The organism is Streptomyces sp. CB02959, from assembly GCF_002803155.1.
Lineage (GTDB): Bacteria > Actinomycetota > Actinomycetes > Streptomycetales > Streptomycetaceae > Streptomyces.
This window is the reverse complement of record NZ_NNBP01000021.1, coordinates 1-56,094: the sequence shown is the minus strand read 5'-3', so window position 1 is coordinate 56,094 and position 56,094 is coordinate 1. Positions and strand designations below refer to the sequence as shown.

Annotated in this window: 53 protein-coding genes (1 of these 53 only partly in view); 24 read left to right on the top strand and 29 right to left on the bottom strand. The window is 72.7% G+C overall.

The window, feature by feature from the left end:
* Positions 1-186, bottom strand: partial view of a carboxymuconolactone decarboxylase family protein gene (locus CG747_RS30055; RefSeq protein ID WP_100604989.1) — the beginning only. The gene continues 264 nt to the left of window position 1, outside the view; only the first 186 of its 450 coding nucleotides appear in the window; the start codon lies at positions 184-186; its stop codon lies off the left edge, out of view.
* Between the two features lie 5 nt (positions 187-191).
* A complete protein-coding gene (locus CG747_RS30050) occupies positions 192-692 on the bottom strand; it encodes a carboxymuconolactone decarboxylase family protein (RefSeq protein ID WP_100604988.1) in 501 nt (166 codons plus the stop codon).
* A gap of 47 nt (positions 693-739) precedes the next feature.
* Here CG747_RS30050 and CG747_RS30045 point away from each other — a divergent pair, with 47 nt between their 5' ends.
* Entirely contained in the window at positions 740-2,179 is a 1,440-nt protein-coding gene (locus tag CG747_RS30045; RefSeq protein ID WP_100604987.1) for a PLP-dependent aminotransferase family protein, read from the top strand.
* Positions 2,180-2,260: 81 nt separating this feature from the next.
* On the opposite strand, the gene CG747_RS30040 is transcribed toward CG747_RS30045, so the two are convergent.
* Together CG747_RS30040 and rocD are read right to left on the bottom strand one after the other, a co-directional pair.
* Positions 2,261-3,151 (bottom strand): hypothetical protein, encoded by an 891-nt coding sequence (locus CG747_RS30040; protein WP_257980845.1) that lies wholly within the window; start codon positions 3,149-3,151, stop codon positions 2,261-2,263.
* Positions 3,152-3,242: 91 nt separating this feature from the next.
* The gene (rocD, locus tag CG747_RS30035) at positions 3,243-4,448 is read right to left on the bottom strand and encodes an ornithine--oxo-acid transaminase (RefSeq protein WP_100604986.1); all 1,206 of its coding nucleotides are present in this window, start codon (positions 4,446-4,448) and stop codon (positions 3,243-3,245) included.
* A gap of 366 nt (positions 4,449-4,814) precedes the next feature.
* On the opposite strand from rocD, the gene glyA reads away from it, so the two are divergent.
* From glyA to CG747_RS30015, 4 genes are all read left to right on the top strand, one after another.
* Positions 4,815-6,092 (top strand): serine hydroxymethyltransferase, encoded by a 1,278-nt coding sequence (gene glyA / locus CG747_RS30030; RefSeq protein ID WP_100604985.1) that lies wholly within the window; start codon positions 4,815-4,817, stop codon positions 6,090-6,092.
* Positions 6,093-6,302: 210 nt separating this feature from the next.
* Positions 6,303-7,316 carry a tryptophan--tRNA ligase gene (trpS, locus tag CG747_RS30025; RefSeq protein WP_100604984.1) on the top strand — a complete coding sequence of 338 codons (1,014 nt, stop codon included), beginning with the start codon at positions 6,303-6,305 and terminating at the stop codon, positions 7,314-7,316.
* A gap of 104 nt (positions 7,317-7,420) precedes the next feature.
* Positions 7,421-8,020, top strand: a complete 600-nt coding sequence (locus CG747_RS30020; protein ID WP_100604983.1) for a 2'-5' RNA ligase family protein — start codon at positions 7,421-7,423, stop codon at positions 8,018-8,020.
* A 315-nt stretch (positions 8,021-8,335) separates the two neighbouring features.
* The gene (locus tag CG747_RS30015) at positions 8,336-9,235 is read left to right on the top strand and encodes a YihY/virulence factor BrkB family protein (RefSeq protein ID WP_100605101.1); all 900 of its coding nucleotides are present in this window, start codon (positions 8,336-8,338) and stop codon (positions 9,233-9,235) included.
* Positions 9,236-9,325: 90 nt separating this feature from the next.
* Here CG747_RS30015 and CG747_RS30010 read toward each other — a convergent pair whose 3' ends face one another.
* Complete coding sequence (locus CG747_RS30010) at positions 9,326-10,552, bottom strand: D-alanyl-D-alanine carboxypeptidase family protein (RefSeq protein WP_257980844.1); 1,227 nt, start codon at positions 10,550-10,552, stop codon at positions 9,326-9,328.
* Positions 10,553-11,275: 723 nt separating this feature from the next.
* On the opposite strand from CG747_RS30010, the gene CG747_RS30005 reads away from it, so the two are divergent.
* The 4 genes from CG747_RS30005 to CG747_RS29985 all read left to right on the top strand — a co-directional run bounded on the left by CG747_RS30005 (position 11,276) and on the right by CG747_RS29985 (position 13,577).
* Complete coding sequence (locus CG747_RS30005; RefSeq protein WP_100604981.1) at positions 11,276-11,467, top strand: hypothetical protein; 192 nt, start codon at positions 11,276-11,278, stop codon at positions 11,465-11,467.
* Entirely contained in the window at positions 11,451-11,975 is a 525-nt protein-coding gene (locus tag CG747_RS30000) for a DUF6879 family protein (protein ID WP_100604980.1), read from the top strand. Before CG747_RS30005 ends, CG747_RS30000 begins: the two co-directional genes overlap by 17 nt.
* A complete protein-coding gene (locus CG747_RS29995; RefSeq protein WP_100604979.1) occupies positions 11,972-12,805 on the top strand; it encodes a helix-turn-helix transcriptional regulator in 834 nt (277 codons plus the stop codon). Before CG747_RS30000 ends, CG747_RS29995 begins: the two co-directional genes overlap by 4 nt.
* 577 nt (positions 12,806-13,382) lie before the next feature.
* Complete coding sequence (locus CG747_RS29985) at positions 13,383-13,577, top strand: hypothetical protein (RefSeq protein WP_100604978.1); 195 nt, start codon at positions 13,383-13,385, stop codon at positions 13,575-13,577.
* Positions 13,578-13,680: 103 nt separating this feature from the next.
* Here CG747_RS29985 and CG747_RS29980 read toward each other — a convergent pair whose 3' ends face one another.
* From CG747_RS29980 to CG747_RS29965, 4 genes are all read right to left on the bottom strand, one after another.
* On the bottom strand, positions 13,681-13,944 hold the full coding sequence (locus CG747_RS29980) for an SCO4848 family membrane protein (protein WP_100604977.1): 264 nt from the start codon (positions 13,942-13,944) through the stop codon (positions 13,681-13,683).
* Positions 13,945-14,040: 96 nt separating this feature from the next.
* Positions 14,041-14,454: a hypothetical protein gene (locus tag CG747_RS29975; protein WP_100605099.1), complete on the bottom strand. Its 414-nt coding sequence runs from the start codon at positions 14,452-14,454 to the stop codon at positions 14,041-14,043.
* Positions 14,451-14,825, bottom strand: coding sequence for a hypothetical protein (locus CG747_RS29970; protein WP_100604976.1), 375 nt, complete (start codon positions 14,823-14,825; stop codon positions 14,451-14,453). Before CG747_RS29970 ends, CG747_RS29975 begins: the two co-directional genes overlap by 4 nt.
* Positions 14,822-15,277, bottom strand: coding sequence for an ATP-binding protein (locus tag CG747_RS29965; protein ID WP_100604975.1), 456 nt, complete (start codon positions 15,275-15,277; stop codon positions 14,822-14,824). The genes CG747_RS29970 and CG747_RS29965 overlap by 4 nt, the downstream gene beginning before the upstream one ends.
* 212 nt (positions 15,278-15,489) lie before the next feature.
* Between CG747_RS29965 and CG747_RS29960 the strand changes: the two genes are divergently transcribed.
* Together CG747_RS29960 and CG747_RS29955 are read left to right on the top strand one after the other, a co-directional pair.
* Positions 15,490-16,368 (top strand): helix-turn-helix transcriptional regulator, encoded by an 879-nt coding sequence (locus CG747_RS29960; RefSeq protein ID WP_100604974.1) that lies wholly within the window; start codon positions 15,490-15,492, stop codon positions 16,366-16,368.
* Positions 16,365-16,562, top strand: a complete 198-nt coding sequence (locus CG747_RS29955; protein WP_100604973.1) for a DUF397 domain-containing protein — start codon at positions 16,365-16,367, stop codon at positions 16,560-16,562. The genes CG747_RS29960 and CG747_RS29955 overlap by 4 nt, the downstream gene beginning before the upstream one ends.
* 69 nt (positions 16,563-16,631) lie before the next feature.
* Here the strand turns inward: CG747_RS29955 and CG747_RS29950 are convergent, their stop codons facing one another.
* Positions 16,632-17,843 carry a serine protease gene (locus CG747_RS29950; RefSeq protein ID WP_100604972.1) on the bottom strand — a complete coding sequence of 404 codons (1,212 nt, stop codon included), beginning with the start codon at positions 17,841-17,843 and terminating at the stop codon, positions 16,632-16,634.
* A 220-nt stretch (positions 17,844-18,063) separates the two neighbouring features.
* On the opposite strand from CG747_RS29950, the gene fabV reads away from it, so the two are divergent.
* Positions 18,064-19,290, top strand: coding sequence for an enoyl-[acyl-carrier-protein] reductase FabV (gene fabV, locus CG747_RS29945; RefSeq protein ID WP_100604971.1), 1,227 nt, complete (start codon positions 18,064-18,066; stop codon positions 19,288-19,290).
* A 42-nt stretch (positions 19,291-19,332) separates the two neighbouring features.
* On the opposite strand, the gene CG747_RS29940 is transcribed toward fabV, so the two are convergent.
* The gene (locus CG747_RS29940; RefSeq protein WP_100604970.1) at positions 19,333-19,545 is read right to left on the bottom strand and encodes a hypothetical protein; all 213 of its coding nucleotides are present in this window, start codon (positions 19,543-19,545) and stop codon (positions 19,333-19,335) included.
* A 239-nt stretch (positions 19,546-19,784) separates the two neighbouring features.
* Here CG747_RS29940 and CG747_RS29935 point away from each other — a divergent pair, with 239 nt between their 5' ends.
* Both CG747_RS29935 and CG747_RS29930 read left to right on the top strand, forming a co-directional pair.
* Entirely contained in the window at positions 19,785-24,041 is a 4,257-nt protein-coding gene (locus tag CG747_RS29935; RefSeq protein ID WP_100604969.1) for a Pls/PosA family non-ribosomal peptide synthetase, read from the top strand.
* A complete protein-coding gene (locus CG747_RS29930; RefSeq protein WP_100604968.1) occupies positions 24,038-24,787 on the top strand; it encodes a BPL-N domain-containing protein in 750 nt (249 codons plus the stop codon). Before CG747_RS29935 ends, CG747_RS29930 begins: the two co-directional genes overlap by 4 nt.
* Positions 24,788-24,887: 100 nt before the next feature.
* Here the strand turns inward: CG747_RS29930 and CG747_RS29925 are convergent, their stop codons facing one another.
* The 6 genes from CG747_RS29925 to CG747_RS29905 form a co-directional block, all read right to left on the bottom strand.
* A complete protein-coding gene (locus tag CG747_RS29925) occupies positions 24,888-25,895 on the bottom strand; it encodes an ABC transporter substrate-binding protein (RefSeq protein ID WP_100604967.1) in 1,008 nt (335 codons plus the stop codon).
* 2 nt (positions 25,896-25,897) lie between these two features.
* On the bottom strand, positions 25,898-27,892 hold the full coding sequence (locus tag CG747_RS29920; RefSeq protein ID WP_100605098.1) for an ABC transporter permease subunit: 1,995 nt from the start codon (positions 27,890-27,892) through the stop codon (positions 25,898-25,900).
* 73 nt (positions 27,893-27,965) lie between these two features.
* Positions 27,966-28,136 carry a hypothetical protein gene (locus CG747_RS48275; protein WP_180985758.1) on the bottom strand — a complete coding sequence of 57 codons (171 nt, stop codon included), beginning with the start codon at positions 28,134-28,136 and terminating at the stop codon, positions 27,966-27,968.
* Positions 28,136-29,278 (bottom strand): glycine betaine/L-proline ABC transporter ATP-binding protein, encoded by a 1,143-nt coding sequence (locus CG747_RS29915; protein ID WP_180985757.1) that lies wholly within the window; start codon positions 29,276-29,278, stop codon positions 28,136-28,138. The genes CG747_RS48275 and CG747_RS29915 overlap by 1 nt, the downstream gene beginning before the upstream one ends.
* Positions 29,278-30,828 carry a GMC family oxidoreductase gene (locus CG747_RS29910; RefSeq protein WP_100604966.1) on the bottom strand — a complete coding sequence of 517 codons (1,551 nt, stop codon included), beginning with the start codon at positions 30,826-30,828 and terminating at the stop codon, positions 29,278-29,280. The genes CG747_RS29915 and CG747_RS29910 overlap by 1 nt, the downstream gene beginning before the upstream one ends.
* A 70-nt stretch (positions 30,829-30,898) precedes the next feature.
* A complete protein-coding gene (locus CG747_RS29905; protein ID WP_100604965.1) occupies positions 30,899-32,374 on the bottom strand; it encodes an aldehyde dehydrogenase family protein in 1,476 nt (491 codons plus the stop codon).
* 333 nt (positions 32,375-32,707) lie between these two features.
* Between CG747_RS29905 and CG747_RS29900 the strand changes: the two genes are divergently transcribed.
* The 3 genes from CG747_RS29900 to CG747_RS29890 all read left to right on the top strand — a co-directional run bounded on the left by CG747_RS29900 (position 32,708) and on the right by CG747_RS29890 (position 34,444).
* Positions 32,708-33,487 (top strand): hypothetical protein, encoded by a 780-nt coding sequence (locus CG747_RS29900; RefSeq protein ID WP_100604964.1) that lies wholly within the window; start codon positions 32,708-32,710, stop codon positions 33,485-33,487.
* A 96-nt stretch (positions 33,488-33,583) separates the two neighbouring features.
* Positions 33,584-34,177, top strand: coding sequence for a Uma2 family endonuclease (locus tag CG747_RS29895; RefSeq protein WP_100604963.1), 594 nt, complete (start codon positions 33,584-33,586; stop codon positions 34,175-34,177).
* 57 nt (positions 34,178-34,234) lie between these two features.
* Complete coding sequence (locus tag CG747_RS29890; RefSeq protein WP_100604962.1) at positions 34,235-34,444, top strand: DUF5988 family protein; 210 nt, start codon at positions 34,235-34,237, stop codon at positions 34,442-34,444.
* 33 nt (positions 34,445-34,477) lie between these two features.
* On the opposite strand, the gene CG747_RS29885 is transcribed toward CG747_RS29890, so the two are convergent.
* The 7 genes from CG747_RS29885 to CG747_RS29855 all read right to left on the bottom strand — a co-directional run bounded on the left by CG747_RS29885 (position 34,478) and on the right by CG747_RS29855 (position 41,984).
* Complete coding sequence (locus CG747_RS29885) at positions 34,478-35,356, bottom strand: hypothetical protein (protein WP_257980843.1); 879 nt, start codon at positions 35,354-35,356, stop codon at positions 34,478-34,480.
* Between the two features lie 6 nt (positions 35,357-35,362).
* Positions 35,363-35,749 (bottom strand): hypothetical protein, encoded by a 387-nt coding sequence (locus tag CG747_RS29880; RefSeq protein ID WP_100604961.1) that lies wholly within the window; start codon positions 35,747-35,749, stop codon positions 35,363-35,365.
* Position 35,750: 1 nt separating this feature from the next.
* A complete protein-coding gene (locus tag CG747_RS29875; RefSeq protein ID WP_100604960.1) occupies positions 35,751-37,568 on the bottom strand; it encodes a hypothetical protein in 1,818 nt (605 codons plus the stop codon).
* A 238-nt stretch (positions 37,569-37,806) separates the two neighbouring features.
* Positions 37,807-38,796, bottom strand: coding sequence for a malate dehydrogenase (locus CG747_RS29870; protein ID WP_100604959.1), 990 nt, complete (start codon positions 38,794-38,796; stop codon positions 37,807-37,809).
* Positions 38,797-39,193: 397 nt separating this feature from the next.
* Positions 39,194-40,414 carry an NADP-dependent isocitrate dehydrogenase gene (locus tag CG747_RS29865; protein ID WP_100604958.1) on the bottom strand — a complete coding sequence of 407 codons (1,221 nt, stop codon included), beginning with the start codon at positions 40,412-40,414 and terminating at the stop codon, positions 39,194-39,196.
* Positions 40,415-40,565: 151 nt separating this feature from the next.
* On the bottom strand, positions 40,566-40,994 hold the full coding sequence (locus CG747_RS29860; protein ID WP_100604957.1) for a DUF3017 domain-containing protein: 429 nt from the start codon (positions 40,992-40,994) through the stop codon (positions 40,566-40,568).
* Positions 40,995-41,120: 126 nt separating this feature from the next.
* Complete coding sequence (locus tag CG747_RS29855) at positions 41,121-41,984, bottom strand: bifunctional methylenetetrahydrofolate dehydrogenase/methenyltetrahydrofolate cyclohydrolase (protein ID WP_100604956.1); 864 nt, start codon at positions 41,982-41,984, stop codon at positions 41,121-41,123.
* Positions 41,985-42,230: 246 nt separating this feature from the next.
* On the opposite strand from CG747_RS29855, the gene CG747_RS29850 reads away from it, so the two are divergent.
* Together CG747_RS29850 and CG747_RS29845 are read left to right on the top strand one after the other, a co-directional pair.
* Entirely contained in the window at positions 42,231-42,998 is a 768-nt protein-coding gene (locus tag CG747_RS29850) for an RDD family protein (protein ID WP_100604955.1), read from the top strand.
* Between the two features lie 119 nt (positions 42,999-43,117).
* Positions 43,118-43,696, top strand: coding sequence for a hypothetical protein (locus tag CG747_RS29845; RefSeq protein ID WP_100604954.1), 579 nt, complete (start codon positions 43,118-43,120; stop codon positions 43,694-43,696).
* Between the two features lie 90 nt (positions 43,697-43,786).
* Here the strand turns inward: CG747_RS29845 and purH are convergent, their stop codons facing one another.
* Together purH and purN are read right to left on the bottom strand one after the other, a co-directional pair.
* Positions 43,787-45,358, bottom strand: a complete 1,572-nt coding sequence (gene purH / locus CG747_RS29840) for a bifunctional phosphoribosylaminoimidazolecarboxamide formyltransferase/IMP cyclohydrolase (RefSeq protein ID WP_100604953.1) — start codon at positions 45,356-45,358, stop codon at positions 43,787-43,789.
* Positions 45,355-45,999, bottom strand: a complete 645-nt coding sequence (gene purN / locus CG747_RS29835) for a phosphoribosylglycinamide formyltransferase (RefSeq protein WP_100604952.1) — start codon at positions 45,997-45,999, stop codon at positions 45,355-45,357. Before purN ends, purH begins: the two co-directional genes overlap by 4 nt.
* 267 nt (positions 46,000-46,266) lie before the next feature.
* On the opposite strand from purN, the gene CG747_RS29830 reads away from it, so the two are divergent.
* Positions 46,267-47,175 carry a hypothetical protein gene (locus CG747_RS29830; RefSeq protein WP_180985756.1) on the top strand — a complete coding sequence of 303 codons (909 nt, stop codon included), beginning with the start codon at positions 46,267-46,269 and terminating at the stop codon, positions 47,173-47,175.
* 83 nt (positions 47,176-47,258) lie between these two features.
* Here the strand turns inward: CG747_RS29830 and CG747_RS29825 are convergent, their stop codons facing one another.
* Entirely contained in the window at positions 47,259-48,674 is a 1,416-nt protein-coding gene (locus CG747_RS29825) for a DUF6350 family protein (RefSeq protein ID WP_180985755.1), read from the bottom strand.
* Between the two features lie 98 nt (positions 48,675-48,772).
* On the opposite strand from CG747_RS29825, the gene CG747_RS29820 reads away from it, so the two are divergent.
* Complete coding sequence (locus tag CG747_RS29820) at positions 48,773-49,729, top strand: hypothetical protein (RefSeq protein ID WP_100604951.1); 957 nt, start codon at positions 48,773-48,775, stop codon at positions 49,727-49,729.
* A 123-nt stretch (positions 49,730-49,852) separates the two neighbouring features.
* Here CG747_RS29820 and sucD read toward each other — a convergent pair whose 3' ends face one another.
* Both sucD and sucC read right to left on the bottom strand, forming a co-directional pair.
* Positions 49,853-50,737: a succinate--CoA ligase subunit alpha gene (gene sucD, locus CG747_RS29815; protein WP_100604950.1), complete on the bottom strand. Its 885-nt coding sequence runs from the start codon at positions 50,735-50,737 to the stop codon at positions 49,853-49,855.
* Between the two features lie 21 nt (positions 50,738-50,758).
* Entirely contained in the window at positions 50,759-51,937 is a 1,179-nt protein-coding gene (sucC, locus tag CG747_RS29810) for an ADP-forming succinate--CoA ligase subunit beta (RefSeq protein ID WP_100604949.1), read from the bottom strand.
* 794 nt (positions 51,938-52,731) lie between these two features.
* Here sucC and CG747_RS29805 point away from each other — a divergent pair.
* From CG747_RS29805 to CG747_RS29795, 3 genes are all read left to right on the top strand, one after another.
* On the top strand, positions 52,732-54,579 hold the full coding sequence (locus tag CG747_RS29805) for a phage tail sheath C-terminal domain-containing protein (protein WP_100604948.1): 1,848 nt from the start codon (positions 52,732-52,734) through the stop codon (positions 54,577-54,579).
* Positions 54,580-54,666: 87 nt separating this feature from the next.
* A complete protein-coding gene (locus CG747_RS29800) occupies positions 54,667-55,191 on the top strand; it encodes a phage tail protein (protein ID WP_030279463.1) in 525 nt (174 codons plus the stop codon).
* Between the two features lie 21 nt (positions 55,192-55,212).
* The gene (locus tag CG747_RS29795) at positions 55,213-55,971 is read left to right on the top strand and encodes a hypothetical protein (protein ID WP_100604947.1); all 759 of its coding nucleotides are present in this window, start codon (positions 55,213-55,215) and stop codon (positions 55,969-55,971) included.
* Positions 55,972-56,094: the final 123 nt, after the last annotated feature.

Genomic DNA, 56,094 nt, shown 5'->3' with positions numbered 1-56,094 from the left:
GGCCTCGCGGAGGTTGGTGACGTGCATGTCGACGCAGAACGCGCACTTGTTGAGCTGCGAGGCGCGCAGCACGACCAGTTCGGCCAGGACGGCGTCGCCCAGGCCCTTCTTGGCGGCCGTGGTGAGCTTGAGCTGGGCCTGGAAGAACGCGGGGACCTTGCTCCAGAGCTGCATGCGGTGGGTCATCGCGCTCACACCTGCCCCGGGACGAGGCGGGTGGTCACGCCGAACCGGTTCCACGCGTTGATGGTGGTGATCTGGGCGATCAGCTGGGCCAGTTCGGCCTCCTCGAAGACGGCCTCGGCCTGCGCGTAGACGGCGTCGGGGACGAAGCCTTCGGTGAGGACGGTGATCGCCTCGGTGAGGGCCAGGGCGGCGCGCTCCCGGTCGGTGAAGAAGCCGACGGCCTCCTCCCAGGCGGCCAGGAGGGCGAGGCGCTCCTCGGTCTCGCCGGCCTTGCGGGCGTCGCCGGTGTGCATGTGGAGGCAGAAGGCGCACTTGTTGAGCTGGGAGGCGCGGATGTTGACCAGTTCGACCAGGGTCGGGTCGAGGCCCTTCTTGGCGGCCGCGTCCAGCCCGATCATGGCCTTGTAGACCTCGGGGGCGAGCTTGGCCCAGCGCATCCGGGGGCCGTGCTGGTGGCCGGCGGCCGGGGCCTGCTGTGCCGCGGTGGGTGTCGTCGCGTTCGTCATGCCCTTGACGCTACGGGGTGAATGGCGCAGCGGTATGGTCCACTTCCATGGAGAAATCGCGGGCCACTTTCGGGCGGGAACTCGGGCGGGACCTGCATCTGGACCTGGACGGTCCGGGCGGGCTGCGGGCCGCCCTGATGACCGCGCTGCGCGACGCCGTACGGTCCGGGCGGCTGACCCCCGGCACCCGGCTGCCGTCCTCCCGGTCGCTCGCCACCGACCTCGGCATCGCCCGCAACACCGTCGCCGACGCCTACGCGGAGCTGGTCGCCGAGGGCTGGCTCTGCGCCCGCCAGGGCTCCGGCACCGAGGTGGCCGAGCGCGTCCTGCCGCGCGCCGCGGCGCCCCGGCGCACCCCGGGCCCGCCGTCCCCGGCCGCCGCCGGGCCGCGCTTCGACCTGACCCCCGGCACCCCGGACGTCTCGTCCTTCCCCCGGACCGCCTGGCTGGCGGCGGCCCGCCGGGCGCTGACCGCGGCGCCCAACGAGGCGTTCGGGTACGGCACCCCGGCCGGCCGGCCCGAACTGCGCGCGGTGCTCGCCGACTACCTCGCCCGGGCGCGGGGCGTCCGGGCCGATCCGGACCGGATCGTGATCTGCGCGGGGTTCATGCAGGGGCTGGGGCTGGTGAGCCGGGCGCTGAAGGCCCGCGGCGGCGCCCCCGGCCGGATCGCCACCGAGTCCTACGGGCTGCACTTCCACCGCGACGTCATCACCCGCGCCGGGCTCGGCACCGTTCCGCTCCCGGTCGACGCGCACGGCGCGGACACCGGCGGGCTGGCGGGCCTGGACCACCTGCGGGCGGCCCTGTTCACCCCGGCGCACCAGTTCCCCACCGGCGTCCCGCTGCACCCGGACCGGCGGGCCGCGGCGGTCAACTGGGCGCGCGCCACGGGGGGTTACATCCTGGAGGACGACTACGACGGCGAGCTGCGCTACGACCGGCAGCCGGTCGGGGCCCTCCAGGGGCTGGACCCCGATCACGTCGTCTACCTCGGCACCGCGAGCAAGAGCCTGGCCCCGGCGCTGCGGCTGGCCTGGATGGTGGTGCCGGACCGGTTGATCGACCGGGTGCTGGAGGTCAAGGCGACCGGCGAGTGGCAGTCCGGGTCGCTGGACCAGCTGACCCTGGCCGAGTTCCTGTCGTCGGGCGCGTACGACCGGCATCTGCGCGGGATGCGGCTGCGCTACCGGCGGCGGCGCGACGCGTTGGTGGCCGCGCTGGCCGAGGCCGCGCCGCATGTGCACGTCTCGGGGATCGCCGCCGGGCTGCACGCGGTGCTGGAACTCCCGCCCGGCACCGAGCAGTCCATCGTCCAGGCCGCGCTGTGGCAGGGGCTGGCGGTGCACGGCCTGCGGGAGTTCACCGACCCGGCGGCGCCCGCGGTCGCCCGCGACGCCCTGGTCATCGCCTACGGCCGGCCGCCGGACCACTCCTTCGCGGCCGTCCTGGACGCCCTGCTGCGGGCGCTGCCGCCGGGGGACTGACGCGGCGGGGCCGGGGCGGCCGACGAGGACGCGCGGCGCCCCGCCGACGGCCGGGAGCCGCGGGTCGGGCGCCGCGGCGCGTCAGGGTCGTTCCGCGACCACCGCGGCGGGGCCGGGTTCGGCCACCGGCACGTCGGACTGCTCGGCCGGCGCCTCGCCGAAGCGGGCCAGGGCCAGCGCGCCCGCGACGGCCAGCGCGAAACCGGCGACGGTCAGCGGGGCCAGGCCCTCGCGGGTGCGGTCGCCGAGCCAGGCGACGCCGACCACGGCCGGGCCGAGGGTCTCGCCGATCACCATGCCGGCGGTGGCGGTGGTGACCGAGCCGCGCTGGAGGGCGGAGGTCAGCAGCAGGAAGGCGGCGGCCCCGCCGATGAGCAGCGCGTAGGTGGCGGGGTTGGTCAGCAGGTCGGCCGGCCCGAACCCGTCGATGAGCCGCACCGCGACCTCGACGACGCCGAAGCCGAAGCCCGAGCCGAGGCCGAGGGCGGCGGCGCGGGCGCGGCCCGGGAGCCGGCCCGCCAGGGCGCCGGCGGCCAGCACGGCGACCGCGAAGACCAGCACCCCGATCCGCAGTGCGGGGGTGCCGGCGCGGTGGCCCTCGGTGCCGGAGGACAGCGCCAGCAGGGCCAGCCCGCCGCAGACCACCGTGACGGCGAGCCATTCGGCGCGCTTGAGGCGGGTGCCCAGGACGGGCGCGGCGACCACCGCGGTCACCGCGAGGGTGGCCGCCAGTGCCGCGCCGACGGTGTAGATCGGCAGCCTGCGCAGCGCCACCAGCTCCAGCAGGAACCCCAGTCCGTCCAGTGCCAGCCCGAGCAGGTACCGCCACTGCGTCAGCACCCGCAGCAGCAGTCGCGCGTCGACGCCGGACCCGGTGCCGGCCGTGGTGTCCCGGGCCGCCACGGCCTGGAAGACGGAGGCGGTGCCGAAGCACACCGCGGACGCGAGGGCGCAGATCATCCCGAGCAGCATGGGCCCGACTGTACGGGGGCCGCGCGCCGCGGGGCAGGGGGCTTCCCACGGGCCGGGACGGCGCGGCGGCGGGGCGGCAGGGGCGGCGGGCCTACGCGCCCAGCACCGCGCGCAGTTGCGCCAGTCCCCAGTCCAGGTCCTCCTTGCTGATCACCAGCGGCGGGGCGATCCGGAGCGTCGGGCCGCGGGTGTCCTTGACCAGGACGCCGCGGGCCAGCAGCCGTTCCGAGACGGCCCGGCCGTCGCCGCGGGAGGGGTTGACGTCGACGCCGGCCCACAGGCCGCGGCCGCGGACCGCGTCCACCGCGCCGCCGCCCACCAGCGGCGCCAGCGTGCGGTGCAGGTGGTCGCCGAGTTCGGCGGCCCGCCGCTGGTACTCGCCGGTGCGCAGGATCGCGATGACCTCCAGGCCGACCGCGCAGGCCAGCGGGTTGCCGCCGAAGGTCGAGCCGTGTTCGCCGGGGCGGAAGACGCCCAGCACCTCGCGGGACGACACCACCGCGGACACCGGCACCACCCCGCCGCCCAGCGCCTTGCCCAGGACGTACACGTCGGGCACCACGCCCTCCTGCTCGCAGGCGAAGGTGGCGCCCGTGCGGCCCAGTCCGGACTGGATCTCGTCGGCGACGAAGAGCACGTTCCGGGCCCGGGTCAGCTCGCGGACGCCGGCCAGGTAGCCGGGCGGCGGCACCAGGACGCCGGCCTCGCCCTGGATCGGCTCCAGCAGCACCGCGACGGTGTCGGCGTCGACGGCGGCGTCCAGGGCGGCCAGGTCGCCGTAGGGGACGACGGTGAAGCCGGGGGTGTACGGGCCGAAGTCGGCGCGGGCCTCGGGGTCGGTGGAGAAGGAGACGAGGGTGGTGGTCCGGCCGTGGAAGTTGTTCTCCGCGACGACGATCCGGGCCCGGCCGTCGGGGACGCCCTTGACCCGGTAGCCCCACTTGCGGGCCGTCTTGACCGCGGTCTCCACCGCCTCCGCGCCGGTGTTCATCGGCAGGACGAGTTCCATCCCGCACAGGTCGGCGAGCTGGGTGCAGAAGTCCGCGAAGCGGTCGTGGTGGAACGCCCGGGAGGTCAGGGTGACCCGCTCCAGCTGGGCGCGGGCCGCGTCCAGCAGGCGGGGGTTGCGGTGGCCGAAGTTGAGCGCGGAGTACCCGGCGAGCAGGTCCAGGTAGCGGCGGCCGGTCACGTCCGTCATCCAGGCGCCCTCGGCGGTGGCCACGACGACGGGGAGCGGATGGTAGTTGTGCGCGCTGTGGGCCTCGGCGGCGGCGATGAACGCTTCCGTGGATGTCACGGGGGACTCCGTCCGGCGGGTCGGACCACCCGGTCCGACCGGATGGGCGACTGCCGGCCCCCTCCGTCGTACGCGCCGGCCTCTTCTCGCGGTCTGCCCTCATTCTCGCGCCGGGGCACCGGCCTCCGCAGGGCACGCGCCGCACCGTCCGCCGGAGCCCCCCGAGCGGCCTCCGCACGGCCCGCGCGGGGCCGCTCCCCGCGCCCGGTGGCGGGACAGGCCATAGACTTCCCGTGCGCAGCCGCGACTGGCGCACGGGGAACGGACCCCGAGGGAGCGGTGCGCGGCCACACGCCTACGAGGTGCCGCCCGCCTGGGTACCCCGGGACCACGACCGACCATCGATCGATCGCCCCGGAGGACGCCATGACGGCACAGCCCCCCGCCCATCCCGCCCTGCACGCCACCGACCCCGAGCTCGCCGCGCTGGTCGGCGCCGAGGAGCGGCTCCAGGCCGACACGCTGCGGCTGATCCCCAGCGAGAACTACGTCTCCGCCGCCGTGCTGGAGGCCACCGGAACGGTCCTCCAGAACAAGTACAGCGAGGGCTACCCGGGCCGCCGCTACTACGAGGGCCAGCAGAACATCGACCTCGTGGAGACCCTGGCCGTCGAGCGCGCCAAGGCCCTCTTCGGCGTCGAGCACGCCAACGTGCAGCCGTACTCCGGCTCGCCGGCCAACCTCGCCGTGTACCTCGCGTTCGCCTCCCCCGGCGACACCGTGCTGGGCATGTCGCTGCCGATGGGCGGGCACCTCACGCACGGCTGGGGCGTCTCGGCGACCGGGACGTGGTTCAACGGGGTGCAGTACGGCGTGCGGGCCGACACCGGGCGGATCGACTTCGACCAGGTGCGCGACCTGGCCCGCAAGGAGCGCCCGAAGATCATCTTCTGTGGCGGCACGGCCGTCCCGCGGACCATCGACTTCGCCGCCTTCGGCGAGATCGCCCGGGAGGTCGACGCGGTCCTCGTCGCGGACATCGCGCACATCGCCGGCCTGGTGGCGGGCGGCGCGCACCCCTCCCCCGTGCCGCACGCCGACGTCGTGGCGACCACCACCCACAAGACACTGCGCGGCCCGCGCGGCGCCATGCTGATGTCCCGCGCCACGCACGCCAAGGCGATCGACAAGGCGGTCTTCCCCGGCCTCCAGGGCGGCCCGCACAACCACACCACGGCCGCCATCGCGGTAGCGCTGCGCGAGGCGTCCGCGCCGTCCTTCGGGGAGTACGCGCACGCCGTCGTCGCCAACGCCAAGGCGCTCGCCGAGGCGCTGCTGGCGCGCGGTTTCGACCTGGTCTCCGGCGGCACCGACAACCACCTGGTGCTGATCGACCTGACCTCGAAGGACGTGCCCGGCAAGGTCGCCGCCAAGGCCCTGGACCGGGCCGGGATCGTGGTGAACTACAACACCGTGCCGTTCGACCCGCGCAAGCCGTTCGACCCGTCCGGCATCCGGATCGGCACCCCGTCGCTCACCTCGCGGGGACTGGGGACGGCGGACATGCCGAAGGTCGCGGAGTGGATCGACCGGGGCGTACGGGCCGCGGGCGGCGGCGACGAGGAGGCCCTGGCGGAGATCCGCAAGGAGGTGGCCGAACTGATGGCCGCCCACCCGGCACCGGGACTGCCCCTCGGCGACTGAGTCCGGGGGCTCCCCGATCACCCCGGGGAGCCCCCGCCGCCCCGCGGATCTCCCCCGCCCCGGAGACACCTCCGCCCGCCCGGGAACACCCCCCGCCACCCCCGCGTTGTGGACCCGCAGGGGGCCTCGCCATCCCCTACGGGATGTGTTCGGCCACCCCCTGCGGGGCTCCACGCCCGGGCTCCCCGCGGACCTGAGAGAATGCATGCCATGGCTCTCGAACGTCCTCGTGTGCTCTCCGGTATCCAGCCCACCGCCGGCTCCTTCCACCTCGGCAACTACCTCGGTGCGGTGCGCCAGTGGGTGGCGTTGCAGGAGTCCCACGACGCCTTCTACATGGTGGTCGACCTGCACGCGATCACCGTCCCGCAGGACCCCGCGGAGCTGCGCCGCAACACCCGGGTCGCCGTCGCCCAGCTGCTGGCCGCCGGCCTCGACCCGGAGCGCTGCACGCTCTTCGTGCAGAGCCACGTGCCCGAGCACGCCCAGCTCGCCTGGGTCATGAACTGCGTCACCGGCTTCGGTGAGGCGTCCCGGATGACGCAGTTCAAGGACAAGTCGGCGAAGCAGGGCACGGACCGGACGACGGTCGGCCTCTTCACGTACCCCGTCCTGATGGTCGCCGACATCCTGCTCTACCAGGCCGACCAGGTCCCCGTCGGCGAGGACCAGCGCCAGCACCTGGAGCTGACCCGCGACCTCGCGGACCGCTTCAACACCCGGTACGGCGACACCTTCACCATCCCGAACCCGTACATCGTCAAGGAGACGGCGAAGATCTTCGATCTTCAGGACCCGTCGATCAAGATGAGCAAGTCCGCGTCCTCGCCCAAGGGCATCATCGACCTCCTCGACGACCCCAAGGTCACCGCGAAGAAGATCAAGAGCGCCGTGACGGACACCGACACGGTGATCCGCTTCGACCGCGAGGCCAAGCCCGGCGTCAGCAACCTCCTCACCATCCTGTCCACCCTCACCGGCGAGGACATCCCGTCGCTGGAGCGCTCCTACGAGGGCAAGATGTACGGCGCGCTCAAGACCGACCTGGCCGGGGTGATGGTCGACTTCGTCACACCGTTCCGGAGCCGTACGCAGGAATACCTCGACGACCCGGAGACGCTGGACACGATCCTGGCCAAGGGCGCCGAGAAGGCCCGCGCGGTGGCGGCCGAGACGCTGGCCACCGCCTACGACCGGCTCGGGTTCCTGCCGGCCAAGCGCTGACCGTCCGCGGAAGGCCGGGACGTGCCCGTCAGGGTCCGTCCCGGCACACTGAGAAGGGTGCGCGCCCGCGCGGCGCGCACACACACGTCAGGAGGGAGAACGCAGTGGGGACCGTAACGCTCGGCGTTTCGCTCGCGGTCCCGGAGCCGCACGGCAGCTTCCTCCAGCGGAGGCGCGAGGGCTTCGGGGACCCGGCCGCCCGCGGCATCCCCACCCACATCACCCTCCTCCCGCCGACCGAGGTGGACGCCGCGGCGCTGCCGGACATCGAGCGCCACCTCGCCGAGGTCGCCGCGGGCAGCCGGCCCTTCGCGCTCCGCCTGGCGGGCACCGGCACCTTCCGTCCGCTCTCGCCGGTGGTCTTCGTCAAGGTCGTCGAGGGTGCCCGCGGCTGCACCGTCCTCCAGGAGCGGGTCCGCTCCGCGTCCGGGCCGTGCGCCCGCGAGCTCCAGTTCCCGTACCACCCGCACGTGACCGTCGCGCACGGCATCGACGAGGCGGCCATGGACCGTGCCCAGACGGAGCTGGCGGACTTCTCGGCCGCCTGGACGGTCGGCGGCTTCGCGCTCTACGAGAAGGGCGACGACGAGGTCTGGCGGCTGGAGCGGGAGTATCCGTTCGGGGCCGGGAGCGCGTCGGTGACGGTGCCCCGGCAGGTCGCCGAGACCGCCGAGCTGTCCCGGCCGCCGGCCGCGTCCTACTGAGGCACCGCCCCCTCGACCGCCGTCCCGCTGCTGCCCGGTGCGCCGGGTGATTGCCGACTTCCGGGGTAGCCGGAAGCTAATGTTCCGGATCAACTGGGGCAGCCGGCACGGGAGGGCGGTACGGGGATGACGGGTGGACGGGGCACTCAGAACGGCGGGGACGCCGGAGAGGCCAGGGGCGCCGGGGACGCCGAGGACGCCGGGGACCGCGCGGGCACGGCCGAGAACGAGTCCAAGAGCGAGAACGAGAACAAGGGCGAGAACAAGGCCGAGAGCAAGAACGAGGGCGAGGGCGAGGCCGTCGGCGGCGGTCCGTTGGGCTGGATCCCCGGGTTGCCGGTCGTCGGCCCCCGGCTCGCCCCCGCCGTCCGCTGGATGCTCGCCACCCACCTGTGGCGCAGCTTCGACCGGATGCTCCGGGTCCACTGGACCCGGCTGGCCGCGGCCATCACCTTCACCAGCTTCATCGCGCTCTTCCCGCTGCTGACCGTCGCCGCCACCATCGTCGCCGCCACCATCGGCGACGCCCAACTGCGCACGCTGGAGGCGAAGCTCGCCGAGCAGGTCCCCGGCATCTCCGCCCAGCTCGACCTCGCCTCGCTGGTCAACAACGCCGGCACGGTCGGCCTGATCGCCGGTGCGGTGCTGCTGTTCACCGGCATCGGCTGGGTGCAGTCCCTGCGCGACTGCCTGCGGGCCGTCTGGGAGGCGCCCGACGAGAAGACCAACTTCCTGCTGGGCAAGGTCCGCGACGGCGGGCTGCTGCTCGGCCTCGGCGGGGTCGCCCTGGTCTCGGTGGGCTGCTCGACGTTCGCCTCGGCGGCGGTCGGCCGGGCCGCGCGGGAGATCGGGCTGCCCGAGGGCGGCGCGGCCAGCATCCTGCTGACCGTCGCGGGCTTCTGCACCGCGGTGCTCGCCGACTTCGTGATGCTGGCCTACGTGCTGACCAAGCTCGTCGGCGCCCACCCGCCGCGGCGCGCCCTGGTCACCGCCGCGCTCATCGGCGCGATCGGCTTCGAACTGCTGAAACTGCTGCTCAGCGGCTATCTGCGGGGCGTCGCCGCGCGCAGCATGTACGGCGCGTTCGGCACTCCGATCGCACTGCTGCTGTGGATCAACTTCACCGCGAAGCTGCTGGTCTTCTGCGCGGCCTGGACGGCCACCTACCGGGCGGCCGAACCGCGGACCGAGCCCGCGCCCGCCGCCGGGGCGTGACGTCCGTACCTCCAGCGGAGCATGGCGGCCGCGCCGAGGGCCCCGGCTCGCCGGGAAGGCGGCGGGCCGGGACCCTCGGCGCGGCGGCGGTCACTTCTTGCGCCGGCCCCCGGCGCCGCCCCGGCGCTCCTGCACGGCCTCGGGGAGCGGCCGCCGCTTGCGGATGAACCACACCAGCGCGCCCAGCAGCACCACCGCGCCGCCGCCGATGCCCGCGGCCGTCCACGGCCCGCCCCAGCCCCCGCCGGAGTCGAGCCCGGCCTCGGCCTGATCGCCGCTCTTCGCACCACCGGCGCCGGACGCGTCGTCCGAGCCCTTGGGTCCGACCAGGTGGCCGACCGGCGTGACCTTGCCGTCCGCGGCGAAGCCCCAGTCGAGGAGCTTGGCGGCCTCCCGGTACGCCTCGTTGTGCTGCCGCTTCTCCGGGTTCATGACGGTGACGAGCAGCTTGCGGTCGCCGTGCTGGGCGACGCCGGTGAACGTGGACCCGGCGTTGGTGGTGGACCCGTTCTTCACGCCGGCGATGCCCGGGTACGGCTTGATGTCGTAGTCCCCGCTGAGCAGCCGGTTGGTGTTCTGGATGCCGAAGGTGGCCCGCTTGCCGTCCTTGCCCGTGTCGCCCGGGAACTGCGCGCTCGCCGTGGAGCAGTACTCCCGGAAGTCCGCGTTCTGGAGCCCGGCCCGCGCGAACAGGCTCAGGTCGTAGGCGCTGGACACCTGCCCCGGCGCGTCGTAGCCGTCCGGCGTGATCACGTGCGTGTCGGTGGCGTTGAGTTCCACCGCCCGCTTCTGCATCTCCTTGACGGTGGCCTCGGTGCCGCCGTTCATCGCCGAGAGCGTGTGCACCGCGTCGTTCCCGGACCGCAGGAAGACCCCCAGCCACAGGTCGTGCACGGTGTACGTGAGGTTCTCCTTTATCCCGACGAGGCTGCTGCCGGCGCCCATTCCCGCCAGGTCGGCGGGCTTGACCTTGTAGGTCCGGGTCTTGGGGAACTTCGGCATCACGGTGTCGGCGAAGAGCATCTTCAGCGTGCTGGCCGGCGCCAACTGCCAGTGCGGGTTCTTCGCCGCCAGCACCTCACCGGACTCCGCGTCCGAGATGATCCACGAACGGGCCGTCAGTTCCTTGGCGTCCGGAAGCGCGGGCGCCCCCGGGCGGGTCTGCACCTGGACTCCGGGCTGCCCCAGCCGGTCCCCGCCCACCTGCGACATCTTCGCGGGGGGTACGGGCGCCTTCGGCGGTTCCCCGCCGTCCGCGGGCGCGGCCTGCGCGGTGCCGGCCAGCAGCGGTGACACCAGCAGGGCTGAGGACGCCAACGCGGCGACGGTACGAACGGCTCGTACGGCGGACGGGGACGTGGGGGCGCGGAAGGTCGTCGGCACGTCCGTGAACGTACCCGCCCGCGACCGCCTCCAGGAACGCGCCCCACGGAAGAGTGTCCCTCCGAACGGCCGGATGGAGCCGCTGCCGCGGCCCGGACTGGGATCCTTGAAGCTCTCTCGCCCCGTGTCCCGGTTCCCGCTCGCCTTCGGGGAGAGCTGGTGCATCTGGTTCACCTTTCACGAACAACTAGCTGTCACAACGTCAGGACTGGGCGAAAGAGCAGGTCAGCACTACTGACACCGTTTCCTGTCGAGGGGCTGGGAGGACCTGGACACCGTTCGCTTCGCCGCGCACGCCCGGTAGTCCCCCGCACTCCCCGACACCGCCGAAGCGCCGCCCGAAACACCGGTCACCGCCGGTGAGGCGCCGGCCGGCGGTCGGGGTCGGCAGGTGGTCCACAAGGTCAAAGACGGCGACCGGTCCCCAGAGGATCCACAACCCGTCCGTCCGCGATGTGAATCACTTATGGACGCCGTACACACCGGCGCGACCGACCCGACGACGGCCGACGCGCCGCCCCCCGCCACCGGGCCTTCTTGACGGCGGCCGCGCGCCGGGGACAGTGTCGGTTTCCCGTTTCTGCAACTCTGCCTCCTTGCCTCGCAAGCGCCGTTGCCGGAACGATCGAACGGGAGAACCGCGGAGAAGGGGAGACCGTGAAAGTCACCGTGCTCGCGACATCGTGCGACAAGAAGGACTGCCCAACGATCTACAAGACGGACCGGGACACCCTCCTGGTGCAGGGTGAAACCCCGGCTGATCACGGACTGCAGATTCCCGCCCACGAAACCTTGGTGGAGATCCCACTCGAACTGCTCCAGAAGGCCATCCGTGACAACGTCATCTAGAACTCTGGGCAGCCTCTTCGACACTTTCGACCAGGAGGCGTTTCGGCTGGAGACCCTGAATGACTACAGCAGATCGGGCAGCGTCGACGCGTACCGCGCCTTCCTGGCCGACCGGGACCAGCCCGACGACTACAACGCCGACTGGCTGAAGGAGGTCAAGGGCTTGGTGGATTCCGGACGACGGATATACCGCGTCCACGTCCTCACCCGCCCCCTGACTCCGTACCTGCGATTCGAACTCGGATGGGGCTACGTCACGAACGCGACCGCCGGAGAAGAATTCTTCATTCTCGACGTCACGGATCGCCCCAACCCCATAGGCGACGTAGGAGACTTCTGGCTCTTCGACTCCGTCACGGCCGCGCCGATGAGCTACGACCACGAGGGGAAATTCCTCGGGGCTGACGTGCTGCCCGACGACCGTGGCCCCGAGTACGTCGCTCATCGGGACACGGCACTCGCCCATGCGGTGCCCTTCGCGGACTGGTGGGCAGAACACGGCAAGTGAACCGTTCAGAGTTGGGTGCGGCGCTGCGGGTACTGCGGCAAGCCTCCGGCCAGGAGGCAAAGGCGGTGGCCCGCAGCTCTGTCATGTCCGCCAGCAAGCTCAGCAAGATCGAAACCGGCAAGCTCGCCCCGAGCGCCGACGACGTGGACCGCATCCTGACCGCCATCGGCGTCTCAGACGGCGTGAAGACGGAGTACATGGAGGCCGCGCGAGCAGTGGCCACGGAGGCCACCGCATGGCGGCTGATCCAGCGTGCTGGACTCCACAAGGCACAGAAGCAGCTACAGGCCATCGAGGGCCGCATGAGCCTTCTGCGGCTGTTCCAACCAGCACTTGTGCCCGGTTTGCTGCAAACCCCGGAATACATGCGAGCCATCCTGTCGCGGCACGACGACCTGAGCGAGGAAACCGTACAACGAACCATCGGTGCCCGCCTTGAACGGCAGGAAGTCCTCTACGACCCGAGCAAAACTCTTCGCTTCGTAATCACGGAACCGGTGCTGTGGTGGCTCATCACTCCACCGCTCGCCATGGCTGGCCAAGTAGACCGGCTGATCGCCTTGTCACGGCTACCTACCATCGATATTCGGGTCGTGCCGCTCACAGGCCCCAAACATGACATCCCCAACCACGCCTTCGTCATCAGGGACGACCGGGCCGTGTCCGTCGAGACAGTGCACGCCGACGTAACAGTGACCGACCCCAGAGACGTTTCCTTGTACGCGGCCAAGTTCGAAGGGTTCGCAGAGCGAGCGCTTTCCGGTAACAGCATGCGAGCCGCACTCGAAGGCATCCGAGACAGGTTATTGAGCGAACAGGAAACGGGCTAGGCGTATATGGCTCCCTACAGGATCATCGCTTGGTGAATCCAACCGGGGAGGTATGGGAGCGATGACCAGTCCAATTCGGTACAGCCAGCAGCCCGTGGAACTTCCGCTCGACGGCTGGCTGCTGGAGGGGAATCCGGCCCCGGGCTGCGCAGTGTGCGACGCCCTGGGTCTTCAGCGGGAACAAGCTCGGAAGCGGAGCGACTGGGCGACTTCGTATGCCGCTGCACGGGAGATCAGGAATCACGACGGTGGGCACGGCGAAGCGTGAACTGCCCCGGTTCCGAGTGCCCCACGCCAGCCGGTGACATTACAGAGGACGAACCAAGGCGGCCGTCAGACGGCCCTGTAGCGGGTCGAGCCGATGCAGTAGCCCTTGCCTCTGAGCCTCAGCGCCCCTTCCCCTGCTCCACCTGTCAGGTCAAGGGGCGTCAGTAGGAACGAGAACTCCCGCCCCGGTGGCAGAACCCCGGACAGCGAGCAGTCGGGGCGGGGCACCCAACCGCGGGAAACCCTGCGGGCCTTCGGGTCGTGTCTCCGACGGTACGGGCACGGCCCCTCACGAGAGTGGAGTTGATCGATGAGCGCTGCGGCGGTCGAAACGATGGACACGCGCCCGCGCGACACCGAGGGCTGGCCCGGCGTCCCGTTCCGGCACCCCCGGGACCTGGAGGTCGTCGCCGAGGACGACGGCGGGAAGCACGATGGCGGCCCCATGCCGCCCGAGGCGCCCCGCGATCCCGCTCCGCAGCCCAGCGGCGGAGAGGACGAGTGAGCCGATGACGGCCTGAGCCTTCCCTACCGGTGATCGTTCGCACCCACCGCAGCCCCCGTCCCATAACGGGGGCTGCCTGGGGCAAGGAGGTCTGCCGCGGCCCTCAGACCTCCGTCACCGCGCCCGCCGCCGTCTCGCGGCGCAGGGCGCGAAGGCCCCGGAACCCGAGCACGCCGATCGCGGTGCCCAGGAGGAAGGACACGATGGCCAGGGTGAGGTGGATCCAGAAGTACGCGGTGGGGTTGCCGTGGTCGAAGGCCAGCCCGCTGGCGTCCTTGACCAGGTTCTTCACGAAGGTGACCCAGACCACCCACGACCAGGCGCCGAAGGCGAGGAGGAACCAGGAGACCGGGCGGCTGAGCTTCATGGGGTGTGTCCTCTGCTGCGGGGAAGCCTTGCCCTGCCAGTATCCGTGATCGATTTCCAGGGCGGCCGCGCCCCTTGCCCGCCCGGCACCGAGCGATCACTGCGGTACGCCGGCGCCGAAGCCTTCCGCCCCGCCGTCCCCCCGGCAGCGCCTCGGTCCGGTCCGGCTGACGACCGGCAGGAAGAGCACCGGGTGCGCCGACCACTCCACCCAGGTGCCCGCGCAGTTCAGCGTCAGCCCGCAGGGCTCCCCGCGGTGCAGTGCGGACACCGCCCCCAGGCATCCGTCGCCGTCCACCTCGCGCAGTGCCCGCTCACGCGCCCGTCCGGACAGCCCGGCGGCCAGCCGGCGGGCATCCGCGGCGATCTCCCGCACGGCCCGCAGCGGGGTCGCGACCGCGAGGGACGTCCAGGACGCCACCTCGTCCGCGTGCACGGAGCGGTACACCGTCCGCTCGCACCAGATCCCGGGCACGGCCAGCCCCGTCTCCGTCCGGCCCGTCCGCGTCATGCCGCCAGCCATGCCGCCCCCCGGCCCTGCGGTGCGCCGTTCCCGTACGTACCGACGGCTCCGCCACCGGGGCGGGCCACGAGGGCGTACGCGCACCCCTCGGCGTCAACGACGGTCAGGGTGACGGGATTTCCGGCCATCAGCCCGTACACAGCCCGGCCGAAATCGACCTGGTCGCCGAGCCAGTCGAGTACCCCCGCCCCGGAGGGCGCCCCTAACTGCTGCGCGACCTGCTCGGCCCGCGTCCGCACCCATCGCACCGCCCGGCGCGGCGAGTACGTCACCACGCCCCCGAGGTCGATCGACGGCCCGGACGGGCGGTGGACCACCAGCTCCGCCCGGTAGACCGCCACGTCCCCCAGGGCCGTCACGGCATCTCCGGTGCAGGCAGCGGGAATTCGGCCCACACCACCTTTCCGGTGCCGTCCCGGACCACCCCCCAGCCACTTGCCAAGGCGTCCACGAGAACTAAGCCACGACCACATTCCGATTCCTCCTCGATCCCCGTCGACTCGTTGACCACTGGTTCCTCGTCGCTCACGTCGCGCACCTCCAGCCGCAGGCGGTCGTCCGACAGCACGAACCGGACCCCGATCGCGGGCGCGGGCACGGACAGCCCGGCGTGCGCCCGCACGGCGTTGGTGACGAGTTCGGAGACCAATAGCTGTGCGTGGTCGGCGAGTTCACCGCCCACGCGCCATGCGCGCAGTTGCCGCCGAAGCTCCCTGCGGGCCCATCCGACGCTGCGCGCGGCGGACGGGAGCCGGTAGGCGACGGCGAGAGCGGCGGGCGAAGTTACTACGAACCGGGCGCGTGCGGACATGGCTATCCCCTTGGTGCGCGTGACGGAGCGATATCACTACGCAGCGCTTCAATACGCATGCGCCGAGTGACGAAACCTCACGCTAGGGCGCACGTCCGCAAGTTTGCAAGCTTTGGCCATGCAAGTTTGCCATTGCTGTGCGTGAGCGCGCAGACTGGATCCGTTACGAGTCAACGGGGCACAGTGAGGCGGTCGTTGAAAGGAGGGCGCTCATGCCCGCAGGCGGGAGGCCGACGGTTCGCAGCCGCAGGCTAGGCAACGCACTGAGGCGGTATCGCGAGACCGCCGGCTTGGATCAACCCGACGCCGCCGAGGCGATTACGAAGTCCGTCTCCAAGATCAGTCGCATGGAGAGCGGACACACGTCCGCGTCGGGGCTTGAGGTCCGCACGCTCCTCGACCTGTACGGCGTGGAGAATACGGACGAGCGGGCCAGGCTGCTCGAATGGGCGCGGAAGAGCAACGAGCGCGGCTGGTGGATCGATTACCAAGCGACGGTCCGAGCCAGCTACATGGACCACATCGCCCTGGAAAACGAGGCCACACATATCCGGTCCTGGGAACCGATCCTCGTCCCAGGCTTGTTGCAGACTCCCGACTACAGCGAAGCAGTCATCGGCATAGGGCCACGGCACATCCCGCCCCAGCAGGTCGTCGAGCTTGCGAAGCTCCGCCAGGAGCGGCAACGGCGGATCGAGGAAGGAGGGGCTTGGTTCACCGCGATCATTTGGGAACCAGCCCTCACAGCCCTACTCTCCGAACCTCACGTGAGGGAAGGACAGTTGACGCGGCTATTGGATGTCGGGAAGCGGCAGAACGTCACGATCCAACTGCTCCCCGCGGAAGCAAGTCTGATTGCCGGTATGTCGAGTTCGTTCTCGGGCTTCTCGTTCGGGGCAGAGGCGAACGTGGAAGCAGTAACTCTGGACGGCCCTGCGCACACCAACGTGGTAGAAGGACCTGAGGACCTTGCGCACTATGTCAACGTCTTCGACCAGCTGCGCTCGGCAGCTCTACCACCGGACGAAAGCGCTGGGCGCATCCGGGAATTCCTTGAGAACGGACCGCAGCACAAGGAAGTGACAGCATGAAGCCGCAGAGCACGGGCGTGTTTCGGAAGTCCTCGTACTCGACCCAGGAAGGCAACTGTGTAGAGGTCGCCCCCATACCCACCGGCGGCCACGCCATACGCGACAGCAAGAACCCCGCCGGGCCCCACCTCGTCTTCCCCGACGGCGCCTGGGGCGCGTTCACCGACGCGCTGAAGGGCGGCGACCGCAGCTGACGCCAAAGGGCCCCCGGATCCGCGTGGTGACGCAGATCCGGGGGCCCTCGTGCGGCAGTCGGGCCCCGCCTACCGCCCCGCGAACTTCCGGCTCACCGTGTCGAAGACGCGTTGCGCCTCCGGGCCCAGGTACGGGCCGGCGAGCCAGGTGTGAGCGTTGGAGCTGATCGAGGTGTTGGAGATCAGCGTGAGCTTGCCGTCGCGGCCGACGAACCAGCCGCCGCCGGACGTGCCGCCGGTCATCGTGCAGCCGATCCGGTCCATGGCGGGCGTGCCCTGCTGCATGGTGAGGCGGCCGGGGCGGTCGAGGCAGGCCATCATGCGGGCGCCGTCGTAGGGCGGCGCGGCCGGGTAGCCGAACGCCTTGACCGAGTCGATGCGGTCGGCGTGCGGGGCGTTGAACCAGACCTGGGCGGCCGCGCCGACGGTCTCCTGGAGGGACTTGCCGCCGCCGTTCTCCGGCCGGACGTGCAGCACCGCGAAGTCGTACGCGGAACCGGCGTTGCCGGACTCGGTGCTGCCCATGTCGATCCACTCGCCGGACGTGCTGATCCAGTCCGCCCAGAAGCGGCCGTAGGGGGTGACCTGCTGGGTCGGGGTGGTGCCGACCTGGCTCATCGGGACGCCGGTGTCGTTGTACGACGGGACGAAGACGATGTTGCGCATCCAGCCGCCCTGCCGGCCGGAGTGGACGCAGTGCCCGGCGGTCCACACCAGGTTGGACTTCCCGGGGTGCGCCGGGTCCTCGACGATGGTGCCGGAGCAGACCATCGGGCCCTTGGGGCTGTCGAAGAAGATCTTCCCGACCGGGGCCATGTTGCGGTGGTAGGGGCGGGTGACCTCCTGTGCGGTGACCGGCCGGGGTTCGGGGTCGCTGCCGTCGAAGCCGCCGGCCGCCACGCTGCCCTGGACGCCGAGGTCGGGGGCCGCCTGGGCCTGCGCCAACCGGTCCGGCTTCCAGTGGTCCTTGATGATCGGGTTGGCGAAGTCCTGGGCTTCGTGGGCCCACTTGTCCCAGTTCTTCCAGCCGCCGTCCTTCCACTTCTTCAGGTCGTCGAGGCTGGTCGGCGCCCCGTCGGGCAGGTGCGGGCCGCCGGCCTTCTGGTTGCCGACCGCCGAACTCCCGCCCACGGTGCCGTCGGGGCCGCAGGCGGTCGCGGTGGCCGCGAGCAGCACGGCGGTGGCCGCGGCGGCGAGCACGGTCCGGCGGCGCCGGGAGCGGCCCCGGGGTTCCCGGGACGGCGTGGAAGGTATGGACGGCGTGGGCGACGTGGACGGCATGGTGTCGTTCCCCCCTGGTGCGTGTGAACGTGCCGGTGCGGCGCGGCACGGTGGTGGTGGCGCCGACACCGGTTGGTACTCCCCTGCTGGCTGTCATGCCCCTGCGGGGGCCGCGCTCTACTATGCCGTTCCGCCGCGCCGGGCGGGGCGGTGGGCCGCCACCGCCGGAAGATCGGGACAATCACTGGTGTCCTGTCCGAACCGTCCCAAGGACCCCACCGTGACCGATCGCGTCATCGACCGTCCCCGCAGCCGCGGGTTCCTCTTCCTCGACTCCCACCCCGCCGGGTGCCGGCAGCTGGTCTCCGACATGTGGGAGGCGGTGGCCGCGCCCGCCGCGACGCCGCCCGCCGACGGCCCGGTGGCCCTCGTCATCGGCTCGTCCGCCGGATACGGCCTGGCCGCCACCCTGGCCGGCCTCAAGCGCGTCGGAATCCGCGGCATCGGTGTCTGCTTCGAGAAGCCGGGCAGCGCCCGGCGCACCGCCACCGCCGGCTGGTACCGCACCGCCGCGACCGCGGAACTCGCCCGCGAGGCCGGCCGGGACATGGTCTTCGTCAACGGGGACGCGTTCTCCGACGAGGTCAAGGACCAGGTCGCCGACCTGCTGGAGCAGCGCTTCGGCGGGAAGCTCGACCACCTCGTCTACTCGGTCGCCGCGCCCCGCCGCACCGACCCGGAGACCGGCACCACCTACGCCTCGGTCCTCCAGCCGATCGGCGCGCCGTCCCGCACCCGGACCCTGGTCTTCGACGGCGACGGCGCGCCCGAGGTCAAGGAGGTGGAGACCGCACCGGCCGCCGAGGAGGACATCGCGCAGACCGTGGCGGTGATGGGCGGCGCCGACTGGGAGCGGTGGATCGACCACCTGGCCGGGCGCGGTCTGCTCGCCGACGGCTTCTCCACCGCGGCGCTCTCCTACATCGGCTCGTCGCTGACCGAGGGGATCTACCGCAAGGGCACCATCGGCGCCGCCAAGGCCCACCTGGAGGGCACCGCCCTGGTCCTCGACAAGCGCCTGTCGGAGCTGGTCGGCGGGCGTGCGGTGACCTCCGTCAACGGCGCCGCGGTCACCCAGTCCTCCACCGCCATCCCGGGGATCGCGCTCTACGTCGGCCTGCTGCGCGGCGTCCTCGGCGAGCGGATGATGGCGCCGACCGCCCAGCTGAGCGACCTGTGGGACCAGCTGACCGGGGCCCGTCCGCTCGACCTGGACGAGGAGGGCCGGGTCCGCCTGGACACCTGGGAGCTGAACCCGGAGGTGCAGGCCGCGGTCGCCGAGCGGTGGCAGGCGGCGGCGACGGAGAACATCGCGGAACTCGCCGACCTGGGCTGGTTCCACGGCGAGGTGCACCGCCTCTACGGCTTCGCGGTGCCCGGCGTCGACTACAGCGCGCCGGTGCCCACCGAGGTGCCGTGGCCGGGGGAGCAGCCCGGCCAGGTCTGACGGCCGGCGCCGCGCGGTGCGGGGCGCGTCGGCGCGGGCCCGTCAGCACAGGCGGGCCGGTACCCGGGGGTCCCGGTGGCCCGCCCCGACCCCGTGCCGGTACTGCTCGATCTGCTCACGGGTCGGGTACCACTTCTTGTCGCAGCGGTGGCACCACCAGCGCCAGTTGTCCCAGTGGACCTCGGTGGTGGTGGTGTCCTTCCACAGCCGGTCCTGGCATTCGGGGATCGGGCAGTGCGGCGGCGGCAGGTGCATGACGGGCCGGGCCTTTCGTGCGCCGGGGCGGGTCCCCGGGCGGGTCTGGGGCGCCCCCCAGCCTGGAGCGCCGCGGGGCGCGCGAGGGCCCGGCGGGGCCGCGGCCATACGATCGGGTGACCACCGGCACCACCGCTGACACGCCCGAGCCGCCCCGGACTTCCCATGAAAAGCGCAGGTCAGCCGGGATGCCCGGGACCGGACATGCGATCACGGGTGATCGGCGATCCGATGGAGTCATGGGCACGACCAGGCGGATCGCAACGCGGCTCCACCGCCTCTTCGAATCCACCTGTGCCCGCGTGCCCTCGGCCACGGCCCTGGAGTGCGGGCCGCACGTCCTGACCTACGCCGAACTCGACGCCCGCGCCAACCAACTCGCCCACCACCTCCGCGCCCTGGGCATCGGCGCGGGGTCCCGGGTCGCGATCCTGGTGCCGCGGTCGGTGGACATGTACGCGGCGCTGCTGGCCGTCGGCAAGGCGGGCGCGGCGTTCGTCCCGATCGACCCGGCGGCGCCCGCGGACCGGGTCGCGTTCATCGCGGCGGACGCCGAGGTGGAGGCCGTACTGACCGTTTCGGAGCTGGCCGCGGCGGTGACCGGCCGCCGGGCGAACGTGGTGCGGCTCGACACGCTGGCCGCCGAACTGGCCGCCGCCCCGGTCACCCCGCCCGAACCGGCCCCCGCGCCGGACCCGGACCCCGGCCGGCTGGCGGCACCACCGGGCCCGGGGGCCGACGACCCCGACGACCCGCTCGCGTACATCATGTACACCTCGGGCTCCAGCGGCCGCCCCAAGGGCGTGGCCATCGCGCACTCCAGCATCTGCAACTTCCTCGACGTCGTCCCCGACGTCTACGACGTGCGCCCGGACGACCGGGTCTACCAGGGCATGACCATCTCCTTCGACTTCTCCATCGAGGAGATCTGGCCCACCTGGACGGTCGGCGGGACCCTCGTCGCGGGGCCGATCGGCGCCGGTTCGCGGCTCGGCGCCGAACTCGCCGACGTCCTGGAGGAGTCCGGGATCACGCTCTTCTACTGCGTGCCGACGCTGCTGGCGACGATCCCCCGGGACCTGCCGGCGGTGCGCGGCATCATGGTGGGCGGCGAGGTCTGCCCGCCCCGGCTCGTCGAGCGGTGGAGCCGACCGGGGCGCCGGATCCTCAACACCTACGGGCCGACCGAGACCACCGTCACCGCCACCGTCGCGGAACTCCGGCCGGGCCGGACGGTGACGATCGGCCGCCCGCTGCCCACCTACACGGCGGTACTCCTCGACGACCTGCGCCGGCCGGTCCCGGACGGGGCGATCGGAGAGATCTGCGTGGGCGGCCCGGGTGTCGCCCGCGGCTATGTGCGGCGCCCGGAGCTGACCGCGGACCGCTTCATCGCCCACCCGCTGGCGCCCGGGGGCGGCCGGCTCTACCGCACCGGCGACCTCGGCCGGATCACCGCGGACGGGGAGATCGAGTTCCTGGGGCGGGCCGACGACGAGGTGAAGGTCCGCGGCTACCGGGTCGACCTCGGCGAGATCGACAACGTCCTGCTGGAGGACCCCGGGGTGGCCGAGGCCGCCACCGCGCTGGTGGCGCTGCCGGACCGGGACGGCGCGGACGACAACCGGGAGCTGTCCGCGTACGTGGTGCCGGCCCGGAGCGGTGCCGGGCAGACCGGTACCGCGGACGGGGACGCCCTGGTCGCCCGGCTGCACCAGCGGCTGCAACACCGGCTCCCCGCCTACATGGTGCCGCCCTTCCTCGACATCCTCCCCCGGCTGCCGGCCATGCCGAGCGGCAAGGTGGACCGCCGGCGGCTGCCCGCGCCGACCGGGCGGCGGTTGGGCGGCGGCGGCCGGGTGGCGCCGCCGCGGGACGCGCTGGAGACCCGGGTGCGGGACGTCTGGGCCGAGGTGTTCGGCATGGGCCCCGACGCACTGTCCACCGACGCGGACTTCTTCGGCGACCTCGGCGGGCACTCGTTGCTCGCCGCCCAGGTCGTGTCGCTGCTCCGCAGCCGCGGCATCGGCGGCGACACCGGCGCCACCCTGCGCGACGTCTACGCCCACCCGACGGTGCGCGGTCTGGCGGCCCGCCTGGACGCGCTGAGCGGCCCGCAGACCGGGGCCGACGGCGGCGGACCGGCCGGCGACCGGCCGGCGGGCGCCAGCGGCCCGGGGAGCGCCGACGGCCTCCGGAACGGCGGCCGTCGTACGGACGGCGGCAGAAGTACCAGCCGTGGCGGCGGCACGAGCGGCGGCAGCGCGGGGAGCTGCGGCGGCAGCGCGCTGCCGGTCCGTCCCCGCCCGCTCCGGCACGGCGGCCCCCGGATCGCCGCCGCCGGGCTGGTCCAGGGCGGGCTGATCTACCTTCTGCTGTTCGTCCTGACCCTCCCGCTGGCCGCCGCCTTCAGCTGGGAGAACGGCGAGTCCACCGGCCGGACCCTGGTACCGGTGCTGTCCGTACTGGCCGTGCTGGTCGGCTACTTCGGCGTCCGCTGGCTGCTGCCGGTGGTCCTCGCCCGCCCCCTGTCGGCCGGTATCCGGCCGGGCCGCTACCCCTTGTGGGGCACGACCTACCTCCGCCTGTGGGCGCTCGCCCTGCTGCTGAGCATCAGCCCGCTGCCCGCGCTGAGCGGCTCCCCCCTGATGGGCCGCTACCTGCGGCTGCTGGGCGCCCGGATCGGGCCGCGGACGACCATCGCCACCGGCGTCGTCCCGCTGCCGGCGCTGCTCCGGATCGGCGCGGACGCGTCGATCGGCTACGGCGTCACACTGCGCGCCTGGCGGGTGGCGGACGGCTGGGTGACCGTCGCCCCGATAGACATCGGCCCCTGCGCCTACGTAGGCGCCCATGCGGTGCTGGAACCGGGCGCCCGGATGGCGGCGGGCGCCGGACTGGGCGAGCAGTCGGTGATCGGGGAGGGCGAGGTGGTGCCGCCCAGGGCCCGGTGGGCCGGCTCCCCGCCCGCCCCGGTACCGGCGCTGGCCCCACCCATCGAGGACATGCTGCGGGCCGGCGGCACGACCGAACCCGGCCGCCCGCGGCACGTCGCCGCCGCGGTGCTGGGCGTCGCCCTGCTCGAACTCCTCACCCTGACCGTCCTGGTGCCGGGCACGGCCCTGGTGTGGTGCGTCTGGCTGACCTGGGGCAGCGGCCCCGCCGTCGCAGCCACCCTGACCCTGGCCGCCCCCCTCTACGTGCTCTCCGTGTGCACCGCGATCGTCTGCGCCAAGCGGCTGATCCTGCACCGCACCCCGGTCGGCACCCACCCGGTCCGCTCCGCCCTCGGCGTCCGCAAGTGGCTCTCCGACAAACTGCTGGAGTCCAGCCTCACCTTCACCAACTCCCTCTACGCCACCCTCTACACCGTGCCCTGGCTGCGGCTGCTGGGCGCCCGGATCGGCCCCGGCGCCGAGGTGTCCACCGCCGCCCACCTCGACCCGGACCTGCTCACCCTCGGCGAGGGCAGTTTCGTGGCGGACATGGCGGGGGTCGGCGGCGCGGCGTTCGCGGGCGGCCGGGTCGTCTGCCGCCGCACCGAGGTCGGCAGCCGCGCGTTCATCGGCAACGCGGCGTACCTGCCGGCCGGGACGCGGACCGGACCGGGCTCCCTGGTCGGCGTCGGCACCGTCCCGCCCGGGGAGGAGGTGCCCCCCGGCACCTCCTGGCTGGGCTCCCCCGCGATCAACCTCCCGCAGCGGCAGAGCAGCGGCACCTTCCCCGAGGAGCTGACGTTCCGTCCCACCCGCAAGGCGGTCCGCCGCCGCCTGGCCGTCGAGTACTTCCGCGCCACCATGCCGGCGTCCCTCCTGGGCGCCGCCGCCTTCGGCTTCCTCCTCGGCCTCTCCGACGTCGCCCGCAGCCCCTCCCCGGCCCTCCCGCTCCTCCTCGCCCCGCTGCTCCTCATGGGCTCCGGACTGACCGTCATCGCCGTCTGCGCGCTGCTCAAACTCCTGGTCGTGGGCGGCTACCGGCCGCGCGTCGAACCGCTGTGGAGCGGGTTCGTCCGCCGCACCGAGTTCGTCACCGGCCTCTACGAGGCGGCCGCCGTACCGGCCGGGCTCGGCACCCTCACCGGCACCCCGTTCCTGCCGCCGGCGCTGCGCCTGTTCGGCGCCCGGATCGGCCGCCGGACGTGGCTCGGCACCACCTTCCTCACCGAGTTCGACCTGGTCGACATCGGCGACGACGCGGCGATCGGCGCGGGCGTAAGCTTGCAGACGCACCTGTTCGAGGACCGCGTCATGAAGATGTCGAAGGTCACCGTCCGGGCCGGTGCCACCGTCGGCAACCGCGCGGTCGTGCTCTACGACGGAATCGTCGGCGAAGGCGTCTGGCTCGACGCGCTCTCCCTGGTCATGAAGGGTGAGTACCTCACCCCCGGCACCGCATGGCGCGGCATCCCCGCCCAGGGCCTGGCCTTCCGGGCCGGTGAGCACGCCTCCCCCGAGCCGACCCCGCACCCCACCAGCCCCCACGGTGAGCGCCCATGACTCCCCCCACCCGCTTCCTCGACGCCCTCCGCCGGGCCTTCGGCACCCGCGGCGAGCCGGCCGCCGTGCCGCTGCCCGCCCCGGACGGCCGCCGCCTGGCCCTCGTCTACCGCGGCCCGGCCGCCCGCCCCGCCGGCTGCTCCGAGGCGGTCGCCGCACTCCTCGCGGCCGGCCCCTGGAACCTCGACGTCCGCTACACCGGCCCGGCCGAGGGCATCCCGCTCTCCGCCACGTCGCTGGCGCACGCCCACCTCTACGCCCAGCCCGGCGGCGGCTCCCTCGACCCCGCCTACCGCCGGCTGCGCAAGCACGCCGACGAGATCCGCACCTACGTCCAGGGCGGCGGCCGCTACCTGGGCTTCTGCCTCGGCGGCTACCTGGCCGGCGACGACCCGGGCTTCGACCTGCTCCCCGGCGACACCGACCAGTACATCGTCACGCCCGGCGCGACCGTCGACCACGACGGCGACACCGTCGTCGAGACCCGGTGGCGGGGCCTGCCGCGCACCGTCTACTTCCAGGACGGCCCGCACTTCATCCTCGACCCGGGCGCCGACGCCACCGTCCTGGCCACCTACCCCAACGGCACCGTCGCCGCCGTCGTCGCCGCCTGCGGCGCCGGCAAGGTCGCCGTGGTCGGCCCCCACCCCGAGGCCACCGACGACTGGTTCCTCGACGAGGGCCTGCCGGTCCACCAGACCCACGACCTGGCGGTGGACCTGGTCGACGAACTGCTGGCGGACTGAGCGGCCCGGCGGTCGGCGCACCCGCCGCCGACCGGTCGGAGACGCACCCGGGCGGGGCCGTGGTCGACGGCCCCGCCCGGGTGCGGATGGTGGGATGCGGCTACTTCTTCGCGGGCAGCCAGCGCTTCCACACGTCGGGGTGCTCGTCCACCCACTTCTTGGCCGCCTCGTCGGCCGGGAGGCCGCTGGAGGCGATCATTTCGGAGACCTCGTTCTGGTCCTTCTTGTCCCACTGGAAGTTCTTCAGGAACTGCGCCGCGGAGTTGCCGCTCTTGGCGAAGTCGGTGTTGAAGTACTTCTGGAGCGGGGTGGTGGGGTACGCGCAGTCGATGGACTGCGGGTCCTTGGTCCCCTTCGCCGCGCAGGCGTCGGTGTACTTGGGGAGTTTGACCTCCACCATCGGCACCTGGTTGAAGAGCCACTGGGGTTCGTACCAGTAGGTGAGGAACGGCTTCTTCTGCTTGGCGAACTGCTGGATCTGGGTGATCTGGGCGGCCTCGGAACCGGCGAAGACGACCTGGTAGTTCAGGCCGAGGTTCTTCACCAGCGCCTTGTCGTTGGTCACGTAGGACGGTGACCCGTCCATCAACTGGCCCTTGTCGCCGCTCTCCGAGGTGCGGAGTTGGTCGGCGTACTTGTTGAGGTTCTTCCAGTCGGTGACCTCGGGGTGGGCGTCGGCCCAGTACTTGGGGACCCACCAGCCGATGTGGCCGGTGACGCCGTTGCCGCCGCCCGCCGTGATGGTCTTCTTGTCCTGGACGTAGCGCTTCTCCTGGTCGGGGTGGCCCCAGTCCTCCAGGATGGCGTCGACGCGGCCCTGGCTGAGCGCGTCCCAGGCGGGGATCTCGTCCACCTGGACGGTGTCGACGTGGTAGCCCAGCTCGTGTTCGAGCAGGTACTTCGCCACCGCGACGTTCGCCTGGGCGCCGACCCAGGTCTGCACGGACAGGGTCACGGACTTGGAGCCCTTGGCGGCGGCGAACGGCGACGCCTGCTTGGTCATGTCGGCCTTGCCGCAGGCGGAGAGGGACACCAGCAGGGCGCCGGTCGCGGCCGTCGCGGCCAGGGCCTTGGTGAGCGTGCGGACGCGTATCGGTGTGCGGGGCATGGTCAGGCTCCCTTCCCGGCGGTGCGCCGTTCCGTGGGCTGGGTGACCCGGTCGAGCATCAGGCCCAGGCAGACGATGGCGACACCGGCGACCAGGCCGATGGCGAGGTTGCCGGTGGCCAGGCCGGTGACCACGTCGTAGCCGAGGGCACCGCCGCCGACCAGGCCGCCGATGATGACGACGGCGAGGACGAGCACCACGCCCTGGTTGACGGCCAGCAGCAACGCGGGCCGGGCCAGCGGGAGTTGGACCTGCCGGAGGGTCTGCCAGCGGGTGGCGCCCAGCGAATGGGCGGACTCCATGGCGCCGGGGTCGACCTGGCGCAGGCCCTGGGTGGTGATCCGGATGACCGCCGGCAGGGCGTAGACCACCGCCGCGGCGGCGGCCGGCGCGCGGCCCACCGCGAACAGCGCCACGACCGGGATCAGGTAGACGAACTGCGGCATGGTCTGCATGACGTCCAGGACCGGGCGCAGGACGGCCTCGAAGCGCTTGCTGCCGGCCGCGAGGATGCCGACGCCGACGCCCAGCACCAGGGTGACGACCAGGGCGGCGAGGACCTGGGAGAGGGTGTCCATGGACGGCTTCCAGACGCCCAGCACGCCGATGGCGGCCATCGCCAGGACGGCGGTGAGCGCCGTGCGCCAGGTGCCGATGAGCCAGGCGAGGGCGGCGACGATGAGCAGGACGCCGTACCAGGGGAGGGCGGTCAGGCCGTCGCGCAGCGGGTTGAGCACCCAGTTGGTGAAGTGCGCGGCCCAGTCGGCGGTGCCGCCGACGACCGGGACGCCGGAGTAGAGGTGGTTGACCATCCACTCCTTGACGTCGTTGACGGGGCGGGCGATGGCGAACGTGGCACCGGCGGGCCAGTCGGCGGAGCCGGCCAGCCGCCCGGCGAACGCGACCACCGCGGTGACCGCGGCGATACCGGCCCAGGCGGGCCAGCCGCGCAGCAGCCGCGGACCGGCCGCCGAGGGAGCCGCGCCGAGCTTCTCGCCGGCCGCGGCGGTGGTGCGGTCCATGACGATGGCCAGCAGCACGATCGGGATGGCGGCGGCCAGCGCGCTGCCGACGTCGACCGAGGCGAGCGCCTGGTAGACGCGGTCACCGAGGCCGGCGGCGCCGATCATCGAGGCGATCACGGCCATGGACAGCGCCATCATGATCGTCTGGTTGACACCGAGCAGGAGTTCCTTGCGGGCCAGCGGGAGCCGGGCGGTGACCAGGCGCTGGCGGCCGGTGGCACCGAGCGAGGAGACCGCCTCCAGCACCCCGGCGTCCGCGCCGCGCAGGCCGAGCGCGGTGAGCCGGGCCATCGGCGGTGCCGCGTAGACCACGGTGGCCAGCAGCGCGGCGGGGACGCCGATGCCGAAGACCATGACGACCGGCAGGAGGTAGGCGAAGGCCGGGAGCACCTGCATGGTGTCCAGGACAGGCCGCAGGATCTTGAAGAGCCGGGGGGAGAGGCCGGCGGCGAGCCCGAGCAGCGCGCCGACGACGACCGAGGCGAGCACCGCCACGATCATCAGCGCCAGCGTCTGCATGGTCGGGACCCACATCCCCAGGGCCCCGCTGACCAGGAACGACACCAGGGCGAGGGCGGCGATCCGGAGGCCGGCGACGCGCCAGGCCAGCAGCGTCACGCCGGCCGTCACACCGGTCCAGCCGAGCGCGAGCAGCAGCAGGTAGACGCCGCGGACGGAGAGCACCACGGCGTTGCTGAGGTGGCCCAGGACGTAGACGAACAGCCAGTGGCTGTCGCGGTTGTCGATGATCCAGTTACTGGCGTGGTCGAGCGGGCCGGAGACGTCCACGGTCAGGCCGGTGGGCCAGGACGCCCCGGGCCAGGTGGTCGCGGCGAGCGGGACCAGCACGGCCGCGGCGACGGCGAGCAGCAGGAGCTTGGCGAGGCCGCGGCGGCGCAGCAGGCCCTGGAACAGGCCGGGCTTCCCGGCGCCGAGCACGCCGGGAGTGGTGGGGGGTGCGGCAGTGCTCATGCTGACACCTCGCTTCGCGAGGCCGTGCATTCGCACGGCACGCACCTTTTGATGATTCGCTCGCTTTGCTCGCTCATGCGCGGCCCCGCTTCACGGTGCCGACCGGCACGTTCAGCGCGGCGGCCCGCTGGGCCTGGCGCCACTGGCGGAGCAGGGCGGCGCGCAGCCGGGCCCGGGGGCTCGCGGCGGGCGCGCGGGGGACGACGGCGCGGGCGGCGCCGCGGTGCGGTGCGGCGGCGTACATCACGCGGCCACCTCCCCCGACGCGTCGTGGTGCGGCTGGGATATCCGGGCCACCACGTTCAGCAGGCAGGCGCTGTCGACGACGCCCAGGCAGCGGCCGTCGTCGACGATCCGGGCGGGGCCGCCGGAGCGGGCGACCGCCTCGATGGCGTCGCTGATCAGGGTGTCGGGGGCGAGCGCGGGGCCCGTGTCGGCCTCGCCGGCCTCGGCGGGGCGCATCGCGCGGCGGACGGTCAGCACCTGCTCGCGCGGGACGTCCCGGACGAAGTCGCGGACGTAGTCGTCGGCGGGCGAGCCGACGATCTCCTCGGGGGTGCCGAGCTGGACGATCTTCCCGTCCCGCATCAGGGCGATCCGGTCGCCGATCCGCAGCGCCTCGGCGAGGTCGTGGGTGATGAAGACCATGGTCCGCCCCTCCTCGCGGTGCAGGCGGACGACCTCTTCCTGCATATCGCGCCGGATGAGCGGGTCGAGCGCGCTGAACGGCTCGTCGAACAGCAGGACTTCGGGGTCCACGGCGAGCGCGCGGGCCAGGCCGACGCGCTGCTGCTGGCCGCCGGAGAGCTGGCCGGGCCGGCGCTTCTCCAGGCCGGCCAGGCCGACCTTGTCGACCATCTCGGCGGCCTTCTCGCGGCGTTCCGCCTTGCCCATGCCCTGGATCTCCAGGCCGTAGGCGACGTTGTCGACGACGGTGCGGTGCGGCAGCAGGCCGAAGTGCTGGAAGACCATGGCGGCCCGGCGGCGGCGCAGTTCGCGCAGCGTGGTGCGGTCCATGGCGCGGACGTCCTCGCCGTCCATCTCCAGTGCGCCGCTGGTCGGCTCGATCAGCCGGGTCAGGCAGCGGACGAGGGTGGACTTGCCGGAGCCGGAGAGCCCCATGACCACGAAGACCTCGCCCTTGCGGACGTCGAAGGAGACGTCGCGGACGGCGGCGGTGCAGCCGGTCTGCTCGCGCAGTTCCCGGGCGCTGAGCCCGGCGACCGAGGTGTCCTCGGGGATCCGTTCGGCCTTGGGTCCGAAGACCTTCCACAGGTTGCGCACGGAGAACACCACAGGCTGCTCGCCCGCGCCGTCCGACGTGGAACCCGCCTCGTCCTTGCGGGGGTTGGGGACGGCCGTGGTGTCGGCAGGAGTACCGGTCATCACACATCACCCCCCTGGGTCGAGGCCCCGCGGAGCAGTTCGGCGCACTTCTCCCCCACCATCAGGACGCCGAGCATCGGGTTCACCGCGGGCATCGTCGGGAAGACGGAGGCGTCGGCGATGCGGATGCCGTGCAGGCCGCGGATCCTCAACTCCGGGTCGACGACGGCGAGCCGGTCGTCCGCGGCGCCCATCTTGCAGGTGCCGGCCGGGTGGTAGACGGTGTGCGCGGCCTTGCGGACCAGCTCGCTGATCTGCGCGTCGTCGGTGACCTCGGGGCCGGGGAAGACCTCCCGCTTGAGCCACTTCTTGAACGGCTCGGCCTGGGCGACCTTGCGGGCCAGCTTGATGCCGTCGACGAGGGTCTGCCCGTCGTAGTCGACCCCGTTCTCGTCGTACGCGAAGTACCGGAAGTCCAGGGCGGGCTTGACCTCGGGGTCGGCGGAGGTGAGGTAGAGCCGGCCGCGGGCGCGGGACTTGGGGATGTTGGGGGTCATCGACACGCCGTGCTCGGGGCGCTCGTAGCCCAGTCGCTCCGGGTTGTCGGTGAACGGGATCTGGTAGAAGTGGAACATCAGGTCGGGGCCCTTGTGGTCCGGGTCCCGCTTGACGAACAGACCGGCGTCCGAGTCCATCGCGGAGTTGCCGGGGATCGGCCCGTTGGTCTCCCAGACGATGACCGACTCGGGGTGGTCGATCAGGTTCTCACCGACGCCCGGCAGGTCCAGCACGCAGGGGATGCCCAGCGCCTCCAGGTCCTTCCTGGGGCCGATGCCGGAGTGCATCAGCAGCCGCGGGGTGTCCACCGCGCCGGCGCACACCAGCACCTCGCGGGCGGCCTCGACGTAGACCTCCTCGCCGTCCTTGGTGCGGACGTGGACGCCCTTGGCGGTGGTGCCGTCCAGCTCCAGCCTGTGCGCCCAGGTCTCCAGCATCAGCGTGAGGTTGGGCCGGTCGCCGGCCTCCATGTGGGGGTGGAGGTAGGCGACGGAGGCGGAGGACCGCTTGTTGTTCTCCGGGTGGTAGGAGAGGTCGAAGAAGCCGACGCCCTCGTCGAAGGGCCGGTCGTTGAAGCCGACGACCTCGGGGACGCCGAGCGCCGTCTTGGTGGCCTCGATCCAGTCCGTCGCGATCTGGTTCTGGTCCTTCTTGGCCACCCGCACGATGTTGTTGCGGAGCTTGCCGAAGTACGGCTCCATGTCGTCGGCACCCCAGCCGGTGGCGCCGGCCGCCACCCACTCGTCCCAGTCGGACGGCAGCGGCTTGAAGGAGATCAGGGTGTTGTGCGACGAGCAGCCGCCGAGGACCTTGGCGCGGCTGTGCAGGATGTGCGAGTTGCCGCGGGGCTGCTCGGTGGTCGTGTACTCGTAGTCCAGGTCGCCGCCGAGGAGGCCGAGCCACTTGCGCAGGGTGAGGACGTCCTCGCGGTCGATGTCGGAGGGGCCGCCCTCGATCACGGCCACGGTGGTGTCCGGGTCCTCGGCGAGGCGGGAGGCGATGACGGATCCGGCGGTGCCACCGCCGACTACGACGTAGTCGTACACGGGCATGGGGGGTGCTCCTTACTGCGCAGTGCGCGCGGGGCCCGGGCGGTGGCCGCCGGGGCCGGGGACGGACCGGTCAGCCGGTGAACCAGCGGACGGGCTGGGGGCGCAGGTTCTCGTAGATGTGCTTGCTCTCCCGGTACTCGTCGAGTCCGGACGGGCCGAGCTCGCGCCCGATGCCGGACTTCCCGAAGCCGCCCCATTCGGCCTGCGGCAGGTAGGGGTGGTAGTCGTTGATCCACACGGTGCCGTGCCGCAGCCGGGCGGCGACCCGGCGGGCGCGGGCGGTGTCGGCGGAGAAGACCGCCCCGGCCAGCCCGTACTCGGTGTCGTTGGCCAGCGCGACGGCCTCGTCCTCGGTGGCGAAGGTCTCGACGGTGAGGATCGGCCCGAAGGTCTCCTCCCGGACGACCTTCATCCCGCGGTGGCAGCCGTCCAGCACGGTCGGGCGGTAGAAGTAGCCGCCGGCCGGCCGGACGTCGCTGGGCTCGGGCCGGGCGCCGCCGGAGCGCAGGTTGGCGCCCTCGGCCAGCGCGGAGGCGACGTACGCCTCGACCTTGTCCAGCTGCTGCTGGGAGACCAGCGGGCCGCACTCCACGCCCTCCTCGGTCCCCCGGCCCAGCTTGATCTTCTCGGCGCGGCGGGCGAGCTCGGCGACGAAGCGGTCCCGCACCGACTCCTCGATGATCAGCCGGGCACCCGCCGAGCACACCTGGCCGCTGTGGATGAACGCCGCGTTCAGCGCCTGGTCGACGGCGGTGTCGAAGCCCTCGTCGGTCGCGCAGGCGTCGGCGAAGACCACGTTGGGGTTCTTGCCGCCCAGTTCCAGGGCGATCTTCTTGGCGCCGGAGACCGCCGCGGCGCCCGCCGTCGTGCCGCTGACCAGGCCACCTGTGAAGGAGAAGAGGTCCACGTCCGGGTGCTCGGCGAGCCGCTGGCCGACGGGCAGCCCGGCACCGGTGACGATGTTGGCGACGCCGTCCGGCAGACCCGCCTCGACCAGCAGCCGGATCAGGTACACCGTCGAGAGCGGGGTGACCTCGCTCGGCTTGATCACGAAGGTGTTGCCGGTCGCGAGCGCCGGGGCGACCTTCCAACTCGCCTGGAGCAGCGGGTAGTTCCACGGGGTGATCAGCGCGCACACGCCGACCGGCTCGTGCACCACGACGCTGTGCACGTCCGCCGAGCCGGCGTCCACCACCCGGCCGCCGGTCTCGTTCACCACGAGGTCGGCGAAGTACCGGAAGGCGTTGGTGACGTCGTCGACGTCGACCCGGCCCTCCTCCAGGGTCTTGCCGGTGTCCCGGCTCTCGATCAGCGCGATCTGCTCGCGGTCGCGCTGGAGCAGGTCGGCGACCCGGCGCAGCAGCGCCGCCCGCTCGACCGCCGGCGTACGGGGCCACACCCCGGCGCCGCCGTCGAAGGCCCGCTTGGCCGCGGCGACCGCCGCGTCGGTGTCCTCGGCGCCGCCCTCGGCGACCACCTGGAGGGTCGTGGCGTCGGCGGGGTCCAGGACCTCGCGCGTGGCTCCGGATGCAGCCGCCCGCCACACCCCGCCTACGTGAATGGTCTCGCTTGTCTCGGTTGCCGACACGACGTCGCTCTGCCTTCCGCTTACCGGTGTCTTCCTTGGCGATCCCGGCCGTCCCGGTGTTCCTCATTGGTCCGACCACTGGCCCGCCAGCAACGGGGACCCCTAACCCAAAGCCGCGGTCCTATGCCCAAACATTCATCGAAAGTGACACGAGTCACCCCATCGCGCCCGACAGCTCCACATGCGCCCGAATAGACCGGAAAGTACGCTGAATAGCCGTATGCCCACCGGGAGCCTTCCGGAGGGCCCACCGCGGTCCCCGGGGAGCCCCTCCCGACCGGAGGTGTCGAGATGCCCCGCAGACGCCGCTCCCTCACCGCGCTGACCTGCGGCGCAGCCGGTGTGGTCCTGGCCGCCACCTGCGCCGCAATCCCGGCCGACGGCCCGGACGACGAGGGCGACCTCGCCGGCAAGTCGGCCCAGCAGATCTCCGACGACGCCCTGCACGCCCTCCTCGGCGCGAAATCGCTGCGGCTGCGCACCGAGACCTCCACCGACGCCACCAAGCTCGACCTCACCCTCGACCAGGCAGGCAACTGCACCGGCAACATCAGCAAGGGCAAGCTCGGCCGGGTCGACCTGATCAAACGCGGCAAGGACGTCTGGCTGAAGCCCGACGCCGCCTTCTGGAAGAGCCAGCTGCCCGGCGACGAGGGCGGCACCGCGGCCCGGAACTACCAGGACCGCTACCTCCACGGCACCACCGACGACAGCTACCTCCAGAGCCTCGCCACCGCCTGCGACCTCACCGCCTTCCAGAAGGCCGTGGCGCCGCAGTCCCCCGCCCCCCGGGACCCGTCGGCCCCCTCCGTCACCCTCACCAAGGGCCGCCCCACCACCCACGAGGGCACCCGGGTCCTGCCGATCGTCAAGAAGGCCCGGGACGCCACCCAGACCGTCTACGTCGCCATCAAGGGCACGCACTACCCGCTGAAGCTCACCACCCAGGTCGACGACCAGACCAGCACCGTCCTGCTCAGCGACTACGACCACCCGGTCCCCACGTACACCCCGCCCCCCGGCCAGACCTCCGACATCTCGGTCCTGAAAGGCGGCCTCCAGGCCGCCTGAACAAACGTCCGCACCCGCGTGACGCTCGTACATACGTATCGTTGAACCGTGCCGCTCCTCCCCGCATCCCGCGGCGGAGCGGGGAGGAGCGGCACGATGACCATCAGCCTTGAACGGACCGAATGGATCGAGATGGCCGAGCCGGGTGAGCTGACGTTGGACCAGTTGTTCGATCGACTGGAGCGGATGCCCGTCCCCGAGGGATACAAGGTCGAGATCGTCGAGGGGACCGTTTTCATGACGCCGCAACGGGACGTCCACTGGCAGACCATTCGCAGGCTTCTGTGGGCGCTCGAAGACCACTTCGGTCGCGACGCCGAGGTGGTGTCGGATGTGAGGATCGACTTCCCGGGCAAGAGCAACGGCTTCTGCCCGGACATCGCCAAGCTCTCCGACGGCGCCAAGAGGGAGAACGGCTGCTGGCGATATCAGGACGTCGAATTCGTGGCGGAGGTCATCTCCCGGGGGACTGCCATGAACGACTACGGCCCCAAAGAGACGGCCTACGCAATCGCCGAAATCCCCGTCTACCTCATCGCCGACCCCTACCTCGGCCGTTGCCGCGTCTTCACCCATCCCCAGGACGGCGAGTACAAGCGCGACCTCACCCTCGCCTACGGTGAACCGATCGACCTCACGGACACCGTCCTCGGCATGACCATTCCCACCGACGAATTCCCCCGCGACTGACGTCGTCGCCCGGCGAGCCGTCCCCGGCAGTCGGACGGCGCGCGAGACACTGCCGCCATGGCGAGCAAGGCACCCAAGGCAGTTCTCCAGGGCGGTCCCGAGGGGATCAGCGAGCGGATCGTCGAGGTGGATCCCGGAGGGGGTGACCTGAAGGTCCCGTACCGCGGCGGCTACGAGCACTTCCGGCCGACCCCGCGCGAGTGGGACACCGCCGACGGCCGGCTGCCGGTGTACGAGTGGTGGGAGCGCACCGAACTTCCCGGCTAGCGGCGGCGCGGCCCGGGGCGACCGGGCCGCACCTCAGGCGCTGGGTTCGAACGACTCCAGGGCGATGCGCTGGATCGTCTCCTGCCGGGGCCAGTCGGATGCCGGGCCCAGGACGAGGACCGCGAACTGGCGGCCGTCGGGGACGGCGAAGGCGCAGTCGACGGCCTGGACGCGGACGCCCAGCCGGTCGCTGTCGTAGGCGTAGGTGAGTTGGGCGCCGCTCGGGCCGGGCGGGCCCTGGCGCGGCGCGATGCCGATCTCCTGGTAGCCGGGGTTGCCGGAGAGCCCCTTGGAAGCCTGCTGCAGGGCCTGCTCCGGGGTGAGGTCGGGCTCGGTGATCTGGAAGATCTGGAGCAGGCTGCGGGTGTCCGGCGAGGTGTAGAAGACCCCGGTGGAGCGGAGTTCGCGCTGCCAGCCGTCGGGGACGGCGAGGGTGAAGCCCTTCTCGTCGTGGGCGAGGTGGTAGCCGCTGGGGACGGCCGGGGTGGAAGCGTCGGCGGTGGGCGGCTCGGAGGACGCGCCGGAACCGGTCGGGGTGGCGGTCGGGGTGGCGGTCGGGGCGCCGCTCACCGAGGCCGTCGGGCGGGTCGCGGACGGGGTGTCCGGGCCGCGGCCCCACAGGAGGTAGGCCCCGCCGGCACCGGCCGCGACGACCGCGGTCACCACGGCGGCGATCAGGATCCGGGTCCGGCGGCCGCCCTCCACGGCGGGCTCCGGCGCCCCCGCGGTGTCGTCGGCGCCCGGGGTGTGCGGCGGGCCGGGCGGGTACCCGGGCACGGTGGGGCCGGCCGACGGCGGGGGCGCGGCCGGGCGGGGCGGCATCGGGCCGGTGTACGGGCTGGTGGGACGCGAGGGGCCGGTCTCCCAGGACTGGGTGTCCGGGTTCCAGCGCGGTCCGGGGCCTTGGGGCACGGCCGGTCAGCCCCCCAGGAGGGCGGTGACCGCCTGGACCACCGCCGCACCGGACGCCAGCAGCCCCACCACGGAACCGGCGTCGGACAGCGCGCCGCGCAGCCGGGCCAGCCGGCCGGGGGCGGCGGCGCCGGTGCCGGTGATCTCCTCCTCGGTGTCGGAGAGTTCGGTGGTCAGCGCCCGGACCTCGGGGCTCTCCACGGCCCGGCGGAGGTCCTCGCGCAGGGTGCGGACGGCCTGGAGGAGTTCCTCGTGGGCCGGGTCGACGGCGGGCACGGCGCCCTGCACGGCGGCGTTGTTGGTGACGGTGTTGTGGTCGCCGATGGCGAAGGCGCCCTGGACGCTGCCGATGTGGATGCCGTTGCCGTTGCCGGATGCGTCAGCTGATGCCACGTCAGTGCCTGCCCTTCGGAGATGCGGAGTCGCCCGCGGAAGCGGGATCGCCGTTGTTGGTGATCGTGTTGTGGTCGCCGATGCCGACGGCGCCCTGGGCGGACTCGACGTAGACCCCGCCGTCGGCGACGTGCACGATCCGCTGCTCGAACTCGGCGGTCTGGTACCCCGCTTCGTGCAGGGCGCTCTTCACCCCGGCCGCCACCCGCTGCTGGACGGTCTTCAGATAGCGGGCCACGTCCATGTACTGGAAGAGCGACGCCTCGTCGTCCGAGCCCAGCTCCCGGACGGACGTGGCGGGGCCCTCCGGGAGGGCGGCGCCGTGGCCCTCGGTGGCCAGGCCCCAGCCGCCGCCCACGCCGCGCACCAGGGTGAGCAGCGCGTCGACGGCGGCGCGCGGGCTGTGGGTCAGGGCCCAGACCGCCTTGCCGAAGTAGTGGTGGTGGCGGTACTGGTGGGCGATCCGGTCGGCGTCCTGGAAGTGCGGACGCAGCGGCCACAGCACGTGCGGGGCCACCTCCATCATCAGCATCCCGCCCTGGGTGTGGACCCGGACGAAGACGGTGGTGACCACGCCTTCGTGCCAGCCGCCGACCCGGATCCGCAGGAAGTGCCGGCGGGTCTCCCCGCCCTCCTCCAGGGCGGCGGCGCGGTGCGCCTCGAAGGCGGCGGGGGCGTACGGCGCGGCGGCGCGGGTCGGCAGGCCGTCGACGGGCAGGAAGACGCACTGGTCGATTTCGAGGGCGCGCAGCCGGTCGCGGACCGCGTCCGCCGTCGCCGGTGAGCCGGACGGCACCCGCAGCGCCTCGACCAGCGGGACGATCCGGGCGAGGATCTCGCCGTTGTCCAACGGCACCGCGGTGCGGCCGGTCCGCGGGACCAGCTCCACCGACAGCGACCAGGGCTTGAACGGCTCCCCCGCGCCGCAGAAAGGATCGCCGGGGCGGTACATCACCAGCGGCCCGTGCTGCTCGATCCGCACCCGGTCGCGCAGCCGTTGGAAGCGGATGCCCTCGGCCCGCTCGGCCGGGTCGGCCATCACGTCGGGGAACCGCTCCCGGGACAGCTCGCGGGTCAGCGCGCGGGCGAACTGGCCCCGCTGGAGCGCGACCAGCACGGCCACCAGCACCGGCAGCAGCAGTGCCACCCAGACCGCGATCACCCCGGCCAGGCCCAGGCCCGGGGTGTCGAGCGAACCGTCCATCCCGCTCAGGCCGCCGCCGTGGGACGACTCCGTCAGGCCGGTGTCGGCGAGCAGGGACTCGATCAGGGCGATCGGCGACAGCGCCGACAGGGCCCCCGAGCGGGACGCGGTGAAGGCCATCAGCGCCAGCACCACCACGAAGAAAAGCAGCGAGATCCGGGCGTACCAGCGCAGGACGAAGGAGAGGAGCCGGGCCGGCCAGGCCGTCGACAGCCCGCGGACGAAACGGGCCAGGCCCAGCAGGACGACCGGGGCGAAGTAGCCCCACGTCATCCCCTGGGACAGTACGACGGCCACCAGCCACGTCAGCAGGATCGCCGTCGACCAGGCGCGTTCGAGCCGGCGGGCGCGCAGTGCGTGGGCCAGCACCCGGGCCGCGTCGATGCCCAGGGACGGCGCGGCGAACCGCTCCTCGTGGACGTACAGCTCGTCGATGACGGCGTCGCGGAAGGTGTCGTCGAGATAGGTCCCGGCGCACAGCAGACGGGTGGCCTCGCTGGCCCCGGGCGGGGTCGCGGGGAGCGGTCCGGGCACCGGTGGGCCCGCCGTTTCCTTGCGTAGTCGTGGCCGGGCAGCCGGCTCCCCCGGCTGCGCGGGCACCTCGTTACCGCTCATCGGCCTCCCCCGTGACTGCCGTCCGCGCCGGCGCGTACCCCTCACAACGCGCCGGTGCGGTGGCGCGGTTCCGCCGGCGCGGGCTCTCACCCGGACGTGTGAAGGGTCCGCAGCATAGAGGAGCGGAGACCGCGCTGTCAGCGCGTTATCCGACCCGATCGGTCCCCCAACGGGCCGAGCCCGCACGGCCGTTGGGGCCGTACGGGCTCGGTGGGGTGGCGCGGCGGGCGCCGGCGGCTCAGATCAGGCCGAGCGCACGGACCGCCTCGCGCTCCTCCACCAGCTCCTGGACGGACGCGTCGATGCGCGGGCGGGAGAACTCGTTGATCTCCAGGCCCTGGACGATCTCGTACGTGCCGTTCTTGGTGGTGACGGGGAAGGAGGAGATCAGGCCCTCCGGGACGCCGTAGGAGCCGTCCGAGGGGATGCCCATGGAGGTCCAGTCGCCGTCGGCGGTGCCGTTGACCCAGGTGTGGACGTGGTCGATGGCGGCGTTGGCGGCCGAGGCGGCGGAGGACGCGCCACGGGCCTCGATGATCGCCGCGCCGCGCTTGGCGACGGTCGGGATGAAGGTGTCGGCCAGCCACTTCTCGTCGTTCACGGCCTCGGCGGCGTTCTTGCCGGCGACCGTGGCGTGGAAGACGTCCGGGTACTGGGTGGCGGAGTGGTTGCCCCAGATGGTCAGGCGGCGGATCTCGGACACCGGGGTGCCGGTCTTCTGGGCGAGCTGGGTGATCGCGCGGTTGTGGTCCAGGCGGGTCATCGCGGTGAAGCGCTCCCGCGGGACGTCCGGGGCGGCACCCTGGGCGATCAGCGCGTTGGTGTTGGCGGGGTTGCCGACGACCAGGACCTTGATGTCGTCCGCGGCGTGGTCGTTGATGGCCTTGCCCTGCGGCTTGAAGATGCCGCCGTTGGCCTCCAGCAGGTCGCCGCGCTCCATGCCCTTGGTGCGGGGGCGGGCGCCTACGAGCAGGGCGACGTTGGCACCGGCGAAGGCCACGTTCGGGTCGTCGGTGATGTCGATGCCCTGGAGCAGCGGGAAGGCGCAGTCGTCCAGCTCCATCGCGGTGCCCTCGGCGGCCTTGAGGCCCTGCGGGATCTCCAGGAGGCGCAGCTTCACCGGCACGTCCGCGCCGAGCAGCTGACCGGAGGCGATGCGGAAGAGGAGGGCGTAACCGATCTGGCCGGCGGCGCCGGTGACGGTGACGTTGACGGGAGTGCGGGTCATGGCGATCTCCTGCGCGGTATTCCGGGGGCAAGCCCCTGGACCACCTTGGGTGGCGGTGGGTGTCCCTGCCCATCTATCGAGGTCTCTTGGTATCGAGAGACCCGGCCGTCAGGCTATCGGACCCCCGCCCGGCCCACGTGACGGGCTGGTGTGGGACACCTCACCGGCCGTCACGCCGTCCCCGGCCGGACCCGCCCGGCGACCGCCGGGGCGGCCCGGTCGAGGGGCGACGGCCGCCCGCTCTTGGAGGGGGAGGGCGGGCGGCCGGCTGTTGTGCCACACCCGTGGGGGGGTGTGGTGCGCATGCCCGGGATCCGGGAGGGCAATCCCCCCTCTTCCGCGCCGGCTCTCCGGGGAGGGCGATTCCCGGCCACCCGCCGGGCCGTCCGGCCCGGGTTCAGGCGGGCGCCATCGCCTTCTGGAGCCCGGCGTCCAGGGCCTCCAGGAACTGGTCGGTGGTGAGCCAGGGCTGCGCCGGGCCGATGAGCAGGGCCAGGTCCCTGGTCATCTGGCCGCCCTCGACGGTCTCCACGCAGACCCGCTCCAGGGTCCGGGCGAAGCGGGTCACCTCAGGGGTGTCGTCGAGCTTGCCGCGGTGCGCCAGGCCGCGGGTCCAGGCGAACACCGAGGCGATGGGGTTGGTGGAGGTGGCCTTGCCCTGCTGGTGCTGCCGGTAGTGGCGGGTGACGGTGCCGTGCGCCGCCTCGGCCTCGATGGTCCGGCCGTCGGGCGTCATCAGCACCGACGTCATCAGTCCCAGCGAGCCGAAGCCCTGGGCGACGATGTCGGACTGGACGTCGCCGTCGTAGTTCTTGCAGGCCCAGACGTAGCCGCCGGGCGACTTCAGGGCGGCCGCCACCATGTCGTCGATCAGCCGGTGCTCGTAGGCCAGCCCGCGCTCCTCGAAAGCGGTCCGGAACTCGCTGTCGAAGACCTCCTGGAAGAGGTCCTTGAAGCGGCCGTCGTACTTCTTCAGGATCGTGTTCTTCGTGGACAGGTAGACCGGGTAGCCGCGGTCCAGCCCGTAGCGGAACGACGCCCGCGCGAAGTCGCGGATCGAGTCGTCGTGGTTGTACATCGCAAGGGCCACGCCGGCGCCCGGGAAGTCGTGCACCTCCAGCTCGGTCGGCTCGCCGCCGTCCGCCGGGGTGAAGGTCAGGGTGAGGGTGCCGGGGCCGGGGACCTTCAGGTCGGTGGCGCGGTACTGGTCGCCGAAGGCGTGGCGGCCGACGACGATGGGCTCGGTCCAGCCGGGGACCAGCCGGGGGACGTTCTCCATGATGATCGGCTCGCGGAAGATCACGCCGCCCAGGACGTTGCGGATGGTGCCGTTCGGCGAGCGGTACATCGCCTTGAGGTTGAACTCCTCGACCCGGGCCTCGTCCGGGGTGATGGTGGCGCACTTCACTCCGACGCCGTACCGCTGGATGGCGTGCGCCGCGTCGACGGTCACCTGGTCGTTGGTGGCGTCCCGGTGCTCGATGCCGAGGTCGAAGTACTTCAACTCGACGTCGAGGTACGGAAGGATCAGCCGGTCCCTGATCGAGGACCAGATGATGCGGGTCATCTCGTCGCCGTCGATCTCGACGACGGGGTTGGCAACCTTGATCTTGGCCATGAGATGGACGTCCCTCTCGCGGTTGGGGCACCCCCCGGACGTCGCCAAGTTACCCGCGTCACACAAGCGCGCGGCGCTACGGCACGAGGTGTGCCGCAGCGCCGCGGGATGCTTCCGGGACCTGCCCTGGAGCGGTCCGGTCGCTCAGGACCTAGCGGACCGTGAAGTGGACGATGTCGTCCAGGAACGGTATGTGGATCCACGGCTTGGGCTGCACCATCATCGCCAGGATCACGATCACGAAGCCCAGCCCGCCGTACGTGAGCATGTCGGTGAAGCGGGACCGGACGGCCAGCATCCCCACCGACGGCAGCCCCCAGCGCAGCACCGCGCCGCCCAGCAGGGACAGCCCGATCACGATCGTGCCGATCCGGAACGCGTCGAACGTGACCAGCAGCAGCCCGAGGGCGACCCCGCCCAGCACGGTGAGCAGCGGCCACTGCCGGGCCGGCGCCGGATAGTCGCCCGAAGCGGCCCGGCCGCCGCCTTCGGGGCGGGCGGTGTCGCGGGTCAGCTGCGGAAAGCGGCGCGAGGTGCGCTGCGGCTCGGACGCGCCCTCCGAGTGCGCTTCGGCGGCCATGTCTGGCGGTCAGCCCCTTCCGGTGTCCAGGTCGGTGTCGATGTCCGTCGGGTGGGCGGGGCGGCGGTCGGCCGCCCCCTTCCAGGCTCGCACGTCAGGGCCGGTCGGGCCCTGCCCCGGCGTACGTCAGGCGGTGATCCCGGCCGCGCGCTCCGCCGCCTCGACGACGTTGACCAGCAGCTGGGCGCGGGTCATCGGGCCGACGCCGCCCGGGTTGGGGGCGACCCAGCCGGCGACCTCGGCGACGCCGGGGTGCACATCGCCGACGATCTTGCCGTTCTCGTCGCGGCTGACGCCGACGTCCAGGACGGCCGCGCCGGGCTTGACGTCCTCGGGCTTGATGATGTGCGGCACACCGGCCGCGGCGACGATGATGTCGGCCTGCTTCAGGTGCGCGGACAGGTCGCGGGTGCCGGTGTGGCACTGGGTGACCGTGGCGTTCTCCGACTTGCGGGTCAGCACCAGCGGCATCGGGCGGCCGATGGTGATGCCGCGGCCGACGACCACCACGTGCGCGCCCTTGATCTCCACGTCGTGCCGGCGCAGCAACTGGACGATGCCGTACGGGGTGCAGGGCAGCGGCCCGTCGATGCCGAGGACCAGGCGGCCCAGGCTCATCGGGTGCAGCCCGTCGGCGTCCTTGGCCGGATCCATCAGCTCCAGGACGCGGTTGGCGTCGATGCCCTTGGGGAGCGGGAGTTGGACGATGTAGCCGGTGCAGTCCGGGTTCTCGTTGAGCTCGCGGACGACGTCCTCGATCTCCTCCTGGGTGGCGGTCTCCGGCAGTTCGCGCTGGAGGGACGCGATGCCCACCTGGGCGCAGTCCCGGTGCTTGCCGTTGACGTACCAGCGGCTGCCGGGGTCGTCGCCGACCAGCAGGGTGCCCAGGCCGGGGGTGACACCCTTGGCCTTCAGCGCCTCCACGCGGGCGGTGAGCTCGGACTTGATCGCGGCGGCGGTGGCCTTGCCATCCAGAATCTGGGCACTCATACCCCCATCCTCCCGGATGGAGGCTCCCGTGTTCCAATCAGGGCGCGCGGACGGCAGTTGTCCGGAAATGATCATTGCGGTTGCACAAAGGCTTACCGCCTTGACTGGACAGACGGAATCCTCACCTAGAAGGATTGACGGCGCAGTGCCGCAGGCATCGTCGGGGGCGGGCCATGAAACAACCTGTTTTTCCTCCGAGTCACGCCGCGTCGTCCCCCACTGACACCAACGGAGGAAAGCAGCACCATGAGCTTCGGTGACCCGAACAACCCATACGGCCAGCAGCCGCCGCAGGCCCCCCAGGGCCCGTACGGCCAGCAGCCGCCGGTCCCGCCGCAGGGCGGTCAGCCGGGCTACGGCTACCCGCAGCAGGGCGCCCCGCAGCAGCCCCAGCAGCCGTACGGCTACCCGCAGCAGGGCCAGGTCCCGCCGCAGGGCCAGCCGGGTTACGGCGGCTACCCGCAGCAGGGTCAGGTCCCGTACGGCCAGCCGGGGATGCCGGGTATGCCGGGCATGCCGCAGGGTTACGCGAGCTGGGGAGCGCGCGTCGGAGCGGCTCTCATCGACGGTCTCATCGTGGGTGCGCTGCCGGGCATCCTGTACGTCATCGCGGCCATCATGGCGGCCGGCTCGGTGACCACGCCGGACTACTCCAGCTGCCAGCCCGGTGACTACTCCTGCGTCCAGCACGCGGCCGACACCGCGGTGTCCTCCAGCGCGCCGGTCGGCGCCCTGGTGCTCATGGGGCTCGCGTGGCTGATCGGCCTGGCGGGCATCATCTTCGTCCTCGTCAAGGAGGGCCAGGGCCAGAGCCCGGGCAAGAAGGTCGTGGGCATCCGCCTGGTCAAGGAGGCCACCGGCCAGCCGCTCGGCTTCGGTATGGCGCTGGTCCGCCGGATCTGCCACTTCCTCGACAACTTCTGCCTCATCGGCTACCTCTGGCCGCTGTGGGACGAGAAGTCGCAGACGTTCGCGGACAAGATCGTCGGCACCGTGGTCGTGCGCAGCCAGTAAGGACGCACCGGGCCCTACGGACGCCCTGAACCGCCCAGCGAAGGCCCCCTCGCAGCAGCGACCGGGGGCCTTCGTGGCGCTCGCTGATACCGCCTCAAGTCGCCTGAAGGACACCGCTCGTGAGCTATCCCAACCAGAACCCCTACGGCCCTCCCCCGGGCCAGCAGCCCGGCTACGGCTACCCCCAGCAGCCCCCGCAACCGCAGCAACCGCAGCAACCGATGGCCCCGTACGGCGCGTACCCGGGCGGTCCGATGCCCGGGATGCAGGCGCCGTACCCGACGGTGATGCCGGGCAGCGTCAAGGCGGCCCGGGCGATGCTGTTCGTCCTCTCCGGCCTGAACCTCATCGGCCTGGTCCTGGCGGTGGTCGGGCTGGGCGGCGTCAGCAAGGCGTCGCACGACGCCGCGTCCTCGCCCTACTCGGACATGTCGGCGTTCGCCGTCGGCAAGGGCCTGCTGATCGTGGCGATCGTGATCATCGTGGTGTTCACCGGGGCCGCGATCACGCTGGCCGCGCAGTTCGGCAACGGCGGCAAGGGCGTCCGCGTCGGCACCATCGTCTTCGGCGTCGGCAACATCCTGGTGAGCCTCGGCAGTTTCCCGCTCGGCCTGGTCCACACGGTGCTGGGCATTCTCGTGCTGGTCTTCGTCTCCAAGGACGAGGGCAACGCCTGGTTCAGCCGGCCGCGTTACTGAGCCCGGCCGCAACACGCGGCGGAGGGCCGCACCCCGGGCAAGGGGTGCGGCCCTCCGCGCTGTCCGGCCCCGTGCGGGGCCGTCCGGACCTCAGTGGAAGAAGTGCCGGGTGCCGGTGAGGTACATCGTCACGCCGGCCTTCTCGGCGGCCTCGACGACGAGTTCGTCACGGATCGAACCGCCGGGCTGGACGATCGCCTTGACGCCGGCAGCGATCAGGATCTCCGGGCCGTCGGGGAACGGGAAGAAGGCGTCCGACGCCGCGTAGGAGCCGCGCGCCCGCTCCTCGCCCGCGCGCTCCACGGCGAGCTTGCAGGAGTCGACGCGGTTGACCTGGCCCATGCCGACACCCACCGACGCACCGTCCTTGGCGAGCAGGATCGCGTTGGACTTCACCGCGCGGCACGCCTTCCAGGCGAACGCGAGCTCGGCCAACTCGTCCGCGGACAGCGCCTCTCCGGTGGCCAGCGTCCAGGTGGCCGGGTCGTCGCCCTCGGCCTGGAAGACGTCGGTCTGCTGGAGCACCGCGCCGCCCGAGAGCAGCTTGAGGTCACCGGGCTGGTGCGGGGTGCCGTCGACCTTCAGGACGCGGATGTTCTTCTTGCGGGCGAGGATCTCGACCGCGCCGTCCTCGTAGGCGGGGGCGGCGATGACCTCGGTGAAGATCTCCGCGACCTGCTCGGCGAGCGCGACGGTCACCGGGCGGTTGACCGCGATCACGCCGCCGAACGCGGACAGCGGGTCGCAGGCGTGCGCCTTGCGGTGCGCCTCGGCGACGTCCGCGCCGATCGCGATGCCGCACGGGTTGGCGTGCTTGATGATCGCGACGCAGGGCTCGTCGTGGTCGTAGGCGGCGCGGCGGGCGGCCTCGGTGTCCACGTAGTTGTTGAAGGACATCTCCTTGCCGTGCAGCTGCTCGGCGTTGGCGATGCCGCCGGGCCGGCCGTCGACGTAGAGGGCGGCGGCCTGGTGCGGGTTCTCGCCGTAGCGCAGGGTGCTGCGGCGCTCCCAGGTCTCCCCGAGGAACTCGGGCAGCGCGGCCCCGCCCTCCTCCGGCGCGTAGACGTTGGTCATCCAGGCGGAGACGGCCACGTCGTAGGCGGCGGTGTGCTGGAACGCCTCGGCGGCCAGCCGCTTGCGGGCGGTCAGGTCGAAGCCGCCGCCCTGCACGGCCGCGAGGACGTCGGCGTACCGCTCGGGGCTGGTGACCACGGCGACCGAGGGGTGGTTCTTGGCGGCGGCGCGGACCATCGAGGGGCCGCCGATGTCGATCTGCTCGACGCACTCGTCGGGGGTGGCGCCGGAGGCGACGGTCTCCTTGAACGGGTAGAGGTTGACGACCACCAGGTCGAACGGCTCCACGCCGAGGTCGGCGAGCTGCTGCCGGTGGTCCGCAAGGCGCAGGTCGGCGAGGATGCCGGCGTGGACCTTGGGGTGCAGGGTCTTGACCCGGCCGTCGAGGCACTCCGGGAAACCGGTGAGCTCCTCGACCTTGGTGACCGGCACCCCGGCCGCGGCGATCTTCCCGGCCGTCGACCCGGTCGAGACCAGCTGGACGCCCGCCGCGTGCAGCCCCTGGGCCAGCTCCTCCAGCCCGGACTTGTCGTAGACGCTGACCAGCGCGCGGCGGATGGGCCGCTGCGTACCTTCGGTGGCGGTCACGAGATACGTACCTTTCGTCCCTCTATGCGGTAGCCGTGACGGGCCAGACGCCCCACGACCTCGACGAGCAGCGATCGCTCGACTTCCTTGATGCGCTCATGCAGCGCGGATTCGTCGTCCTCCTCCCGGACCTCGACCACGCCCTGGGCGATGATCGGGCCGGTGTCGACACCGTCGTCGACGAAGTGGACGGTGCAGCCGGTGACCTTCGCGCCGTACGCGAGGGCGTCGCGGACGCCGTGGGCACCGGGAAAGCTGGGCAGTAGCGCCGGGTGGGTGTTGAGCGTCCGGCCGCCGAAGCGGGCCAGGAACTCCTTGCCGAGGATCTTCATGAAGCCGGCGGAGACCACCAGGTCGGGGGCGTACGCGGCGGTCGCCTCGGTGAGCGCCGCGTCCCAGGCCGCCCGGTCCTCGTGGTCCTTGACCCGGCAGACGAACGTCGGCAGACCGGCCCGCTCGGCGCGCTCCAGGCCGGCGATCCCGGTCCGGTCGGCGCCCACGGCCACGATCTCGGCGCCGTACGCCGCGGCGCCCTCCTCGGCGATGGCGTCGAGGAGGGCCTGGAGGTTGGTGCCCGATCCGGAGACGAGTACCACGATCCGGGCCGGCGCGGAGCGGGCGGGAAGAGAAGAGGAGGCCACGATGGGGTCTTTCTCGACAGGTCTTGCGGGTCTGAGGTGGGGTGTGAGGTTTGTGCGGTCGCACAAAGCGAAGGGTTTCGTGAATACGGGGAACCCTACGAAGGGGCCGACCGTCAGCAACGATACCGGCACACCGAGCGGCCCCCACGGGACGGGGGCGAGCACGGGAGGTAGCGTCGGGCGGGAGAACGCATGCAGTTCACGGTGACCGCCCGCTCGGCCCACCGGCCGGGCGGACGCCCACGACAAGGGGAAGACTCACTCCAGATGCCGGACCGACGCCGCCGCGCGGCTCTCCTCCTCCCTCCCCCCGCTGCCGCTGGGGGGCTCCCCCAGCCCGCCACCTCCCCCGGGGCGGTCTTCCTGCCGCGCGAGCGCAAGTCGTCGTCCGCCCCGGATTCACCACCCGCCGGCACCCCGGGCCGGTCCGCCGCCGACGGCCGGGACGACAACCCGTTCGCGCCGCCACCGGCCGGTACCCCCGACCAGGAGTGGCGCCCGCGCCCCCAGTCCGGCGGGCAGGCGCACGGCGAGAACGGGGACGGCGGGCAGGGGCAGGGGCAGGACGGGCCCCCGGCCTGGGGCAGCCAGTGGAGCGACCGCCAGCCGGGCCGGCAGGGCGGCGACTTCGGCAGCCGGCCGGGCCGGGGCGGCGGCCAGGGCGGATCCGGCGGGCCGGGCGGACCGGGCGGCGGCCCCGGCGGGCTGCGCTGGGACCCCACCGACCCCATCCAGCGGCGGGCCCGCTACGCGCTGCTGTCCGGGATGTGGGCGTTCTTCTTCGTGCTCTTCAGCCTGCCGGAGGTGGCACTGCTGCTGGGCTCGCTCTCCCTCTACTGGGGCGTCAGCGCGCTGCGCGGCACGTCCGCCCCGAAGAAGGCGGCCGCCGCGGCCCCGGACGGCCGCCCGGCCGCCGACCGCACCCCGCCCCCGCCGGGCCGGCCCGGCGGCGCCCCCGGCCCGGCGGGCCGGCCGCAGACCACCGCCGCGATCGCCGGTCTGGTGACCGCCTCGCTGGCGCTGATGATGGTGGCCGCGACGTTCACCGTCCAGATCGTCTACCGCGACTACTTCACCTGTGTGAACGACGCGCTGACCCAGGCGGCGAGCAAGTCCTGCGAGAACCTCCTCCCGCCGCAGCTCCGGCCGCTGCTCAGCCAGCAGGAGCCGCAGTAGCGGAGCGGGGGCGGTAGCAATCAGGGGTGCGGGGCGGCCGGAGAGGCCGCCCCGCACCCCTGATCGTGCTCTTGATCGTGCTCTCAGGCGGTGGGCTCCCGGTCCGGGTCCCGGTCGGGTCCCGGGCTCCGCTCCGCGCGGCCGGACCGGCGGCGGAACCGGAGGTCGGGCAGGTGGCGGCGGGGCACCCGGCCCTCCGCCGCCGATCGCGCGGACAGCCGCCGCCAGGTGCGCAGCGCCAGCGCCCCGGGCACCCCGGCCAGCCCCGTCCAGCCCGCCGCCGCCAGGCCGGTCCGCCACCAGCTGGGGCCGAACGAGGCCAGGGCCCCCGACCCCAGCGCGCCGCCGGCCAGCCCGGCGAGCACCGCCGTCGCCACCCCGCACAGGACCGCCGCCAGGGCCGCCGTCCCGGCGGTCCGGCGCCACGACCGGTGGCCGTCGCCGGCCGCGTACCGGGCCAGCAGCACCGCCGCGGCGACCGGCGCCACCAGCGCCGGCACCAGCTCCGGCCAGGCCCCGGGCCCCGGCTCCGGTAGGCCGCTGAGCAGCGGGAAGGGCGGCAGCGGGGGGCGCGGTGAGGTGGCCAGCGGGCCGACGGCGGTGCCCACGCCGACGGTGAAGCCGGGCCCCAGTCCGTAGGCGGCGCCCCAGACGGCGGCGTTGGGGAGCAGCGCGAGGCAGAGCAGCAGCACCGTGCAGCCGCCGGCCCAGTCGGCGGCGAGGCGGCCCAGGTCGTCGGCGAACCGGCCGGCGTGCAGGGCCAGCCCGAGGAGGGTGAACGCGGCTCCGGCGGCGAGCAGGCCGAGGGTGGCGGCGGCCGCGGCCTGGAGGGCGGTGGCCAGGCGGGGGCCGGTGAGGGCGGCGCGGAGGGCGCCCGGCAGCGTCGCGAAGGTCCGCGTGACCCGGTCCGGCAGCAGGGCCGCGGCGTCCGGCCCGAGGGTGTGCCAGGCGGTGGCGGCGAGGGTGGCGACCGCGGTGCCGGGGACGGCGAGCAGCGCGGAGAGCGGTGCGGCGGTCAGCCGGCCGGTCGAGGCGTAGAGCAGCGCGCCGAGGGCGACCAGCAGGTATCCGGCGAGCAGGGCGCCGAGCAGGGTGCGCGGGGTGGCCGACGCCGCCGGGGCGGCGTCGGCGTCCGCGAGGGCGGCCGTGGCCAGGGTGTCCCGCGCGGCGCGGTGCAGCAGCCAGACCGGCAGGGCGGCGAGCAGCAGCGGAACCACCCCGACCGGTGCCGGGGTGCCGGACGGCGTCGCCTCGCGGACCAGGCCGCCGCCGTGCGCCGTGAACCAGAGTCCGGCGGCCAGGTGCAGGGCCCGGGAGGGGCCGCTGTCCGGGTACGGGGAGGCGACCCAGAGCAGCAGCACGGCGACCGCGAGCGCCCCGAGGCCGAGGCCGGCGGCGGTCACCCCGCTGACGACGGCGGTGCCGATCGCGGAGGAGCGCCGCGCGGCGGTCCGGCCGTGCGAGGACAACGTGGTGCCGCGTTCGGTCAACTGGCTCACACCGCCATGCTGCCAATAACACCTGATTCCGCCACGTACCGGGCATCCGTCCGCCGTGTCGCGCGAGATCCGCCGCCCGGCGTTTCCAGACTTCCGGTATGAGCGAGCGCGACCGGCGGCAGCCCGACCAGAGTTCCGACACCGCATCAGAAAGGCGTGGAGCACGTCTCTTTGACTGTCCGTCAGCGGAGTTCGATGCGCTGTACGGCGCGCACGCCGGGCCGTTGACGCAGCAGGCGCTGGTGCTCACCGGGCGGGCCCGGCTCGCCCGGCGGGCCGTCGAGCGGGCGTTCCGGACGGCCTGGCAGCGGTGGCCGGAGGTGGCGGCGGCCCCGGATCCGGTGGGGTGGGTGCGGGCGGCCGCCCACGACTACGCGCTGGCGCCGTGGCGGCGGCTGTTCCCCGGGCTGCGGCCCGCCGAGCGCCCCGGGCCGGGGACGCCCGCGCCGCCGCCGGCCGCGCCGGGCGACCACGCACTGCTGGTGGCGGTGCTGGCGCTGCCCGCCCCGTACCGCCGCGCGCTGCTGCTGCACGACGGGCTCGGGCTGGGGCTGCACGAGACCGCGGTGGAGGTGGAGGCCAGTACCCCGGCGGCGACCGGGCGGCTGGCGCATGCCCGGGAGTGGCTGGCCGAGCGGCTGCCCGAGCTGGGCCTGGCGGGGCTGCCGCCGGACCGGCAGGGTGCGGTGCTGCACGCCCGGCTGGGCGCGCTGGCGGCGTCCCGCCCGGTGGCGCCGCCGCCCGCGCGGGAGGTCCGGGCCGACGCGGAGCGGTGGACCCGGCTGACCACCCGCGCCGGGTTCGGGGCGCCCGGACTGCTGGCGGCGACGGCGCTGGCAGTGACGCTCACCGCGCCGGACGGCCACCACCCGCCGCCGCGGCCGGCCGTGGCGATCCCGTCCGCGCCGTCCGCGCGGGTGGCGGCGCCACCGGCGGTCCGGCAGGTGCGTCGGGTGCCGCACCACCGGGCGGCGCACCACCGGGCGGCGCACCACCGGGCGGCGGCGCGCCGGACGGCGGCGCCCGGCGCCCGGCTCGCCCCGGACGTCCAGTGAGCCCGGCGTGCCGGAATGCGCGCGAACGGCCGTGGGCCCGCACCCGGAAGGGGTACGGGCCCACGGCCGTCATGTGGTGCTGCCGCCGCAGGACAGGACCGGCGGCAGCGGCAGGGGGGCGCGTCAGCCGTTGAGGATCTCGCGGGCCAGCAGCGCGGTCTCGGACGGGGTCTTGCCGACCTTCACGCCCGCGGCCTCCAGGGCCTCCTTCTTCGCCTGGGCGGTGCCGGACGAGCCGGACACGATGGCGCCGGCGTGGCCCATCGTCTTGCCCTCGGGCGCGGTGAAGCCGGCGACGTAGCCGACGACCGGCTTGGTGACGTTGGCCTTGATGTAGTCGGCCGCACGCTCCTCGGCGTCGCCGCCGATCTCGCCGATCATCACGATCAGGTCGGTGTCGGGGTCGGCCTGGAAGGCCTCCAGGGCGTCGATGTGGGTGGTGCCGATGACCGGGTCGCCACCGATGCCGACGGCCGACGAGAAGCCGATGTCCCGCAGCTCGTACATCATCTGGTAGGTCAGCGTGCCGGACTTCGACACCAGGCCGATGCGGCCGGGCTTGGTGATGTCGCCCGGGATGATGCCGGCGTTGGACTGACCGGGGGTGATCAGGCCGGGGCAGTTCGGGCCGATGATCCGGGTCTTGTTGCCCTTGGCCTTGGCGTACGCCCAGAAGGCGGCGGAGTCGTGCACCGCGATGCCCTCGGTGATGACGACGGCCAGCGGGATCTCGGCGTCGATGGCCTCGACGACGGCGGCCTTGGCGAAGGCCGGCGGGACGAAGAGGACGGAGACGTTGGCGCCCGTCTTCTCCATCGCCTCCTTGACGGAGCCGAAGACCGGGACCTCGGTGCCGTCGAAGTCGACGCTGGTGCCGGCCTTGCGGGGGTTGACACCGCCGACGATGTTGGTGCCGTCGCCGAGCATGAGCTTGGTGTGCTTCATGCCGGTGGCGCCGGTCATCCCCTGGACGATGACCTTGCTGTCCTTGGTGAGGAAGATAGCCATGGTTGTTGGAGTCCTCGTCCCTTACTTGGCCGCGGCCAGCTCGGCGGCCTTGTCGGCCGCACCGTCCATCGTGTCCACGCGCTGCACCAGCGGGTGGTTGGCGTCCGAGAGGATCTTGCGACCCAGCTCGGCGTTGTTGCCGTCGAGGCGGACGACCAGCGGCTTGCTGACGTTCTCGCCCTTGGACTTCAGGAGCGCAAGGGCCTGCACGATGCCGTTGGCGACCTCGTCGCACGCGGTGATGCCGCCGAAGACGTTGACGAACACGGACTTGACGTCCGGGTCGCCGAGGATGATCTCCAGGCCGTTCGCCATGACCTCGGCGGAGGCGCCGCCGCCGATGTCGAGGAAGTTGGCGGGCTTGACGCCACCGTGGTTCTCACCGGCGTAGGCGACGACGTCCAGGGTGCTCATGACGAGACCCGCGCCGTTGCCGATGATGCCGACCTGGCCGTCGAGCTTGACGTAGTTCAGGCCCTTGGCCTTGGCCGCGGCTTCGAGCGGGTTAGCCGCGTCCTTGTCCTCCAGGGCCTCGTGCTCCGGCTGGCGGAACTCGGCGTTGGCGTCCAGGGAGACCTTGCCGTCGAGGGCGAGGACGTCACCGGAGGCGACCTTGGCCAGCGGGTTGACCTCGACGAGGAGGGCGTCCTCGGCGACGAAGGTGCTCCACAGGGTCACCATGACCTCGGCGACCTGCTCGGCGACGTCGGCCGGGAACTTCGCCTGGGCGACGATCTCGCGGGCCTTCTCGATGGAGACGCCCTCGTTGGCGTCGACCGGCACCTTGGCGAGCTTCTCGGGGGTCTTCTCGGCGACCTCCTCGATGTCCATGCCGCCCGCGACCGAGGCCATGGCCAGGAAGGTGCGGTTGGTGCGGTCCAGGAGGTAGGAGACGTAGTACTCCTCGACGATCTCCGGGGCCGTCTCGGCGATCATCACCTTGTGGACCGTGTGGCCCTTGATGTCCATGCCGAGGATGTCCGTCGCGCGGGCGACGGCCTCGTCCGGCGTGGTGGCCAGCTTCACGCCGCCGGCCTTGCCGCGGCCACCGACCTTCACCTGCGCCTTGACGACCGACTTGCCGCCAAGGCGCTCGGTCGCCGCGCGGGCCGCCTCAGGCGTGTCGATGACTTCACCGGCCAGCACCGGTACACCGTGCTTGGCGAAGAGGTCCCTCGCCTGGTACTCGAACAGGTCCACGCGCGTCCGTCCCTTGTCTTCTCAGAATCGCCGTAGTGATCGCGGTTCGTTGTCTGCGATGGGCGTGCCGCGAAGGGCAACGTGACGGCGCTGTCACTGGGGAGGCGTATACACGGTGTCCGGATACGCGGCATGTCCGTCTCGCAGGGTATCGCCGCTGGACATGCGTCCCTAAATCGCAGATCACACTCCGGCGGTGATTACGGTCACAGATCTTTTGGCCAACGTACTCCGCCGCCCCTTTTCCGCAGGGCCGCCTCGGCGCGCCGGAGGTATTTCGCAGGGCCGACCGGGTGCGGGGCGGCCGGGCCGTCATCCGCCGTGCACTCCGGCGTCGTGCGCCGTTCGGGCGCCGGGTCCGAACGACCCCGGTGCGCCCGGGCGGTCCGGCCCTTCCGGTTCCGGTTGCGGGGAGGCGGGAAACCGTTTGGGCAGAACGTGCGACGCGCCCACACAAGACCTCCGCAGGGGGTGTCCGGAAAGCTCCTTGACCCTCAACTCCCCCCGGAACAGACTGCGTTGAGCACTTACGCATCAGGAGTCACAAGCCGGAGTCGCACACGTCCGGGCTTGGTCCCGTGCAGGTCGGACCGCGGATCACGGACCGCCTCGCACCGGATGAAGACGGGGGAACTTGATGGGTAGCGGGGGGACGCACGACCACGATCGGCGCGGGGTGCCGTCGTGGAATCTTCCGCACCCGCCGCCCCTCCCCCTTCTCCCCGCCCATCCCTCCCGGTTTTCTCGATTTCTTGGTGTCCTCACACTCGGTGCCTGAAGGGATTGGAGGGGGAATGCCGACACATACGACCTATCCCGGCGTCTATGTCGAAGAGCTTCCCAGCAGCATCCGCAGCATCACCACCGTGACGACTTCCGTGACCGCCTTCGTCGGCCACACCCGGCGCGGCCCACTCAACCAGCCGGTCCGGATCACCAGCTTCGCCGACTTCGAACGCCGCTTCGGCGGCCTGACCTCGCGCAGCCCGGTCGCCTACGCCGTCCACCAGTTCTTCGGCAACGGCGGCGCCGACGCGGTGATCGTCCGGGTCGCCAAAGCCGGCACCGGCAAGGAGGCCCAGGTCACCCTGGAGTCCACCGAGGGCCGCAGCCAGTGCCCGGTCCTGGAGGTGCACGCCAAAGAGCCCGGCGTCTGGGGCGACGGCCTACGGGTCGCCGTGGACCACGACACCCCGTGCCCTGAGGAGACCTTCAACCTCCAGGTCCTGGACGCGCACGGCACGGCCCGCGAGTCCTTCACCGGCCTGTCCATGGACCCCGGCGACGGCCGGTTCGCCGAGACCGTGGTCAACGCCGGCTCGACGCTGATCCGGGTGGTCGCGGTGGGCGAGGGCCGCCCGGACCCGTCCGGCACCGTCTCCAAGCCGTTCCACCACGAACTCCCCGATCTGAACGTCGAGTTGACCGTGAAGATCGGCGAGGTGGAGCGGGAGTTCACGCTCTACGACCCGGACGGCGACGGCGAGCCGCCGTGCCACGTCACCGAGCTGGCGCTGCTGCTGGAGCACAAGCTGCGCGCCCTGCCGGACGCCCCCGGCAAGCACGCCTTCGCGGGCGCGCAGGTGATCGCCTTCGGACGCCGCATCCAGGTCGTGGCCGGTTCCACCGACCCCGGTGACGTGGTCCGCTTCGTCGGCGAGTGCGCCAACGACCTGGGGCTGGAGGCGTCGGTCAACCCGCCCGTCTTCCCGCTGTGCGGCGGCGAGGACGGCGACCCGCCGGGACCGAGCGACCTCATCGGCAGCGAGGCCCGCAAGAGCGGCCTACAGGCGCTGCGCGACATCCCCGACGTCAATCTGCTCTCCCTGCCCGAGCTGGCCTCGTACCAGTCGGCCGACGACATGGTCACGGTGATCTCGGCGGCCCAGCGGCTGTGCGAGGAGCGGCGGATGTTCCTGCTCGTCGACGCGCCCGCGGCCTGGGGCAGCGTGGACGCCGCGCGGGCCGGGATCGGCGCCTTCGACGCGGTCCGCGGCAACCACGCCGCCCTGTACTTCCCGCAGCTCCAGCTCACCGACCCGCTCACCGGCCGGCTGCGCTCCTTCCCGCCGTCCGGCGCACTGGCCGGCGTGATCGCCCGCACCGACGGCGAGCGCGGGGTGTGGAAGGCCCCGGCGGGCACCGAGGCGCGGCTGGCCGGCGTGCACGGGCTGGCCGTCAAGCTCACCGACCGCGAGAACGGCCTGCTGAACCCGCTCGGCATCAACTGCCTGCGGACCTTCCCCATGGTCGGCCCGCTGGTGTGGGGCGCCCGGACGCTCCAGGGCTCGGACGCCCTGGACAGCGAGTGGAAGTACGTCCCGGTGCGGCGGCTGGCCCTGCACGTAGAGGAGAGCCTGCTGCGCGGCCTCCAGTGGGTGGTCTTCGAGCCCAACAACGAGCAGCTGTGGCAGCAGATCCGGCTCAACGCCTCGGCGTACCTGCACACGCTCTTCGAGAAGGGCGCCTTCAAGGGCGGCACCCCTCGGCAGGCGTACTTCGTCAAGTGCGACAAGGACACCACGACCGAGGCGGACATCGAGAACGGGATCGTGAACGTCGTGGTCGGCATCGCGCCCGTCAAACCGGCCGAGTTCGTGGTCGTCAAGATCCAGCAGCTGGCCGGCCAGTTCGACCTCTAGGGCGCGGGGCGCCGGGGCCGGCGGACGGGCCGGTCCCGGGTCCGCCCCACGACGCCGACGTACAGGAATCCGACGTGAAGGAATCCGATGGCTGAGTTCAAAATCAACGCCCATCGCTTCGACCCGTACAAGAACTTCAAGTTCCTGGTCCTGTGGGACGGCCGGACGGTCGCGGGGGTCAGCAAGATCAGTCCGCTCAAGCGCACCACCGAGGTCGTCAAGCACCGCAACGGCGGCGACCCCAGCTCCCCGCGGAAGTCCCCGGGGCGCTCCGAGTTCGAGGGCATCACCCTGGAGCGCGGGGTCACCCACGACCCGGAGTTCGACCGCTGGGCCAACAAGGTCTGGCAGGTCGGCGCCGGCCTCGGCTCGGAGGTCTCGCTCGCCGACTTCCGCAAGGACATCGTCATCCAGGTCCTCAACGAGGCCGGTCAGGTCGCCGTCTCGCACAAGATCTACCGGTCCTGGCCGAGCGAGTACCAGGTCCTGGGCGAGATGGACGCCAACGCCAACGCGGTGGCCATCCAGAGCCTCAAGCTCGAATGCGAGGGCTGGGAACGCGACTACGAGGTCCCCGAACCCCAGGAGCCCTCGTTCACCCACCCGGCCTGAGCGGCGGCGGCGGGATAACGCATGACGGTCACCGGGCCGGCGGAACTGCTGGCCACCTGGGAGGCCGGGCTGGCCGAGCAGGGCGCCGCCCGGGCCCTTCTGCTGCACCGGGCGGCCCGTCCCGGAGCGGCTCCCGACGCCCTGTCCGCGGCGCCGCTCGGGGAGCGGGCGGCCGACCTCTTCGCCCTGCGCCGGGCGCTGTTCGGCGACCGGATGGAGGTCACGCTCGCCTGCACGGTGCCGGCGTGCGGTGCGGCGATGGAGTTCGAGCTGGACGCCGCGGAGTTGGCGGCCACCCGCCCGCGGCCGCCCGCGGACGGCCTGCGGGTGGCGGAGGGCGAGTGGACGCTGCGCTTCCGGCTGCCCGCCCCCGCGGACCTGGCCGCCGTGGCCGCCGCCCGACCACCGGACGGCACGGACGCCCGGCGGCTGCTCGCGGCACGCTGCGCGCTCACCGCACGGCGGGCCGGCCGGGAGGCCACCGCCGAGGAGGTCGCCCAGCTGCCCGACCCGGTGCTCAAGCGCTTCGCCGAGGCCGCCGAGGCCGCCGACCCCGGCGCGGAACTGACGCTGGAGATCGCCTGCCCGGAGTGCGGCGCGGCCACCCCGGCGGAGCTGGACATCGCCGCGTACCTGTGGACCGAACTGGACGCCTGGGCCCGGGACCTCCTCCTCGACGTCCATCTGCTCGCCTCGGCCTACGGCTGGAGCGAGCCCGAGATCCTGGCGCTCAGCCCGCTGCGGCGCCGCTACTACCTGGAGCTGTGCGCGGATGCCTGAGATGCCCGAGCGGACGCCCGCCGCGTCCGGCGACTACCTCGGCCGGCTGCTGGCGCGGCACGCCCCCGCGCCGCCCGCCGACCCCTTCGGCGCGCCCGGCGGCACCGGCGCACCGGCGCGGCG

Bases quoted from the DNA above. Each gene is read 5' to 3' on its own strand.
- CG747_RS30050 (WP_100604988.1), bottom strand. From the start codon at position 692: ATGACGAACGCGACGACACCCACCGCGGCACAGCAGGCCCCGGCCGCC.
- CG747_RS30045 (WP_100604987.1), top strand. From the start codon at position 740: ATGGAGAAATCGCGGGCCACTTTCGGGCGGGAACTCGGGCGGGACCTG.
- CG747_RS30040 (WP_257980845.1), bottom strand. From the start codon at position 3,151: ATGCTGCTCGGGATGATCTGCGCCCTCGCGTCCGCGGTGTGCTTCGGC.
- glyA (WP_100604985.1), top strand. From the start codon at position 4,815: ATGACGGCACAGCCCCCCGCCCATCCCGCCCTGCACGCCACCGACCCC.
- trpS (WP_100604984.1), top strand. From the start codon at position 6,303: ATGGCTCTCGAACGTCCTCGTGTGCTCTCCGGTATCCAGCCCACCGCC.
- CG747_RS29985 (WP_100604978.1), top strand. From the start codon at position 13,383: ATGAGCGCTGCGGCGGTCGAAACGATGGACACGCGCCCGCGCGACACC.
- CG747_RS29980 (WP_100604977.1), bottom strand. From the start codon at position 13,944: ATGAAGCTCAGCCGCCCGGTCTCCTGGTTCCTCCTCGCCTTCGGCGCC.
- CG747_RS29975 (WP_100605099.1), bottom strand. From the start codon at position 14,454: ATGACGCGGACGGGCCGGACGGAGACGGGGCTGGCCGTGCCCGGGATC.
- CG747_RS29965 (WP_100604975.1), bottom strand. From the start codon at position 15,277: ATGTCCGCACGCGCCCGGTTCGTAGTAACTTCGCCCGCCGCTCTCGCC.
- CG747_RS29960 (WP_100604974.1), top strand. From the start codon at position 15,490: ATGCCCGCAGGCGGGAGGCCGACGGTTCGCAGCCGCAGGCTAGGCAAC.
- CG747_RS29955 (WP_100604973.1), top strand. From the start codon at position 16,365: ATGAAGCCGCAGAGCACGGGCGTGTTTCGGAAGTCCTCGTACTCGACC.
- CG747_RS29950 (WP_100604972.1), bottom strand. From the start codon at position 17,843: ATGCCGTCCACGTCGCCCACGCCGTCCATACCTTCCACGCCGTCCCGG.
- CG747_RS29940 (WP_100604970.1), bottom strand. From the start codon at position 19,545: ATGCACCTGCCGCCGCCGCACTGCCCGATCCCCGAATGCCAGGACCGG.
- CG747_RS29935 (WP_100604969.1), top strand. From the start codon at position 19,785: ATGGGCACGACCAGGCGGATCGCAACGCGGCTCCACCGCCTCTTCGAA.
- CG747_RS29930 (WP_100604968.1), top strand. From the start codon at position 24,038: ATGACTCCCCCCACCCGCTTCCTCGACGCCCTCCGCCGGGCCTTCGGC.
- CG747_RS29925 (WP_100604967.1), bottom strand. From the start codon at position 25,895: ATGCCCCGCACACCGATACGCGTCCGCACGCTCACCAAGGCCCTGGCC.
- CG747_RS29920 (WP_100605098.1), bottom strand. From the start codon at position 27,892: ATGAGCACTGCCGCACCCCCCACCACTCCCGGCGTGCTCGGCGCCGGG.
- CG747_RS48275 (WP_180985758.1), bottom strand. From the start codon at position 28,136: ATGTACGCCGCCGCACCGCACCGCGGCGCCGCCCGCGCCGTCGTCCCC.
- CG747_RS29915 (WP_180985757.1), bottom strand. From the start codon at position 29,278: ATGACCGGTACTCCTGCCGACACCACGGCCGTCCCCAACCCCCGCAAG.
- CG747_RS29910 (WP_100604966.1), bottom strand. From the start codon at position 30,828: ATGCCCGTGTACGACTACGTCGTAGTCGGCGGTGGCACCGCCGGATCC.
- CG747_RS29900 (WP_100604964.1), top strand. From the start codon at position 32,708: ATGCCCCGCAGACGCCGCTCCCTCACCGCGCTGACCTGCGGCGCAGCC.
- CG747_RS29895 (WP_100604963.1), top strand. From the start codon at position 33,584: ATGACCATCAGCCTTGAACGGACCGAATGGATCGAGATGGCCGAGCCG.
- CG747_RS29890 (WP_100604962.1), top strand. From the start codon at position 34,235: ATGGCGAGCAAGGCACCCAAGGCAGTTCTCCAGGGCGGTCCCGAGGGG.
- CG747_RS29875 (WP_100604960.1), bottom strand. From the start codon at position 37,568: ATGAGCGGTAACGAGGTGCCCGCGCAGCCGGGGGAGCCGGCTGCCCGG.
- CG747_RS29870 (WP_100604959.1), bottom strand. From the start codon at position 38,796: ATGACCCGCACTCCCGTCAACGTCACCGTCACCGGCGCCGCCGGCCAG.
- CG747_RS29865 (WP_100604958.1), bottom strand. From the start codon at position 40,414: ATGGCCAAGATCAAGGTTGCCAACCCCGTCGTCGAGATCGACGGCGAC.
- CG747_RS29860 (WP_100604957.1), bottom strand. From the start codon at position 40,994: ATGGCCGCCGAAGCGCACTCGGAGGGCGCGTCCGAGCCGCAGCGCACC.
- CG747_RS29855 (WP_100604956.1), bottom strand. From the start codon at position 41,984: ATGAGTGCCCAGATTCTGGATGGCAAGGCCACCGCCGCCGCGATCAAG.
- CG747_RS29850 (WP_100604955.1), top strand. From the start codon at position 42,231: ATGAGCTTCGGTGACCCGAACAACCCATACGGCCAGCAGCCGCCGCAG.
- CG747_RS29830 (WP_180985756.1), top strand. From the start codon at position 46,267: ATGCCGGACCGACGCCGCCGCGCGGCTCTCCTCCTCCCTCCCCCCGCT.
- CG747_RS29820 (WP_100604951.1), top strand. From the start codon at position 48,773: ATGAGCGAGCGCGACCGGCGGCAGCCCGACCAGAGTTCCGACACCGCA.
- sucD (WP_100604950.1), bottom strand. From the start codon at position 50,737: ATGGCTATCTTCCTCACCAAGGACAGCAAGGTCATCGTCCAGGGGATG.
- CG747_RS29805 (WP_100604948.1), top strand. From the start codon at position 52,732: ATGCCGACACATACGACCTATCCCGGCGTCTATGTCGAAGAGCTTCCC.
- CG747_RS29800 (WP_030279463.1), top strand. From the start codon at position 54,667: ATGGCTGAGTTCAAAATCAACGCCCATCGCTTCGACCCGTACAAGAAC.
- CG747_RS29795 (WP_100604947.1), top strand. From the start codon at position 55,213: ATGACGGTCACCGGGCCGGCGGAACTGCTGGCCACCTGGGAGGCCGGG.